Raw genomic sequence first — 57,671 nt, forward strand, 5'->3', positions numbered from 1 at the left:
TGCGATTTTGCTTGCAGCTGGTTCTGCTGGTAAGCGTATGATTCTGCCAAATGCTCGTGTTCTTATTCATCAGCCTGCTATGGGTCAGGATTTTGGTAAGGCTACTGAGATAGAGCTTCAGGCTAAGGAAATGTTGCGTTTGCGCGAATGGTTGGAATCCACTCTTGCAAAGCATACTGGTCAGGATATTGAGCGTATTCGTAAAGATATTGAGGTGGATACGATTCTTACAGCTCCTCAGGCTAAAGAATACGGTATGGTAGATGAAGTTCTTGAACATAGGTCTTAAGTAGTTTTTACTTTTTAGATTTTTATGTTTTAGCTGCAACCCTTGGCGACACGCCAAGGGTTGTGTTTTTGTGAATATGGTTGTATATTAGTCAAGTTGCCGAAAACAAGGGAACGATTTCCTAAGGCTTCGGAAACATGCGCCAGTAGCCCAACGGATTAGAGCATCTGACTACGGATCAGAAGGTTGCAGGTTCGAATCCTGTCTGGCGCACAGGTGGCGCGGTGATTTTCACCGCGTTTTTTTTTATTCTGTTTTCCGCTTAACGCATACAAAATCATATTAGGTATAAAAAAACGAGGAACAAATCCAAAATTGGGAGCGTTCCTCGTTTGCTTGTAAGTCTTACGCTTATCGTTTAAACCTACTCAGTAACTGCCTTCTTGAGCAAAGAACCAGCGGAGATTCTAACACCGTAAGATGCAGGAATCTTAATGGTTTCGCCAGTGCGTGGGTTGCGGCCAGTGCGCTCAGCGCGCTTTACACGCTCAGCGGAGAACAGGCCAGTGAGCTTCAAGCCTTCACCAGACTGCAAAGCCTCAACGAACACATCCTGGAATGCGTTGACAGCGGCCTCGGCCTGTGCCTTGGTAAGGTTGGACTTCTGAGCGATCTTCGAAACGAGATCAGACTTGTTGTATGCCATACAAGCATCCTTTGTGTTAGGGGCCTTCTCTTCCAAAGACCACTTTCACTCATAGATATTAATACATTTTCCCTACAAATGCGCGGTTTTTCGCCGTTTTTCCGAGATTTTTTTACGATTTTTTAGATTTTTTGCTTGATAAAATACTTTAAAATCGTAGAAATGCCTTATATAGGTTTATTTATACTATTATCAACTAAATAATCTTATATAATAAGAAAGTTGGTTTTTCAAGATTTTAAGCAGACCATACTAAGCTGTCTAGCTTTTTAAGCATAAGTTATATGGTCTAAACTAATCCGCGGTTACTAAGACTTTTCATAGCAAAAGCGCCTATTGGTATTCTTAGCCAGTAGAACATGAGTCTGTAAAGTAGGGTAGCAGATAATGCGATAGTCGGATGAATTCCAACTGAGGTAAAAGCAAAAGTAAGTGAAGCTTCAACAGCTCCCAATCCACCTGGTGTAGGAACAGCGGAACCAGCAGTATTGGCAACTAGGAACAGTAGCACTGTTTCCCAAGGGTTTGCATAGTAGCCGAAAGCAAGAAGAGCTACCCAATATCCCAGTCCTGTTGCAAAAACAAGAATAAGACCGCCTACAGTGCCTTTAATGAGCTGTTTAGGGCTACTTATTAGCTCTTTAATCTGTTTACCATAATCTGAAAGAATAGGAAGATATCTTTTACGTATAAATTTTCGAATAGGTGTAATAATCATAAAAGTGCATATGATTAGCGTTACTATTCCTATTACTGTTATGAGCATGTGTGTAGGAATCATTCCAGAAAGCACATTTTTACCAGTAAAAATGCCTACGCAGAACATAACTAAAGCTGTAACAAGTGCTTGTAAAAGCCAAACTGCACTTGTAATGGCTGTGGCTTGAGCAGCCGAATACCCATTCTTTTTTATAATTTGCATGTTCACAAAGGCTGGTCCTACGCCAGCTGGCATGGAAACAGCTGTAAACCCAGAAGCAGCTTGTGATGTAAACAGAACGCCAGCAGAAGGGCGTGAATCGTCCATAAAAGATCCAACTGTAATCGCAGAACCTACCCAAGCTAGCAAGCTGAATGCAAAGCATAATAGAACCATTAATGTATCCGCGCGTTTAAGAGCAGATACAATTTCTTGAGGATGCCACTGTGTTGCAATAGCAGCCAGAGCTGCAACAATAAGAATCAGCGTAACGAAGAATCTAATATTAAAACGGGCTAATCGCACTGTATCATAATCTTCGTTATCTGTGTGCTCGCATACCTTTTCACCTAGCTTAGTTTTAAGTTCTTCAAACAATTTCTTATTCCAAGACGTTAATGCTCTAGTTGATGAAGGAATAGCAGCTTTTTGCATAAAAGGCATTATTTGAGCTAGCTTATCTGCGCCCCAAGTATTCATAGCAGCGTCTATAGCGCTACTTGTATCAATGCATGTTGCGATTATTGATAACAGTTGTACTTTGTCTAAAGCAATATTGGTGTCGTCGCTAGCCACATCGCCATTTTGCCATCCTGCAATAACCGGAGTTCCATCTTCTAGCCTTGCAAGTGTTTCTGGGCTTATTCTTCTATGTGTTATTCCTCGATTGTTTGCAATATCGAGGTAGCGCATAAGTCTTTCCGCATCTTTAATTGTAAGCGTGTTTAAATTGCATGGCACAAGTACATTATCGGTGTGGAATACCATTATTGAAGATTTTCCACAATCTGTTACTCCATAAACGTTTGCTGTAGCTAAGTGCAAGCTCCTAAGAACAAGAAGCATTGAAAGATGATGATGTATGGAGTGTCTTGCAGAACGATCTCGTCTAACTGGTATATCTATTAGCTTAATCCATTGCCATAGCTGATTTAGATATCCTGGCAAGTGAACCTGATTATCTAGAACCGAAATCACGTATCTTGTTCCATGAATATCAATCGCATCGTATAGCCTTGAATTTTCAATCAGATCGTCATCAAGGCTAGATTTCAGAACACCATTATGGTCTGTAGTTAGTGTACGTCTGTTTAATTGAACAAGATGAGTAATTCCAATATTTTCTAATGCGTCAACTATATCTTTTCCCCAAGCACCTTTGCTGCGAGTGCCTTTAATAAATCTGATTATTGTACCTATAGCGCGACCAATACACCAAGATGTTAAAACACCTGTTAGTGAATGCCATGATGTGACTATTAGTATAGGTGAAGCAATTATTAATGCTTGCCAAGATATTCTTACGACTTTACTATCTCGTCTAGGTCCACTAACGGTTAAAAAAGCAACTATTACCGCGTATATGTCTGGCAATAATTCAGTACCGTGACTGCTGGAAATTGAGTTAAATGATGTAAATAGTGGAGCATTATTTAAAGCAGTGAGAAGATAAGAAATATACCATACTAGAGGATATGTTAATAGCAAGGTTAGTGTAGATATCGTTGTGTCAATCCAACGTCTTGCGTTAATCATAGAAATTACTACGCTAGCTACTATGGCGATTGTAATTGCTTGCTGGAAAAGAGAAGATGGTAATCCAGTTACAATCCACACAATAATTTTTCCAGCATTTTTTGCATCGTGCTCTACGCCTGCGGTTGTGCCAGAAAAACACATTGTAAACAGTACAACCGCAGTTCCTAGTGCAATAGATATAATCGCGTAAATCAAGTCAGCCCAATTACGAACTAATTTAGGCCTCGTGTCATTAATAACCAAATTTTCTTCTACTTGCGATTGCATAACCACACCGTTTATTTATTAAATAAAATTTATCGAATAAAATCAACCAGCCTAGATGCAATACCAGTATAAGATTCTGGTGTAAGAGCTTTTAACCTATTTGCTGTTTCTGTATCAAAGTTTCTAGAAGATATAAACTTTTCAACATTTTGTCTAGAAATACTATGACCGCGCATTAATTCTTTAACCTGCTCATATGGGCGTTCCATTCCTTCTACGCCAGCAATTTCTTGAGCTCTCATAGCAGTTTGGATTGGTTCTCCAAGAACTTCCCAGTTGCTGTTAAGCTCTTCGCTCATCATTTGCGTGTTTGGATGAATCGACTTTAAGCCTCCAAGAAGATTGTTTAAAGCAAGAAGAGCATAGCCGAATGCGGATCCAACGTTTCGTTGAGTAGTTGAATCTGTTAAGTCTCGCTGCCAACGGCTTTCGGTAAGAGTTGCGCAAAGAGTGTCGAAAAGTGCGCAAGAAATCTCAAGATTTGCTTCCGCGTTTTCGAATCGAATAGGATTCACTTTGTGAGGCATTGTGGAAGATCCTGTAGCTCCTTTAACTGGAACTTGTACAAAAACGCCGCGAGAAATGTACATCCACACGTCTACAGCAAGATTGTGAAGAATATGATTAATGTGACTTACTGTGCTATAAAGCTCTGCTTGCCAATCGTGGCTTTCGATTTGCGTTGTAAGAGGATTGAAACAAAGACCCATTCTATTTTCTACAAATTCTTTAGAAACGCTAAGCCAATCAACATTAGGGAAAGCAGCAAGATGAGCGCCAAAAGTTCCAGTAGCACCGTTTATTTTTCCAAGATATTCTTGGCAGCTAAGGTGTTTTAGCTGGCGATTTAGCCTGTAAACAAACACTGCAAGCTCTTTACCTAAAGTTGTAGGAGTGGCAGGCTGACCGTGAGTGAGCGATAGCATTGGCATATCTCTATACTCTTGTGCTTTTTGAGTTAAGTAATCGACAATAGCTTTCAAATTTGGCGTGTATACGTTTTCAACCGCATTTTTTACACACCTAGCTATAGAAAGATTGTTTATATCTTCACTCGTGCATGCAAAATGAACTAATGTTTTAAGATTGCTAAGCTGGGTTTTATGCCCTAATACTTGCTCTGCTTTGTCTAACTCGTCGTCAATGTAGTATTCAACAGCTTTAACGTCGTGATGTGTTATAGCTTCGTGAGCTGCATGGCGTTTTATTCCTTCTGCTCCAAAATTTTCTGGAATTGCACGCAAATAATCGCATTCTTCATCTGTTAAAGGATTTACGCCGTCTACAATGGTTTTGAATCCGTTTCCCTTGTATCCGTTTGCTAAAAGGATCATCCATTCAACCTCTACGCGCATGCGCTCGCGGTTTAAGGCTGGTTCGCTTAGAAATTCTACAAGATCAACAGTTTGATTGTGGTATCTTCCGTCTAGCGGAGTCAAAGCAATAGCAGGGCAAATATCAGTAAGCTTCATACTTTAAAGGTTACAGCATGGCATGAAACTACTAGGTGTTTTGAGCGGTTATTAGTTAATGGCGCATAGTTAATGGCTCATAATTCCTTGCCATAGTGTTGTTTCTTCTAATTCGTCACCTAATGTTTTTCTAAAATGCTCTTCTTGCATTCGTATCTCTTTAGATCCAAGTTGATGAGAGTCTTCATAAGCTGCTTTATGATAATTCAAATCATGCGTGAGCGTTCCTTCTTCTGGTACATTTTTCACTAAGATTCCATCTTTTTCAAAAAGTTTTTCATTCTTATAACTTTTAGTTCTGTATTGTTTATTGTTTTTCTTATTATTTTCTTTATTTTTGTTTTGCGATTTTATTCCATTTACAACAAGTGAATTGTATATTGCATTATGAGCTGTTTTAGGGGCGATTGTGCCATTGTGAGCAATAGCGCTTTTCTTGGCAGTTCCATGTATTGTAACCCAATTATTTCTATTTGGATTAGATGCGCCATCTAAGGTAGGAACTAGTTCGTCTTCCATTTCTATGCTTGTGACCCAAGTTTTATTTGGTATTGGATGGTTTGCTATTGGAGATCCAGCAGTTACTATGTGTTTTATGTTGTATTGTTTTGAGTAATCGCTAGCTATGCTTGCAGCTACAATTCCTCCTTGTGAATGTCCAACAAGAATAACTGAGTCTTTTGCTTTAATTCCGCTTTTTCTCATGGCTTCTATAACCATTCTTATGCTGTCTGCATTTTGTCTTACGTTTTTAGAACTACTCATAACTTCTGCGTTTTGTGGCCATCCAAAAGGAGATTTTGGTTTGCCATCTGTTCCAGGTATTGTAACAAGCCAAGATATGCTACCGTCTTTTTTCTTAAAGCGTTGTATTGCTATTGTTGCTGCATCTGCGTTTATTTTAGGCGGTTTTACGCCAAGGTTTCCATTTGAAAGATCTGTTAGATTTGCAAGAGCTTGACTAATATTGCTTCCTCTGTAATGCAATATTTTCGAATATTCTCTGTGAGGTAATCTAATTTTTGTTACTTTAAGACTATTCCCTTGGTTTGCATCGTTGATTTTTGCGCTAAACAAGCTTAATGCGCTTGCAAAAGTGGAAACTGGTGCTTTTGAATGTTTATTTGAATTTCTTTCTTGAATACTAGAAAAAAGACGAATAGGGATTCCTGTTACGGGGTTTATTAAAAAATGCTTAGAAAAGCCTCTAATAAAGCCTTGTTGAATTGGTGCAGTTTCATGACTCCATTTAGAAAAGTTTTTCATACCGCTTTTTTGAGTCATATCTAAAAGTATGCTAAATCCTACGCTTGCAAAGAATGGTACTGCTGTAATAGGAAAGATACTTGTACCAATCGATACAAGATTATCTAAGTTTTCTCTATTTTTGTATTCTGCGTTAGCATATAGATTATTTGCTCTGATTATTAGAGAAGATAATTCATCAAGTTTATTTGATAACGATTCGCATTGGCTTGATTTTATTCTGCATTCTGCAGGATCCAATAGCGGTTGTAAAGAATCGTCGTTAAAATAACCATTAAAATTTTTGTTATTTTCAGAGAAAACAGATGATTTTTGGCTTTCAATCTGCATCGCAGCTTGCATCCAGCTTGTGCTTAACGAGTGGAAATCGTTGGATAGTTCTTGTAATTTTGCGGATTTTGTTTTGTATTCGCTAGCATCAGCTACGCTAATGGTTTTCCCACCTGTTATTGTTGATTTAACTCTCCAAGGCATTAAATTCACCTCCATAAGTTGATTTTTGAGTTAATAGAGCCAATTTCGCATGCTTTTTTGGCAGCATTAAACATTTCTTCATTGAACGCGTTTGCGGCTTTTCCATGCCAATCTTTAAGAGTATTTGAATGTGCTTCGCCAAGCACGCTGTTAGAACATTGTTCTGTTCTTGCTATCAGCCAGTAATAATTATTAAATGTATGCATACAAAGTATTACACACAATGTTTTTTAAATAGTCACGAAAAATCTTTTAATGTGGTTAAAGGTTCCAAAATATTGAAATATAAGGGTTTATATTCTATTAGATATTTTTTTATTACCTTTACCACGGCTTGTTACTTGAATCTTCTTGTTTAGAAGACTTTGTTTTTCCGGACTTACTATTTGAATCATTATTGCTGTAATCTTTTTCAGATTGGTTTATTTGATTCTGGTCTTGATCTTTTTGATTGTTTTGTTTTAATAAGTCTTCGACCTTCTTTTTTTGAGAATCGCTTAAACTAGAATTCCCAGATTTGTCCTGCAAATTATTTTTTTGGTTTCGGTCATTATAGTTGGATTGTGTACTAGAATCAGTATTCTTTTTATCTTCATCAATTTGTTTTTGTAAGAATCTAGTAAGTCTTTTAGATATTAGTGCGTTGTGTTCAATACTATTTTTTATGTGAGGTAAAAGAATAGTGTATGGCGATTTTGCTTCGCTAAATTGATCATCAACCTGTTTTTGAGATACGAGCAATATTTCTATATCTGCATCAACTTTTTTTGACGCTTTTATGTTATTTATTAGTGATTTTGTGGCAGAATTATACGTTGATTCTGCTTTAAGATTAGTAATAGACAAATAAGCTGATATAGCGCATAAGGCTATAACAATAGAAGATAAAGTAACAAGAGAAAATCTTAGGAGTGACTTAGGTGTGATTCTGCTAATCATATAAGCTTCCTTGATTTTGTAATCCAGCATGATAATTCCCAAAGAATCAATATGCTTGCAAGAATAGCAAAAGGCCAAACGATTGGCTCAGGTCTAAGTCTTGGCTTAACAGTATTGTTCTGTTTCCATTGTTTAGAAAGAATATTTTTTGCTTCTAATCCAATAGAGTGATTTTTGCTAGAGTCAACATATTTTCCACTAATCTCATCAGCTATATTCTTAAGATTCTGCGGATCCATCTTAGATATTCCAGGTTTTCCAGTAGATGGGTCAATAATCCATTTACCAGATTGTTTTGTAGAAGAATCTGTAGAATTTATATCATCTAAATCATTTAGCTTAGTGGTGGTATTTGGGATTTTCCCGCCATTTTTAGAACCTACGCCAATAACATAAGCATGATTCACGTATCCGCGTAGAGATGAGAATGTTCTACGCTTTCTAGAAGTTGTTTCTTCTCCATCGCTTATTAAATATAAAACTGTAACGTCTTGCGGATGAGCGTCATGAATTGCCTTAGCTTCAAGAAGAGTTTTATCTAGGGGAGCATCCAAACTAGTTCCATTTGAAACTCCAACAGGTTCAGTGTTGATAGTATCAACCCAATTTTCAATTGCATTAGAATCTGGCGTAAGTGGAACATCAACACTAGAAGACGCTCCAAACCTAATAGCAGTAAAACTTGCGTTTATGTAATTATTTGTAATTTGTTTTATTATTTGTTTTGCAGAATTAAACCTAGTGGTTGTGTTGTTGTTTAAATCCTTAGAATCATTAACATTCATAGAGCCAGTAACATCTAAAACAAATATAACATTTGTAGCATTAAGAGAGCGTTGCAAGGTGCTTTTCATAACACAAGGGCATAATGCACAAATAGCTAGAAGAACGCATATTAACACTCTTCGAACCCTCATATAAATTGTTTCGTCCGAACTAAGGTTTTTGCGATTAATTGGGAAAATTTCATATAATGCCAAAATGCCAAGAATTGCAATAGCAACTAGCGAAATCCAACTAAAAGATATTTTCATCGTTTTATCCTTCTCGCTGAAATAAGCCAGAGAGTTACAAAAATAACCGCAAATATTGTTGCAATACTAGGATCGTCGCTTAAAGCAGATTGTGTAGAGTCCTTTTGCATAATTGTGTGCTGCTGTTCAATTTTACGTACCAAAGCTAAAACAGAATCAGAATTATGCTGAGTTAAGAAAATGCCACCATTTTTTTCAATAAGTTCACGCATCTGATTAGTAGTGTTCTCATTTTCGCTTTGAGTAGATCCAGAATACAATCCATCGACTTGAATATTAGCTCGCTTTGTTAAATCTAAAGCTTGCTTAAGAGAATAAACTGGTTTTCCAGAAACAACATTATCTGTAGCTAAAACAATAGATGCACTACGATTAAGACGATTATGAGGTTTTTGGGAATTGCTAGAAGAACCATATACAACTCCAGGAATCATTGCAGCGCAACTAACAAGACCATCGCCAATTAACGATGTTGCTTCTTTTCGGTTTTGCGTACCATCAAGCCACGTGGAAATCTGCTGATACTGCTTTTGTTGCATATTGTCGATTTTGTCTTGTGTTTGAACTCCATCCAACAGCTTAGAAGCGTACTGCAACTGTTTTTTAACAAGTGAATAATCGTCTGTAAGAGGAAAAACAGTCCTAGAAGTTGAATTAAAAATACTCAAACCAATGCGCTCACCTTGAAAATGCTCAACAAATTTCAAATAAGCGTTAATAACTTCCAAATCATACGGCAGAGTAGATCCAGAAACATCTAAGCATAAAACAATATCTCTAGAGCTTGATTGTTCGTTTGCGTTTAAAACTCTTGAAGGTCTAGAGCTGAGAATTGTAGTGCATATAAGAGCTAGGATAAGCATTATAAAAGAGAATTTGCGAAGAATATTCCATAGTCTCCATTTTCTAGCACATAAACTTCCTTGCAAATCCTCGTCTAAAGTAAATGTTCTCAAAAAGCTTGATTCTAAAATGTTTCTTGAATTGTACGAATGATTCTTTAAGCTGTGTCGTTTAACCTCGCTAATCACTAATACAGTTATAAGAATTATTACGCTTGCTAAAACACTAAAAAACAGGACTATTGGCCATTTAAGTCGCATAGAGAAAATAGATGAAACTAGTGTTGAATAATTATATATTTGGCAGTTACATAATGTTGAGAATGATAATGTGGAGAATGTCATCTTTTATTCTCCTTTGTTTTCCAACTTTCTAGCAGAATAAGAACCCACCTTGCACCCTGATCCACATCTGTATTTTTAGCTTGATTATTATATGTGCTATCTGCAAATTCAGGAGGATATAATGCTGCGATTGTTTGTCTTAAAAGATCTGCTCCATGAGTGTTTTTCCAAGATTTTCTAAGTGAACTAATCTCTCCAAGTGTATGCGATTTAATGTTTTCGCCACTCATTATGGAAACATATTGTCTAGCTATTTGCGCTAATTTTGCAAAAGCCTGATCTTTCTCAATTTTATTTTCATGATATTGGCTTACCACTAAATCAATCTTTTTACGCCATTCTTGCTTATTGGCATTCAATGTATGAGCAGCATTTTTAACTTTTTGCTTAGAATCCACTTTAGTGTTCATTTTATAAATTGCAGCATATAGAACCACGAAAGCAGCGCATGCGATTATTAGACTTAAGCCAATAAATGCGAATAGCATTGAATCATCGTTTAGAATTTTATTAACATCAAGAATACTCATCGACTTACCCCACTAACTCAAGCGTAAATCTTTATTGCTTTTAGCGCCAGAGAACATACTCTGTAATGTAGCTTTCGATATAAATTTCGTCGAAGAATGGAATATTTGTTCACTAGAAGAACCGCGTATAAGCGATGATCCTGTGTTATTTAGAATTTCGTGCAATGCGTTATTGACAAAAGCTCTATGTGTATTAACTTCTTTAGCGCAAGAATCATCTTTTAAGAATGCTGGAATTTCTCGCATTGTTGTACCGTCAATTATTGGCGTGACTTTATATGAATTAAATGGATTAATTGGACATATTGTTACCACAATCAATGAGTGGAGTCTTGAAATTTTTTGCAAATCATCAAAATGTTTTGACGAAATTGCATATTCATCCGTGATAATTACTATTAATCCGCGTGATTGATTAATTGAATTAGCAAAATTTATGATCGTATTTGTATCTCTAAGTTTTTTACGTGTTTTATATATATTTTTATCCAAATTACGTTCAAAATCAGGAAGATTCCTAGATGAAGGAATCTTTATAATATCGTTACCGTCAAATAAAACGCAGTTTAATGAATCGTTACGTTTTATACTTAAAGACGCAAAGAAACACGCTGAATTAGAAGCTGCCTCGTACAAATACTCGTTAAGTCCATTATAAGAACATGAAGCATTCATGTTCGCGCTAGAATCTACAAGAATCCAAGTCTTAGAAGAACAGTTTCTTTCTCTAGAAGAGACCATTGGCTCGCCAAGTCTAGCGCTAGCTTTCCAGTTCATCATTCTAGCTTCATCACCAGGCTGCCATGAGTGAATGTCAACTAAATCACCATTTCCAAAGTTATGATTGGACGGATGCTCTCCTTCAAAAACGCCCAACGATTTTTTGGCTACAGGTAAATTCAGACGATTATCTAATTCTTCAATCTTTCGCCTAATCTTTTTAGCAGAATTTGAAACTAATAAGCTTCTTTTAGTATCTTGTACCACAAAATCAGATTTTGTAAAAGATTTTAACATTCTTGTAAAAAACGGATTTGCAAAGATCATGGTGCAGGAACCGTTTTCACTATTGCGTCAATAATCTGATCACTTGTAATAGAATCGGCTAAAGCTTCAAAAGTAAGAAGAATCCTGTGTCTAAGAACATCATGAGCAAACTTTTTAACGTCTTCCGGTATTACGTAATCTCTTCCAGAAAGCAAAGCTTGAGCTTGACCAATGCGGATCAAAGCAATAGAAGCTCTAGGGCTTGCGCCCATTCTAACTAGAGAAGAAATAGTTTTAAGAGGGTGACTACCTTCTCCTCTAGAAGTTGCAACAATATCTACTGCATACTTCATAACTGCTTCCGAAACATGTACTCTGCGAGTTGCCGATCTTAAGAAAGTGACATCCTGAAGGCTAATCTTTTGATTATTTAAAGATTCTGGATTGAAAACGTCACTACCTCTATTGGTTAAAAGCTTCAGCATACTAACTTCTTCGTTGAAGGAAGGATACGACATAATTGCTTTAATCATAAAGCGATCCATTTGTGCTTCTGGAAGATTAAAAGTTCCTTCTTCTTCAATAGGGTTTTGTGTAGCGATAACCATAAAAGGCTGAGGAAGATTAATGCGTTCTCCACCAATAGTTGTGGCGCCTTCTGCCATTGCTTCAAGCATAGCGGATTGTGTTTTTGCGTTAGAACGATTAATTTCATCTAGAAGAATTACGTTAGCGTGAATAGGTCCAATTTGTGTTGTGAATCTTTGAGAAGCGAAGTCAAAAACTTGTGTTCCAACCAAATCTGCTGGCATTAAATCAGGAGTGCATTGCACTCTTTTGAAACTTCCAGACATTGCTGTAGCAAGAGTCTGAGCCGCTGTGGTTTTAGCCAATCCAGGAACGGACTCAATAAGAATATGTCCTCCAGCAGCAAGAGTTAAAATAAGTGATTCTCTGAGAGAATCCTGTCCAACAAGTGTTTGTGCAAACCTAGAACGAAGAATATCAGCGATCTGTTGAGCTCGTTTAATATCTTCATTAGAAACACCAGCAGATACTGGTTGATTTATAGAGTCAACAATTTGATTAGCTATTGTATTGCTGACCATTGTATTGTTAGGTGTAACTGCACGTGGTTGTGGAGGAAGATTAAATACGCCAGTATTAGCGTTATCGTTTTGTTTGCTTGGTTGTGGAGGGAATAATGCCATGCGTTTCATTCTAACTGATGTTTACTACTTTAGATGATTTTACTACTTTAAATAATCTTTACTATTCGCTAGGGAGAGTCCAATCTATTGGTGTTGATCCTAACGATATTAAAGCCTGGTTTGCTCTTGAAAATGGACGAGAACCAAAGAATCCTCTAGAGGCAGAAAGAGGACTTGGGTGAGGGGATTGAATAATGATTGCGTTTGTGAGAAGAGGAGCAAGACTTTGAGCATTTCTTCCCCACAAAATTGCAACCAGAGGAATATGCTTGCCGTTATTATCTACACGGTTATTCAATGCGGTAATAGCTGCATCGGTAATTTCTTCCCAGCCCTTTCCCTGATGACTATTAGGTCTACCTACTTCAACGCTAAGGCACCTGTTTAGTAGCATAACGCCTTTTTGAGTCCACGGTGTTAAGTCACCATTCTTTGGCATTGGTACATTTAAATCACTAACTAATTCTTTATAAATATTAATAAGACTTTTAGGTAATGGTTTAACGTTTGGAGCAACGCAGAAACTAAGCCCTACAGGATGACCTGGAGTAGGATATGGGTCTTGACCAACAATAAGAACCTTTATTTCTTTAAAAGGTATTGTAAAAGCTCTGAGAATATTGTGACTTTCTGGCAGGAATCGCCTCCCGTTAGATAGTTCATCTCTTAAAAAGTCTCCCATTTTGTGAACTTGTGGTTCTACTGGTTCAAGAGCGTCTGCCCAATCTGGGTCTATTAAATCGTGTAAAGACTTTCGCTGTTTAATCTCCATGGTTAATAACTTTAAAACATAAATGACAAATATGTGCAGCAAATAATAATAATTTTTTATATTTCCATTTATTTTATGTTTTGTGCGAGGCATTCGCTAGTATGTATTCCATACTGTTTTAATGATTTTTTGGAAGGGATACAATTATGGCGAACAATAGCCAGAACGTGTCATTCACGACTGATGATTTCGATAATCCACCAGAAGGTCCTGTTGGAGTACATCGTGGAAATCGCGCGTGGTATGCTGTATTGTTCCCATATGTTGTTGTGCTAGTTGTTGCTGTTGTGTTGGGTCTTCTGGCATGGGCGGTTATGTCTGGAGAAATCAACAATATTCGTATGCCTTGGAGTGCAAATAATTCAGCAATTTCCAAGTCTTCTAATGGCAATAAAAATGGCAAAATTGATGAGAGCAAGAGTAAATCTGACAAAGCTGATGGCGATGATTCAGACGAGGATAAGGACCCAGAAGAAACAAATAAGTCAGATAAAAAGCAAGATAAAGAAGATAAGAATTCTTCTAAAGACTCTAATGCTAACAATGACTCTTCGACAGCAGATATTAATAAGACAGTTCAAGTAAAAGTTGTTAATGCAACTAAAATTCAGGGTCATGCAGCTCAAGAAGCTGGAAAGCTTAAGCAAGCTGGTTATGCAAATGTAGAAGCTGCAAATCCTAAAGGTAATGTTCCTTCGGATTCTGTTGTTTGGTACAAGGGAGATGAAAATCGTGCTGCTGCACAAGACGTCGCTAAAACTTTGGGTATTAGCAATGTTGAGGCAACTAGTGAAATAACTACCACAATAGTTGTTGTTTTGTGCAAGTAAATTGCTATTTACTCATTTTGCAATAAATTTCAATAATAAATAATTTCTTAAATAGTCGAGTAGAAAGTCGTATAGAGTGGCTTTTTGCTTGGCTATTTTTGATTTTGCTTATAGATTTTTTCTATATATTTTTGAATATAGTTGGCACTCGGGCACTTAGAGTGCTAATCTTCATTTAGCACTCTAATGTTGCAGGTTTAATCAACAGCTGACGGTTGGTTAGATTTCGACGGTTTGAGTGAGTGTTCCATAGTTAAGTTATGTGGAGGAATAATGGCAAAGATTATTGCCTATGAAGAAGATGCCCGTCAGGGTATGCTTGCTGGTCTTGATAAGCTTGCAAATACAGTAAAGGTGACTCTTGGTCCAAAGGGTCGTAACGTTGTTCTTGATAAGTCTTACGGCGCCCCAACCATCACTAATGATGGCGTTTCAATCGCTAAGGAGATCGATCTTGAAGATCCATACGAGCGTATTGGCGCCGAATTGGTAAAGGAAGTTGCTAAGAAGACTGACGACGTTGCAGGTGACGGCACTACAACCGCTACCGTGTTGGCTCAATCTCTGGTGCACGAAGGCTTAAAGAATGTTGTTGCTGGTAGCAACCCGATCGCTCTTCGTCGCGGAATTGAAAAGGCTTCAGAAGCAATTGTTAAGGAACTTCTCGCATCTGCTAAGGATGTTGAAACAAAGGATCAGATTGCAGCTACTGCAACTATTTCTGCAGCAGATCCTGAAGTTGGCGAAAAGATTGCTGAAGCTTTGGATAAGGTTGGTCAGGACGGTGTTGTTACTGTTGAAGACAACAACAAGTTTGGTCTTGATTTGGACTTCACTGAAGGTATGCGTTTTGATAAGGGTTATATTTCCCCTTACTTCGTCACTAATGCAGAAGATCAGACTGCTGTTCTTGAAGACCCATACATTTTGCTCACTTCTGGCAAGGTTTCTAGCCAGCAGGACATTGTTCATGTTGCTGAACTTGTTATGAAGTCTGGTAAGCCATTGCTCATTATTGCTGAAGATGTTGATGGCGAAGCATTACCAACTCTTGTTCTTAACAAGATTCGCGGTACTTTCAATACTGTTGCAGTAAAGGCTCCAGGATTTGGCGATCGCCGTAAGGCAATGCTTCAGGATATGGCTATTTTGACTGGTGCTCAGGTTGTTTCTGACGACCTTGGTTTGAAGCTTGATTCTATCGACGCTTCTGTGTTTGGTCATGCTGCAAAGGTTATTGTTTCTAAGGATGAAACAACTATCGTTTCTGGCGCTGGCTCTAAGGAAGATGTTGAGGCTCGTGTTGCTCAGATTCGCGCCGAAATTGAGAACACTGATTCCGATTACGATCGCGAAAAGCTTCAGGAACGTCTTGCTAAGCTCGCTGGCGGCGTTGCTGTTATTAAGGTTGGTGCTGCTACGGAAGTTGAGGCTAAGGAACGTAAGCATCGCATTGAAGATGCAGTTCGTAATGCTAAGGCTGCTATCGAGGAGGGTTTGCTTCCAGGCGGTGGTGTAGCTTTGGTTCAGGCTGCCGCTAAGGTTGAGAAGTCTGCTGATATTGTTGCTCTTAGTGGAGAAGAAGCCACGGGTGCTGCAATTGTGTTCCGTGCTGTAGAAGCTCCAATCAAGCAGATTGCTCAGAATTCCGGCGTTTCTGGAGACGTTGTGCTCAACAAGGTCCGTGAGCTTCCAGAAGGCGAAGGCTTCAATGCTGCAACTAATGCTTATGAAGATTTGTTGGCTGCAGGCGTTACCGACCCAGTTAAGGTAACTCGTTCTGCTCTACAGAATGCTGCTTCTATCGCTGGCTTGTTCTTAACTACAGAAGCTGTGGTTGCTAATAAGCCTGAGAAGCCAGCTGCTGCACCACAGGCTGGCGCAGAGATGGGCTACTAAATAAAAGTTAGACGTATTGCTTAGCTTTTAGCTAGTTGTTATATGTGAGCGGTGAGTTGTTATAAAATACAAGTCATCGCTCACGTTTTTTATTTATTCTATTGTTTAATTATTTTGTTTATCCCATTGAAAACAAAGATGTAGCTTGCGCTTCTGTATCCATGTAAATGTTAGAAGCATTTTGCATAGCGAGTTGAATGGATTGCAATGATTGTTCCATTTGCTGGTGTGCTGCACGCCATTGCCCAGCTGTTGATGCAAATTGTGTAGCTGCAGGACCAGTCCATACACTTTGCAATTGTTGGAGATTTGCGTACATTCCATTTGTGGCGTCTCGAATCGCATTAATCGAAGATGCAACTGCTGCAGCAGATTGCTGAATTTGTTCTGAATCAACTCTAAATTGTGTCATTTTTTCTCCTCATTTAGTGTAGTTAATTTTCTTATAGTTATTCATTTAGTTTTTGCCGTGCAAACTTATCTTTTGTATAAATTAATTTGTATAAATCAAATTTATAATTTTTTAACTTTTGTTTTGCCTAAATTGCTCTATTTTGCGGTTGTTTCTTGTAATCTAAAAACACGGTATTATGAATATATGCCGTCGAGAAAGTTTATAAAAGATTTTTTTATCAATGTGGTTAAAGGCTTATCTGCTTTTGTAATTATTGTATTTTTGAGCGAAAGTGTTTTGTTTCCAACAACAGCTTTTGCTAATGATGGATTATCAAAAGCGGATTCTCAGAATAAAAGCACTAAGAATTTGGGTATTGTTGCAACAGATTCTATTACGGATACAGAAAATCTTCTTGGAGATTCTGTTACAAAAGTTTCAGATATGATTTCAATAACCAAAAAACAAACAGGTGTATCGGTTAAATTACTTTATTTATCTAATTTTACTGGAAATAAAAATCCGTCAAAATGGGCTAGTGATTTACTTACAAGCACTAATCCAGATCGTAATACTGTTCTTCTTGCTGTTGCTACTCATGATGGAAAGCTTGTAGTAGCAGTTTCATCTAATTCTGATGAATGGCTTAAAAGAAAAACAACCGTGGATTTGCTTTCTGATGCGGCGTATCGTCCTCTTATTAGTTCTCAAGGTGCTGATTGGTCTCAATCTGCAATCATGCTTATGAAGCAGATTGCTCGGTTTAAGAAAACTTCTGTAACTTCCAGAACAAGTGTAGTTTCAACAATCGTTATGGTTGTTATTATTGTTGCTTTGTTTGTTCTTGTTGCACTTATTTTGTGGAGAAGAAACTATATTCTAAAACAAGTATCACTAGGGTTGAGAAGAGCTAAGAGACGCCATGCGGCGCGTAAATAAATCGATTTTTTTCAGGAAACACTCAGGAAACATTCAGTTTTATAAGTGATGCTAATCAGTATGGGTAAGAATGTAGAAGCATCTATTGTTGTGGTCGATGACGAACCTTCAATTCGTGAGCTTTTGGTAGCATCGCTACACTTTGCAGGATTTGATGTAGAAACAGCAGCTTCTGGATCAGAAGCTATTGATGTTATTGAGCGTGTACATCCAGATCTTATTGTTATGGACGTTATGCTCCCAGATATAGACGGATTTACGGTTACAAGGCGAATTCGCCAGAATGGTGTTGCTGTTCCTGTGTTATTCCTTACTGCTAGAGACGACACTCAGGATAAGATTATGGGTCTTACTGTTGGTGGCGACGATTATGTTACAAAGCCTTTTAGTCTAGAAGAAGTAGTTGCGAGAATTCGTGCAATATTGCGTAGAACTCAAGATCCAGATGAAGATACTCCTGTTGTGCGCGTTGCTGATTTGGAAATTAATGAGGATTCGCATGATGTTTCCAGATCTGGTGTTCCAATTGAATTAAGTCCTACGGAGTATAAACTGCTTCATTATTTGATGGACAATGAAGGTAGAGTATTGTCTAAGAGTCAGATTCTCAATCATGTTTGGCAATATGATTGGGGTGGAGATGCGGCAATCGTAGAATCCTATATTTCTTATCTTCGTAAAAAGATTGATGGTATTGAAATTAAAAATGAGGATGGAAGCTTAAAGAAGGTTATTCCTCTTATTGAAACGAAGCGTGGTATTGGCTATATGATTCGCGTTCCGAAAGCAGGTCAAGCCTGATTATGCGTGAGAGCAAATCTGTGGATGGTTCGCTTTACAATAATGGTTCCAAAACATCTGGTTCTGATAACAGCGGATTAAATCAGTCCGAAGTTAGTGCTGATCGAAATGTTAAAGCCGAATTAGTGACTTATTCTGGTGATAATCCTAAAAAAACTAAGAATAAATCTAAGTCCAAATGGTTGCGGAGGCATATTGATGCTATACCGTTGAGTACTCGTTTGGTGGCGTGTACTTTGGTTGTTCTTACAATTGCTGCATTGTGTATTTCTCTTTCTATTAGGCAATTAGTTGGCAGTTATCTTCTGGATAAAACCGATGCTCAGCTTACAGATCAGGCTCAGCTTATTTACGACAATATAGATTTACTTCGTAGTAAGGATTCTGGAGAACAGGCTGCAGGTCCTAATGATTATTTCTTGCAGATTAGAGACACTAATAACAAGATTATTACTACACCTTTGATTCCAAAACTTAAAGGTGATGTTGTTTCTATGCCAACTCTTCCAGAAGATGGAGAAATTAATAATGTTGTTGTAAGACGTAGGCCTTTTACTGCTCCAGCGCGTGTACATGGAGATGTAAAAAGCATTGATGAAACAACTGCAAAAGCTGCGGAATCTCCTTGGCGAGTTCTTGTTCTTACATGGGGTCAGCGAAGCGGATATAATTCCGAAATGCATGTTAGAGGGTATGTTTATATAGCTCTTTCTTTAAGTGACCAATTAGATACTGTTAATACGCTTACACGCTATTGTGTGATGGTTAGTATAACAGTTATCCTTCTTGGTGCTGTTTTAGCCGCTCTTATTATTCAATCTACTCTTGTTCCACTAAAGAGAATAGAAAAAACTGCGTCGAAGATTGCTTCAGGAGATTTAAGTAGGCGAGTACCTTCCGCACCAGAGAACACGGAGGTTGGATCTTTAGCTGCTTCGTTGAACTCTATGCTTTCTAATATTGAACAAGGATTTAACGACCAGGAAGCAATGACTGAGAAAATGAAACAATTTGTTTCTGATGCAAGTCATGAACTCCGTACTCCATTAGCTGCTATTCATGGATACGCTGAATTGTACTACATGTGGAGAGGTGTGCCTGGTCAGCAAGAAAAAGCTGATGATTCTATTGCTCATATTAAGGCTTCTAGTGAAAGAATGACGGAACTTGTAGAAGATTTGCTTTCACTGGCGCGATTTGACGAGGGTATAGGAATAAATGTTTCTCAGACAGTTAAAGTAACTCCTATTCTTTCTGATGCGGCAAATGATTTGAGAGCGTTAGATCCAGTTCGAGTTATTCAGCAAGGCACTTTGCATTTAGCTGATGACTGGAAGTTGATGAATTGCTCTAAGCCAACAAATTGCAGTCTTGATAGAAAGTTTATTTTTACTCCAGGTGAGTTACCTAAAGTCACTTTAAAGGGTGACGGAGCTAGATTGCGACAAGTTCTTACAAATATTGTTGGAAACATTCATCGCTATACTCCAAGCGATTCTCCAGTAGAGATAGGTATGGGTGTTCTAAAGGCTTCTATTACTCCTGAAGCTCTTCAAAAAATGGGATCTGTATCTCGTTCATTGAAAGACTTCTTAGAAGCTGCGGAAGTGAGCCAATCTACTGGAACAGGCAGCTCATTTGTGGTTATTCGAGTGGTAGATCATGGACCTGGCGTACCTGAAGAATCTTTATCTCACATATTTGAGCGATTCTATATTGCAGATCCATCTCGTGCTAGAGAAAAGGGTGGTACTGGCTTAGGTATGTCTATTGCTCAGTCTGTTGTTAAAGCTCATCGTGGTTTTATATGTGCTACTACGTCTTGTGCATCTAGGACCAGCAGTGATCAGCTTATTGATGATACAATGGCAGGAAGCGAATCATCTGAATCTAAGCCTCATGGTTTAACTCTTACGGTTGTGTTGCCGAATGTGATATTTGACGATGAGAATAATAAGAAGGTTAAGAATAAAGATACTTCTAGCATGGTTACCGATAATAATATTGTAAAAATCGATAATAGTTTAAATTATTAATTATTTTATTTATAATTTTGCTTGTTTTGACATGTTTTTTCGGATAATTTATTGCTTATAGTTTTTGTTTTAGATTGTTCGGGATTCATGCGCTACAATTGATAAAGCGTGAGCCGAGTGAATGTTATGTGGATTATAGTAGAATATGATGATTCGCATAGAATTTAATGAATTCGAGTGAGGTGTGTTATGCCCAACGGGCGTGTTCGTTGGTACGATTCTAAAAAAGGATATGGCTTTATATGCGATGAGGAGGGCAAAGATGTATTCTTACCATCTTCTGCGCTGCCAGAATCAGTGAAAGAGCTGCGTAAAGGTACGCGTGTTGAATTCTCTGTTGTTGAAGGTCGTAAAGGGCCACAGGCAATGGGTCTCACTGTTGTGGCTTCTGCGCCTTCGCTAGTAAAAGCCACAAGACCAAAAGCTGAAGATATGGCTGCAATAGTAGAAGACCTTATTAAGCTTTTGGATTCTGCAGGCAATGGTTTACGACGTCGTCATTATCCGTCTACTGCTGAGAGTAAGAAACTTGCGCATTTGTTGCGTGCTGTAGCAGACAATTTTGACGTGCAGGACTGATATTTAACAGGATTTTTTATGGCAGATGAAGTAATTAATCCTCAGGAGCTTGCATATAGTATTGCTGTGGAAACTTCAGAGCGTGAAAACGCTGTTGGAGATTTCGTAAGTGCTACAGATCTTGGTAGTGATGTTACCGATTTTAGATTTGTTTGCAATATGCCTGGGTATGAAGGTTGGCAGTGGTCAGTAACGCTGTACCACGATGCTGATGTTGATCGTTGGACAGTTAATGAGTCAACTCTTGCCCCAACTGAGGATTCTTTACTACCTCCACCTTGGATTCCTTGGAAAGATAGACTTAAGCCAACGGATCTTTCGGTTATGGACTCTATTGGTACAGCCGAATATGATGAAAGGCTTGAATCTGGAGTTAATCCAGAAGATTTAGATTATAAAAAATCTAAAGCAAATGTTTCTGAAGATTCTGTAGAAACTGAATGCTCTGAATCGGATAAGTCGCCAGCAACCGAACAGGATGACGAAACAGAGCAAAATAATGAATCTAAAGAAGATAATGAGTCTAAAGAATCTCAAGAAGATTTTGAAGAAGCAGTTGAGACTTTTAGATTAACTCGTAAGAGGGTTATGACTGCTGAGGCAATAGCTCAAACGGCGAAGCGATGGTATTCGGGACAACATGGTCCTAAATCGCTTTCTACTAAAATTGCGGATGGTAAAGCGTGTTCATCCTGCGGATTTATGATTCCGCTAGCTGGCAGCTTAGGAAACATGTTTGGAGTTTGCGCAAATATGTGGAGCCCAGACGATGGGAGAGTGGTGGCATTAGATCACGGGTGTGGAGAGCATTCCGAAATAGAGCCACCAGAGCCATCACAACTTTGGATTCAATCGACTCCAGCCTATGACGATTATCATATTGAGATAGCTCCTCAAGCTCCTAGAGACGAGAGAGCAGATGTAGAGCTTATCGAAGAAGCGATTGAAGATAGTAAGGAAAATCGTAAAAAACATCGCAGGTTGATAATTGAAGACGAGTCTGACGAGTTCAGTGAAAATAGCGAAAATAGCGAAAATAGCGATTCTGCAGAAATTGATTCAATTGATAGAAGTAATAATAAAGATAATAAAGCTAATGAAGATATTGAATCAGAAGATTTTGCAGATAGCACTGATAATTCTGATGATGTTGATAAGAGTGATGTTTCGGATGATGCAGATAGCGCAGATTATGCAGAATCTGGCGATGACTCGGATTCTGCAGATGACTCGGATTCTGCAGACAATTCTGAAGATTTAAATAAGTCGTCATTAACCAATGAGTAACACTAAAAATAGTGTTAGAGTCATGGCAACTCGTTACCATAGAACGAAGGATAAGAACGGAAGGCAATTATGTTTGAACGGTTCACTGACCGCGCTCGGCGTGTGATTGTGCTAGCTCAGGAAGAAGCGCGCTCTCTTCAGCATAACTATATTGGTACCGAGCATATTCTCTTAGGTCTTATTAGAGAAGGCGAAGGAATAGCAGCAAAAGCTTTAAACGCCAAAGGCGTAGAATTAGACAATACTCGTAAACAAATAAAAGAAATGATTGGCACTGGTACTGTCTCGCCTAGTGGACACATACCTTTTACTCCGCATGCTAAACAAGTGCTTGAGCTTAGTTTGCGTGAAGCATTGCAATTGGGGCACAGCTATATTGGTACCGAGCATATTCTCTTAGGTCTTATTAGAGAAGGCGAAGGTGTTGGAACGCAGGTGCTTATTAAGATGGAGGTCGATTTAGGAGATCTTCGTAGCACTGCAATGGATTTGATTCGAGGAAATTCTGGATTACCAGAAGACGGTCAGAAGGGTGATTTGGCTAATGCTGGAGGAGTGCAGGATAAGAGGAATCAGTCTGGTTCTGCGCTGCTAGATCAGTTCGGAAGGAATCTTACTACAGAAGCTGAGCAAGGGAAGCTTGATCCTGTTATTGGTCGTTCAAAAGAGATTGAGCGCGTTATGGTTGTGCTTTCTCGCAGAACTAAGAATAATCCTGTTCTTATAGGTGAACCTGGTGTTGGTAAAACAGCTGTTGTAGAAGGTCTTGCACAGAAGATTGTTGCTGGAGATGTGCCAGAAACGTTAAAGGGCAAGCAGGTTTATTCTCTTGACTTGGGTTCGATGGTTGCTGGATCTCGTTATCGTGGCGATTTTGAAGAGCGCTTAAAGAAGGTGCTTAAAGAAATTAAGACTCGTGGAGATATAGTTCTATTTATTGATGAGATTCATACTATTGTTGGTGCTGGGTCTGCAGATGGTGCTTTGGGTGCTTCTGACATGCTTAAACCTATGCTTGCGCGTGGTGAGCTACAGACGATTGGTGCTACAACTACCGATGAGTATAGAAAGTATATTGAAAAGGATGCGGCTTTGGAACGAAGATTCCAGCCTATTCAAGTTCAAGAGCCTTCTATTGCAGAGACAATTGAGATTCTGAAAGGTTTGCGTGCGCGCTACGAGAATCATCATCACGTAACTATTACGGATGCTGCTTTGCAGTCTGCAGCAGAAATGTCTGCTCGCTATATTCAAGATAGGAATTTGCCAGATAAGGCGATTGATCTTATTGATGAAGCTGGAGCTCGCCTACGTATTAAGCGATTGACAGAGCCACCAGAGCTTAAGGAACTTGATTCTAAGATTTCTAAACTTTCAGAAAAGAAAGATGAAGCTATTAAGAATCAGGACTTTGAGAAGGCTGCCGACTTGCGAGATGAGCAGGAAAAGCTTGAGGAAGAACGTAAGAATAAAGAGCAGGCTTGGCGTGAGGGCGAGTCTAATGTGAATATGGTTGTAGACGAGGATGTTATTGCATCTGTTGTTTCTAATACAACTGGTATTCCTGTTGTTAAGCTAACTCAAGCGGAATCCAAAAAGTTGCTCGGTATGGAAGCGGAGCTTCATAAGCGTATTATTGGTCAAGATGAGGCTGTTTCTGCACTTTCTCGTTCTATTCGTCGTGCGCGAGTAGGATTGAAAGATCCAAAGCGTCCTTCTGGATCGTTTATTTTCGCTGGTCCTACAGGAGTTGGTAAGACAGAGCTTGCGAAAACCTTAGCTCAATTCCTGTTCGACGATGATGATGCTTTGATTCGTGTTGATATGTCGGAGTTTGCGGAAAAGTATGCGGCTTCTCGTCTTTTCGGTGCTCCTCCAGGATATGTTGGCTACGAGGAGGGTGGCGAGCTTACAGAGAAGGTTCGTAGAAAGCCATTCTCGGTGGTGCTTTTTGACGAAATTGAAAAGGCTCATCCAGATATTTTCAACACGCTTTTGCAAGTGTTAGACGACGGTCATTTAACAGATGGCCAGGGAAGAAAAGTTGATTTTAAGAACACGATTATTATCTTGACTACAAATCTTGGTACTCGTGATATTGCTAAGTCAGCGAATACTGGTTTTAGTCTTGGCAATAATGCGGATGCATCTTACCAGAGAATGAAGGATCAGGTTAATTCGGAATTGAAGCGTCAGTTCCGTCCGGAATTCCTAAACCGTTTGGATGATACGATTGTATTCCGTCAGCTTACTGAGCCAGAGGTTCGTCAGATTGTTGATTTGGACGTTAAGCGTTTGAATGACCGTCTGTTTGAACGTCATATGACTTTGGAGCTTACAGATGCAGCTAAGAATCTTCTTGCGCAAAAGGGCTTTGATCCTCTTCTTGGAGCAAGACCGTTGCGCAGAGTTATTCAGCGCGATATTGAGGATGCCATAAGTGAGAAGATTTTGCTTGGCGACTTAACAGATGGTGAACGCGTTGAAGTTGATGCAGAAGGCGAAGGTTTGCTGGGGGAGTTTATTTTCCGCGGTATAAAGTTTGATGTTGAATCTTGATGTTGAGTTCTAAATAACGAAAATATTCTAAATAACGAAAATCCCGGTGTGTAAATCTCATCGGGATTTTTGGGTTTTATTCCCAAAATGTCAATCAGATTTGAGTGTTAATTTTGTAGATAGTCGACTGAATCTTTAATAGTTACTCGCGCTAGTCTTAAACACCACAATTGCGTATAAAAGGTGATAGAAGATTCACAATTTAATTGTGTATTGCTTTGTAAAAGTAAATATGCTAGAGCTGCACGCAAAACTGGTGACTCTTTTATAACAGCAATCACACTTCCTATAGTGATGCGAGCTTGTTGTACATGCGAGCATATATAAATTTTGATATTTTTACAAATTTTATGACTATGTTGTTGCAGTCATAATTTTTAAATATAATGAGGATAGATCTATCTGATTATTCTTCTCAAAGTGAGTAGGGATAAGTGATATTTATGTGTAATTTATAGTGTAAGAATGAGAATTATAACCAGATTATATAGATACAAATTTAATAAATATATGTAAAATATAACTTAAGAATAGAGTCATTGCGGCGGTAATTTGATTAGTAAGTTTAAAATAAAAAATAGTTTAATTATATTGGTATATCAACAGAATTATTTGCTTATTTGACTAAAAATTGAAGACTGATTGAAACGGTGGTTGATTTTAAGGAAATGAGTAAATGAGTAAATCAATTTTTGATTATGCTTTTGAGCAAAATGTTGATGAACAAACATTCTATGAGAAATATCCTAAGGTTTTCTCTGCTTTATTGTTAGACCATACAACAAAACGCAATATTTGCTGGGCAACGAATGACTATAAAAATTATGGTGATACTCATCAAGCGCATTCCGAAATAACTGTTGCTTCAATTACTGGTAAATATGCAGGGTTGATTGCACCTAGAACATCAAAATCTCGTGAATTGCAAATATCTCGAACTAAAAATAAGGCTGAGGTATTTACCCCATCTTGGATTTGCAATGAACAAAATAATTTAGTTGACGAAGCGTGGTTTGATAGAAAAGATGTTTTTAACCATAGTAAAGATAAAAGTTGGATTTCTACAACAGAAAAAATTGAGTTTTCAGAGAAACGCTCAAAAAATTGGATGACATATGTAGATGAACGTCGAATGGAAATAACGTGCGGAGAAGCTCCATATTTAGTTAGCAGATATGATGCAACAACTGGAGAAATAATTCCACTTAAGCAACGTATTGGACTTTTGGACCGTAAGCTTAGAGTAGTTAAAGAGAATACTAATAATGAAACAGAATGGCTCAAATGGTCTAAACGTGCATTTGAATCTATTTATGGTTTTGAATATCAAGGAGATAGTCTGCTTCTAGCAAGAGAAAACCTTCTTGCAACATATGTTGATTATATGCGTGATTCACTTAATAGAAAACCTACAGAATCAGAGCTTTTAAACATAGCAACGATTATCTCTTGGAACATCTGGCAAATGGATGGACTTACAGGATATCCGCCTTATTGTAGTGAGATACATGCAAATACTCAGCCAACTTTATTTGATTTTGAAGAGAATACAGATTCACAAACTTCATCATCCTGTCAAATAAAAGATTGGCGCGCTAATAAAATCAACAAATTTAATGACTTACTTTTACAGGAGAAAGATAATGAAGAAAGTAGATAATCTTGAATTGTTAGATAATCTTATTTTTGGAAGAGTAACGCCCCACATTTATGCTTTCCAAACTGGTGCAATACCAAATTATTTAAAGGTAGGAGATACATATAGACCAATTAGCGTTAGATTAAACGAATGGAAACAAAAATTTCCTGATTTAATCAAAAAATATGAGCATGAAGCAACAGTTTCGGATAATGTATATTTTCGTGACTATGCTGTGCATGATTATTTAGAAAATTTGCTCGGCAAAAAACGCCTTGAACCAGAAGATTTATCTACAAATAATGTTTACTATAGTAGGGAATTTTTTAAAGATGTTAATACTTCTGAACTAGATGAAGCTATTAACGATATATGCGAGCAATATAAATTAAAAAACTCTACATATGCCTACTATGACTCCAATAAACGACTGCCTGTTACTGTGCACTATGAGCGAGGTGCAAAGTGGACACTACGCCCAAATCAACAAGAATCAGTTGATAATTTTATAAAGGCAGTGAATTCAGGACGTACAAATCTTTTGATGTATGCTGTTATGCGGTTTGGTAAATCATTTACATCGCTTGCATGCGCCAAAGCCATAAACGCAAAGACTGTGCTTATTGTTTCTGCTAAGGCAGACGTTCGTGAAGAATGGAAGAAGAACGTAGAACAGCCAGGTAATTTTGAAGGCTATAACTTTTTAAGTTCAAAAGAATTATTAGAGAACGATAACGCAATTTCAGATATTCATGCCAAAGATGAAACGGCGGTTATTTTCCTAACATTACAAGACTTGCAAGGTACTGAGATTAAGGCAAAACATGCACAAGTCTTTGAAAATAAAATTGACTTATTAATTGTTGATGAAACACATTTCGGCGCTCGCGCTCAAAGTTATGGCGAAATTTTGCGCAATGTGCAAACAGACGAGAAAAAAGACCTAAAATACAATATTAAGTTTCTTGATAAGCAGGAAGATGACCAAATAGATCTGGAAGATGCCAATAAGCAAATCAAGGAATTAAAGGCTAAAGTGCGGTTGCATCTCTCAGGAACGCCTTATCGAATTTTAATGGGATCAGAATTTGAACCAGAAGATATTATTTCTTTTGTTCAATTTACAGATATCGCTCACGAACAGGCAGCTTGGGATGCTGAAAACTTATATAAGGATGATGTTGATGAATGGGACAACCCTTATTTTGGTTTTCCTCAAATGATTCGTTTTGCTTTTCATCCAAGCGAGCGAGCTATAGAAAAAATGAATGAACTGAAAAAGCATGGAGTCAGTCTTACTTTATCTGCTCTCTTTAAGCCGCAATCCATTAAGAAAGATACAAAAACAAATGCGCATCAAAAATTTGTACACGAAGATGAAGTTTTTGACCTTCTAAAAATTATCGATGGTACTTCTAGTGACTCAAAACTTTTAGGATTTTTAGACTACGATAAAATTAAGCAAGGTCAAATGTGCAGGCATATTGTAATGGTTTTGCCGTATTGTGCTTCTTGCGATGCAATGGAAAAGCTTATTAATGACCATGCTTTAGAATTTAAGAATCTCGGTGAGTATGAGATTTTAAATATTTCAGGCGTAGATGCACAACACCACTTCCATATGCCAACCGATATTAAAAATCGTATTGCAAAACTTGAATCAGAAGGAAAGAAGACACTCACTTTAACAGTGAATAGAATGCTTACAGGCTCAACTGTTGAGCAATGGGACACGATGATTTATCTAAAAGACACATCTAGTCCGCAAGAATACGATCAAGCGATATTTCGCTTACAAAACCAATATGTTCGTGAACTAAGTGACGGCGCAAAAATTATAAAAGAGTGCCTAAAACCGCAAACTCTGCTGGTAGATTTTGATCCACATCGCTTATTTACTATGCAGGAGCAAAAATCTTTAATTTACAATGCTAACACTGAAAAGAATGGTAATTCATTGCTTGACAAGCGTATTTCTGATGAGCTTCGTATATCACCAGTTATTACGATGAATCATAATCGCTTGGAACAGGTGCAAGCTACTGATATCTTAAAAGAGGTTAGTCATTACAACAATTCTCGTTCAATTACCGACGAGGTAATGGATTTACCGATAGATCTCTCAATCCTAAATAACAAAGATATGCTGAAGGTAATTGAAGATCAAAACCCATTTGGCTCTAAGGAAGGCTTAACTCTGGAAGCTCATGCGAGTGAAACAGATGGTCAGGATTTTGATGTTAATGATGATACAGATGAAATATTGGATGATCATAATGAGAAAACAGAGTCACATAAACAACCATCTTCCACAGATATAACAGATGATAAAGAAATCAAAGATTTAGAAAACAAGATACGCACATATTATCAGCGCATCCTCTTCTTCTCGTTCCTTTGCCCAGAATCAGTAAAGTCACTAGATGACATTTTAGAAACATTGCATAACGGTAAAAATGATCGACTTGCTAAAAACCTAGGTATAAATACAGATAATCTCGAGGTTTTGCGAAATTCGCTCAATGCTTTTAAGCTCAGTGCTTTAGATTATAAAATCCAAAATATATCTACACTTGCAAGTGATGAAAGCTTGAATCCTCTTGAACGTGCTGTAACTTCACTTGCTAAATTTAGCCGTATGTCTTCGTCTGAAATCATAACTCCAATAAAAGTGGCTGATGAAATGGTTGCGATGCTTTCCGAAGACAAATTGCGCAACATCATTAAATCAGGTGAAAAATTACTTGATATTGCATCAAAGGCAGGCGAATATACAGTAGCGCTCGTAAAACGTCTACAGGCATTAGGCTTTTCGCTTGACGAAATAAGAAATAGTATCTACGCTATTCCTACTTCAAGCGTTGCATATGAGTTCACAAGACGTTTCTACGAAATACTTGGACTAAATATTGCTTGCATTGCTAAGAACTTTACAAGCTACGACCTGCTCGATATTAAAAAAGATAACGAGGAGGTGGACTATAATCGAATAACTGAACTTCTTAGTCAGAAGAAAGATTTTGATAAGATTACACTACAAGATAACATTCAAGGGGGTGAAAAAGTGGAATTTGGAGCAGTTGTGGGGAATCCGCCGTATCAGAAGAGTGATGGTGGGGCTCAAGCTAGCGCTCGCCCTATTTACCATAAATTTGTTGAAATCACTAATCAGCTTAGTACAAATCAGGCTACTCTTATTATCCCGACACGTTGGTACGCAGGAGGAAAAGGACTCGATCAATTTAGAGAGCATATGCTTGCAAATACACACATAAGTCAGCTTCATGATTTTATTAACCCAGAAACCGTGTTCCCTGATACAAATAATCGTGGTGGTGTTTGCTATTTCTTGATTGATAAGACTTATAAGGCAGATTATAGTAGTGGAACACAGATATTCACTCATTATGAAAATAAACATGTATATAATGCGACTAGACCATTAAACAGTTTTCATTTAGATATCTTTTTGCGTGATTCTATAGGTGTTTCCATTGTTAAAAAATTGTTAAGCAGAAGTTCATTTAAACCTTTGGCGGATCATGTTTCATCACGAAAACCCTTCGGCCTAGATGGAGATATATTTAAGACTACTGCTTTTAGTTTAGATAAGAGCACACTTGAATCCCCAGTTACCTGCTATTGCAAATCCAAGCTGACAGGATATGTTTCACAAAACATTATAAGATCAAATAATAGTTGGATTGATAAGTGGAAAGTAATTACACCTTATGCTAATAATATAGGAACTGAGCTAAAAGACGACAACCAAAATTGTTTTGTTGCCATTCCGAATTCCGTTTGTTCAGAAACTTTCATCGTAATTGGTTTTGATTTAGTAAATGATGAAAAAGATGCAAATAATTTATCTAACTATCTAAAGACAAAATTCTCTAGATTCCTTCATGCTCAAGCAAAAGTCAGCCAACATGGCACAAAACAAACTTATCGCTTTGTGCCAGTTCCTGATTTAAGTAAAGATTCACCAATTAATTGGAACTTATCTTTAAATGAAATTGATGAGCAGCTTTTCAACTTTTATGGTCTAAACGAGGAAGAAAAGCAGCATATCCTCAACTCTATAAAAGACATGAATTAGTACAAGGCATGCAATGGAAAATAAAAGCAAACTAATCCATTTACTTGATGCTCGCGCAGATCGTCTTTTATACACTTATCGCACACAAGAAAAAGCTGCTGATAGATATGAATCTTGGGAAAGATGGCGCAAAAGATTCTCAATTGGCTTAACTGTCGTGACTACAGGCACACTGATTACAAGTGTTGCTGGGATTATGTTAAACGAAATTTGGGGAAATTTCGCCGTAGCACTTATCGCGACCTTAGCAACAGGTGCTTCTTTTTCGGGTGAATTTTTTGATTTTAAGGCAAAAATAGCAGAACATCAAAAGTCAGCTGTTGAAATTCGCTATTTATTCGAAAGATATGAATCATTAATTTCTGATCTTGGATCTTCAGCCATTTCAGACGAAAATGCACGTAAAATTCGAGATGAGCTAGAACTTAAAGAACATGACGTACTATCAACAGCACCTAGAACAACAGCCAGAGATTATAACAAAGCTAATGCTGCTATAAACGGTAACGAAAAACCTCAGTCATCACAAGAAGAAATTGATAACAGAACCCCAGGAAGAATAGAATAGGAAGAAATATAAGTTGTATGAGTGCATTAGACGTTTTTGATAAAATCTTCGACAATCTTAAGATTTCTAATAAGGAAGAAATTAGAAGCCGTAGAGATGAAATTACAAAAGCTCTTAATAGAGAATTTAGAGATTCAGATTCAGAATCAGACAATCGGTTAATGGTAGGTTCATGGGGACGTTGTACAGCCATTAATGGAGTTTCTGATTTAGATTTTCTTTATATTCTTCCTTCTCATTTATATGATGAATTTCATGTGTCAGGAGGTACATGCAAAGTTCTATCTAAAGTAAAACAAGCTATAGTAACCCATTATTCACGAACTGATATTCGAGTAAATCAACTAGTTGTTGTAGTTAATTTCGAAAATTATAAATTTGAAGTGCAACCTGTCTTTGAACAAGAGGATGGCTCATTTTTGTATCCAGATACGTATTCCGATTCTTGGAAAACAACAAAACCCCGAGATGAGATTAAAGCTATATCTGACCTTGATACAGCTTCTAATGGAAATGCTAGAAAAATATGCAAATTAGCTCGGGCATGGAACAATAAACACGATGTTATTATGGGTGGTCTTCTCATAGATACTATGGCATGGAGATTTCTCAATGATAATGATGAATATTTTAACGCTACAAATCATCCTGATTATATGATTAGAGATTTCTTTAAATATCTAAGCAATTTACCCAAACAAGAATCCTGGAATGCTCTAGGCAGCAATCAAAAAGTAAAGGTCAAGAAAAATTTTCAAGTAAAAGCTTTAGAAGCCTATGATCTCTGTTGTGCTGCTATTGATGAAAGCGATGAAGTTAAGTCATACAATAAATGGCGGGAGGTCTTTGGAAAATTTGTCCCATTAAGTGAATATGAACAAGTAGCCAAGGATCTTTTTACGTCGTATGATGACACGGAACAGTTTATCGAAAGTTTTTATCCTATTGATTTACGATATGAGCTTAATCTTGAGTGCAAAGTAACACAAGATGGATTTAGACCAGCTAATTTAAGAGATATGATAATGAATCATATTTGGCTTAAACCAAACAAAAAACTAGAATTTTATATAACAAATACAGATCTCCCAACACCATATAGTCTCAAATGGAAAGTATGCAACTGTGGAGAAGAAGCTAAAAAACGAAATTGTATAAGAGGACAAATTATTGATGGTACAAGCTCTAACACCAGAGAAGAATATACGGTTTTTCGAGGAGAACACTATGTTGAATGCTACGCTATATACTACAGCGTGGTAATAGCAAAAGGTAAAATATCTGTACCAATCACCACAAACTAGTCTTATGCAACTTAGTAGTTCTAAAATTAAAACTCACTAAAGATTCAATATATTGGGATGTGCTAGATGCCGAGCATAAATTAAACGGTCTAGATGTGATTAATACGCTTGTATAACTTTTGCATATGATATTTGTGTAAAAAATTTAAATAACAATCTATAAAGGAGCATAAACTTATGAGAAGAAATATGGATTTAGTTCGCGAAATTTTAATTGAAGTTTCTAAAAGTGATAAAGAAGTTAGAGCGAGCGAAATTGCCGAGAAAAGTAGCAAATACTCTCTTGAAGAAATTATTTACAACATGAAAATAATGGGAGAAGGTAATTTAATTAATGTACATATCGACGAACGAGGAGTTGGTGTTGTAGATGTTATCGTTCTAGATATAACTTGGTGTGGTAATGACTTTCTTGATTCTATAAGCTCTAACGAAATATGGGAAAAGATAAAAAATAATTTTTCGGATAAAATTATTAATATTCCTTTTGATATACTCGTTAGTTTGGCTAAGTTGTACCTAAAAAGTAAATTAGGCTTATCTTAATTATTTTTTATTCTATTCATCATTTTATCTTGCATAAAATTAATATTTATGCAAGATAAAATGATTCAGTATGCGTGTTTTTATATAGATGTCTCATTGTATTTAAATATGTTCGAATTAAGTCTTTTAAGCATTGTTGGTAACTCAACTCCAAGCTGCTTGCCAATCCATAATCTAATAATATTCATAGAGCAAACATTAATTCTGTACATTTTTTCATAGTCTTTCGTGGTTTTTCCTATATTTTCGTTAGCATCCGCATGTTTATTTTTCCTATAAATATCATTCATTTCTTTTACCCAATCAAAATCTTCGCTATCGATTTGAAAATATTCACCTAGTTCTTCTTTTATAGTGTCTAATGCACAAGAAAAATATTTCAATTCTTCAATTGTTTTTCCATTTTTCTTTTTCATCCTATCTTCACGACCTGTACTTTTTATTATTTCCCACCCAATATCTTCTAGTGCAACACCTAAGATTATATTCACAGATTCAACTGGAAGATTATCTTGCTCTTTTGCTAAGTGAGATATTATTCCCATCGCTCTTCCATATCTTTGCAATAATTCAAACCATTTTTCTATTCCACAAATATTAATATCGTCAAAATCAAACAAGAATTGTTTATTATGCTTTTTATAAATGTTTTGTGCGCCAGCATTTAAATGATGAAGAACATGGAACCATTTTACTGTTGAATCATTGCAAGTATTATTGTTTTCCACGCCTACTTCCATTTTTGAAAATTCGCATCGCTCTAATTTAGATATAGAGATAAGATTTAAAATCCAATTATGAATTGAAATATGCTTTTCCCAATTCAATTGTGTTTCACTATGTGTCTCAATAAATGCTTCTTCTGTGAAACTTACAATACTGCCATTTTTTGATATTTTTCTTAGCTGCTGATTGATAGCAAGCGACAGGCTGATGGGTGATTCATCTATTTCATTTGGCGTTGAATTTATTTTACATAACTCTTTGCTGCAAGATTTTTTAATATCTATTCTTATACTTTCGCCATTATCTGTAAGATTGTTAACTCCAATTCCTCTATATGTAAACCAATCATATAGGTTTGAACAACTTGTTCGCAAATTACTTATTTTTTCGAATTGTTTTTCATTTGAACCAACGATTATGTAGTCGCATGTAATTGTACCAATTCCAATTTGACGCATTACATTCGTAGATGATCTTACATCTCTGCATCCGACTAGCGTATATACATTGTCTAGAGATAAAACCTGCAAAATATTAGGTACAGGCAATCTATTTATTGTTTCATATCCTGCATCAGTTTTTATATGTGTAACTCTTCTCCTTAAAAACCACCTAAAAATTTGACCACTAAGTTCTTTAAATAACACAGACAGTTCAAATTTCAGTCCGTTATCGTGTAACATAACTACAGTTTCAGAAGAATCATTATTCTCTGTCTTCAAAAAACCAAGAACGGGTTTAGTTAAATCAAGACTTTTATCTTCCATAATCTCTTAATCTCCAACTAACTTGTTGCTTTTAATGAGAATATTTTAGTATACAAATATAAATAGTCGCAATTTATTGTTTGCAATTTTAGAGATATAAACCAATCCAGCAATCGATAATTTCTTTTGAGAATACCGAACTTTACACATCAACTCTATAAATTAGATTTAACATACAAAGCATATAAACAAAGTCAAATTTGTAAATAAAGCAATATTTGGTAGCATGAGTTATAGGAGTCTTCCTGCGTTGAAAGTCGGTTTCATTCCGTCGGTTGATTTACTCGCCTTAGGCGTTGTGTTGGCTCCTTTATTTTTTGATTTTCAACCATCAATACCCTATATGCCAGTTCGTGTTTTATGTGATAGTGTTTTCTAAATTTTGTGTTTATAAATTTATAACCCAATTTATGGAATATTTAATATTGTAAGAAAACTAAGTAAAGGATAATTTTGCATAAATGATTAGAATATAAATTATTATACGGAATACTGCAATTGCAAAAGTAGGGAGAAAGTATATGAGTTACGTTGCGGATAAACCTATTGAAAAAGCCGATGAAGATTTGTTGGGAAGATCTGATTTTGCTAAACAATTTGGCAAATCGATTTGTGAGTATGATAGCAAAGATGGTCTTGTAATCGGTTTGTATGGAAAGTGGGGTAGCGGTAAGACATCTATTATAAATATGGCAATATCTGAGATTCCAGTAGATAAATCAGAGAAGAAAAAATGGTATTCAAAAGTATATAAAAGAATCAAAAAAATTTTTACTTCACAAAAAACTGAAGAAGATCAAAATCATAATCCAATAATTATTAGATTTTCGCCATGGAATTATTCGGATAAAAACAATTTGATTAGTTTATTTTTCCATGAATTGAAGAATAAATTAGGCGTAGCTAAAGGAGAAGAGAACAAAGGAAAAATCGGAAAGGCTATAAGTCAATATTCCGATATTATTGACGTTTCATTACTTATTCCAGTAGTTGGGCCTGCAATCGCTCCTATATTGAAAACTACATTCAAAGCAGTAGGTGCTAAATTGATGAAAAATCCTAGTTTGAATGAAGCTAAAGAAAAATTGTGTGAGGCGCTAGAAGATTTTAACCACAAAATAATTGTTTTTATTGATGATATAGATCGATTGACTACTCCTCAGATTAAAGACATTTTCCAATTGGTGAAACAAGTAGGCGATTTTCCTAACATCATTTATGTACTTACGATGGATAGGGAAATTGTTTGCAATGCTTTGTCTGAATATCACAATATTGACGGAGATGAATATTTAAAGAAAATTGTTCAAGTTTCTTTTGAAGTTCCCGAAATTGATAAAACAACAGTGCATGAAATATTAAAAAGTAGACTCAATAAAATTGTATACAAAAATGATTGCGAAGAAGAATTTGAAAACAATGATTATTTTGAAAAAGTGCTTGAAAATTGCGTAAAACCATATATTAAAAATATAAGAGATATTAATAGATTACTTAACGCGTTCCAATTCAAATATGCCGCTTTATGGAAAGAAACATCATTTGTTGATTTATTAGCTATTACTGCAATAGAAATCTTCGAGCCGAAGTTATATAAATGGATTTCTTATAATGCATATGCATTATGCCGATGCAGTGAACATAGTCATCTAATGATTGGCAAGGATAACATAGATTACTTAAAATATTGCAATGAGAAATTTAGTAGTCTTAAATTTGACTGTAACAAAGTAATAGATATTCTTTCAACTATGTTTCCTACATTTGCAAAAGACATTAATAAGCATAAATTAGCAAACCCTCAATCTGAAGAAGAACTTATTAGTAAAATGCGCGTTGGTTCTATTGAGAAATTTTATTTATATTTCAGTTTTAATTTATCAAGTATAAAAATTCAAAGAGAAGTAATTCTCGAATGTATAAATAATTGTAGCAAATTTGCTTTCATGCAAAAAGTTAAGAATTTTAATAAAGATGGCAATATTCTATACTTTTTGGAAAATATAGAAGCATTACTTCTTGATAATAAAATATCAAATAATAGACTTGCTTTAATTGCATCTACATTATTTGAATTGCAATATGACTTTAAATGTATAGACTCATCTAATTTATTCAAAACATCCGCATGTGATTATTCCGAAGATTTAATATATAACATAATTGCTCGATTAAAGAATGAAAATGATAGATATGAAATTATCAGTTCTGCAGTTCAAAATATTAATAAATACAACATTGGCACAACATCTACAATAATTAGATATATTGGATTCGCCTACAAAAAATATGGATGTGAAGATGAGCGTAAAGATTTTCAATTCATTAGCCTTAAACATTTAGCAGATATTGAAAAAATTTATGCGGCAAAAATTAAAGCCATTTCAGACTCAGAGGATATATTAAGTTCTTACCAATTCCGTATAGCATTTTACGTATGGAAATGTATTGATAAAGAAAATGCAATCTCATTTGTTAAGAATATATTTAATACTGAGAAGAATAAGCTTAAATTCTTATGTTTAACAACATATAATGCCCTAACAAACTGGAAATTTTCTTCAGAAAATTGTTTTAATCTAGTTTCTGAAGAAGAATTTTATGATTCTATAAAAAATTTTGATAAAAGCAGATTAGACGAATTCACTAAAGAAGAGCAAATAATATTAGCTTCGTTTACTATAAACTACGAAAATAGAGACAATGATCATTTTCTTCATGCGCAAGAAAAACAAGCCATAGAACTCATAGAAAAGTGGAAATCTGAAAGTAAGAGTAATTAAGAGTGGGTATAGTTCTGTCTGAAGTTCCATTACAGCGTTGTAAGGAATTTCAGACAGAACTACAAACTACAAGCTACCGTACTTTGCGCCAACGCAATCTATCGTCGTTCGCGCCTAGTTTACACATCATAAGAGTTCCTCGTATAGTCACTCCTTGTTGTCCGGAAGTAGAGCAGAAGCTTCCCGGGTGTACTAGAGGAAGTTGCTGTTGTTGAGGCTGCTGCTGAGGTTGTTGCTGAGGAACGGGAGCTGGTTGTGGGGTAGGTGCTGGCGCCTTCTGCTCAACTGGTGCTTGGGCGGGTTGTTGATTCACTTGCTGTTCTTCTGCGTTCCCATTTTCAGATTGCGTAGAATTTGAATTGGAACTATCTACAGATGATTTGTTTGTTGAATTCTTTTTTGTGCCTGTTTTGTTAGTGTTAGTTTGATTTTTATTGTCAGAATCCCCATTTGAAGACGACTTTGGTTTATTTTTATTATTGTCTTTGTAATCCTTGGATTTGCTGTCTTTGTCTTTTTGGGCAAAAATTGAATCCTTTTCAATTTCGCAAGACAAGTCATTCTTTTTTACGGAGCAGATTTCGTCAGAGTAATGATTTATAGCAAATTCTATTTCTGTTTCATCAAACTTAAGATCTTCAAGTTTTGACTTTGCGTCTTCTTTAGTTAAATTATTATCATCTTCTACGAGTAGCCTTAATTTTCTTACTGCCACATTGTTGAAATCGTAAGTGTCGTCTAAATAATTTATAGCAGATTCGGAATCTTTCGCGGAGCATCCGGAAGTTGTCATCTTTTTCTTAATAGCGTTCAAGGACAAAAAGTCATCGGCTACATAGTTTTTTGCTATATTTTTACATTCTGATGCACTTAACTTGGTTTTAGTGTTGTTTGGTTTATTTTGCTGAATCGAACCTATGACACCAGCTGCTAAAACGATTATTAATATAGTTAGGAGTATATGTTTAAGTTTTTTAGATTTTGGATTTTTTGGATTTTTTGGATTATTGGGATTGTGAGACATATTACTCGGGTTCTTATCATATGATGTAGCGCTGTTATTTATAATTTGAGTTTTTTGTACGTCGCTATTTTTGTCAGAAACATCATTGTTATTCATAGAATATCTTTCTCTACTGTAAATATTTGATATATCTTATTACCGTCTTTATGAGTACTGTTACAGTTTAACCGCATTTTGCTTATTTTGTGAATAGAATTTATGTTAAATATTTTCTATCCTTCAAATTAGAAAAATTTGTAAGCTTATGAATATTAAGCACGTATCAAAACTGTTTCCTTAACGCAGCAATTTTGATACAGTTGCTATGAATATATGACACGCCAAGCGACACGCCAAAAGACGCAAAGCTTGCATTTGAGAATATTTCGGGTATAGTAGTTACTCGTGCTTCGGCGCTGGCAGTTGTCAGTGTGAGAGCATTGCGGACATAGCTTAGTTGGTAAAGCGCAACCTTGCCAAGGTTGAGACCGCGGGTTCGAGTCCCGTTGTCCGCTCTAGGTCCGGTGAGTTATTCGACCTTACGGTGGGTTAGCCAAGCGGTTAGGCAGCGGCCTGCAAAGCCGTATAGATGAGTTCGACTCTCGTACCCACCTCGATTAAGCGGGTTAGCTTAATAAACAACCTGGGCGGTTGGCGCAGTGGTAGCGCACTTCCCTGACACGGAAGGGGTCACAAGTTCGAACCTTGTATCGCCCACTCGAAAGGATTGCCTTTCACGCATAATTAAAAAAATTTTGGGTGATTGGCGCAGCGGCTAGCGCACTTCCTTCACACGGAAGGGGTCATAGGTTCGATTCCTATATCACCCACAATATTGTTCAGTTTCGCGGTATGATATACCGCATTTTTTGTATCTACTGGTATGTCTCGGTATTAGTCAGCATTTTGTTAATACATTTTTCGCGTATAGGTTGATTTAAGAATAAGCGTAGCGTCAAAATTAAACACTATTTTTGAGTTATGCACAAAAATAGTATTGGATAATGTAACGGTGCTGAATAGTGTAATTCCCAAAATCTCGCAGTTATGCTGCTCGGTTATGCTGCTCAGTTCTACTATTTAGCTCTACTTATTACTTGATATCCGTGTTTAATTAACACAGATTCGAGTTGAGAAAGATACGCAATTGCTGCAGGAGAAAGATTCGTGCGCTCATTCTTAATCCACCCAACAAGCATGGTTTCTTCGCAATCCAGCGGAATAGTCACGATTTTCTCGTTATTCAAGTCGCCATTGTCGATTCCAGTGCAAATAGTAAAACCATTAAGGCCAATAATAAAGTTCAAAATGGTTGCGCGGTCTGTAACATTAATCTTTTTAGGTGGATGTTGAGGCCATACCGCTTCCTCTGTAAAGAAGAAGCTACCATCCTCACCCTGCTCATACTGAATAAACGGATATGGTCGCAAATCCTCCAAAGTGAGTTTTTTATGACCCGCAAGTGGATTGTTTCTAGAAATAAACACATGCAATTTAGCGCGGAAAAGTGGATGGAATTCAAGATGCTTTTCTCGAAGCATCTTTCCAATAACGTCTTTGTTGTAGTCGGAAAGATAAAGCAAACCAAGGTCTGCGCGCATTGAAGTCACTTGATTAATAATATTTTTTGTACGAGTCTCCCTTAGTGAAAACTCGTACTCGTTAGAATCAATGCTGCGAATCATGTCTACAAAAGCCTCAACAGCAAACATGTAGTGCTGAGTTGCAACGCTGCAAAGCTGTTTTCTAGGCTTAGTGCTGTTGTAGCGCTCTTCAAGCAGATCTGCTTGGTCTAAAACTTGTCGTGCGTATGTTAAAAACTCAGCTCCGTCAACAGTTAATGCAATTCCTTGAGAAGATCTAGTAAAAATCTCAATGCCAAGCTCTCGTTCCAATTCTTTTACGGAAGAGCTTAACGCTGGTTGTGAAACATAAAGTTCATGCGAAGCTTCGTTCATAGATCCACACTCTACGATTTTCACAATGTACTTTAATTGCAGCAGCGTCATTATTAAGAGCCTTCCGATTTTGGGATTTATACTTGACTATTTCCAACTATTACAACTATAACAACTATAAACTAACGCCTATAATCTTGCGACTTTGGCTTAGTGCTTATAATCTAACGCCTAGCGATGCCAAATCCTCTCTAGCTTTTTGTGCTGTAGTAAAAACAAACCCGTGCATTCCAACATTATGCGCGCCATTAATATTTACTGGCTTATCGTCGAAGAAAACAGTTGTTTGCGGTTTCAATCCAAATCTGTTCATAGCAAGCTCAAAAATCTCGGGCTGTGGCTTATGCAAATGCTCAACGCCAGAAATAATCGTACCTTGTAAAAGAGTAGAAAGTTCTGGGAATTTACGCAATGCGAGTGGGAAAGTTTCTTTAGACCAGTTAGTCAATCCCCAAACTCCGTAGCCAGCTTTGCGTAAATCGTGCAATAAATCAACTATTCCAGGCATCATTCGCGTAAGAACTTGGTCATAGTGTGCGCAATACCATTGAAAAGCGTTGCTAAGCTCCTTGCCAAAGCGCCTTTCATATTCTGGCAAAAGGTCTTTTAATAGTTCGCCGCCGTCCATTCGGTCTTCAAACTCATAGAATCCAGCCAAATCGTCTTTTCCAAAAGTGCCATTAGGGCAAATCGTGTCTACTAAATCCGGGAACTGTTTTTGTAAACAATTCCTGCAATTCCACTCGAGTAAGACCTTACAATAATCAAACATTACGTCGTGAATTTCAACAGATTCTACATTTTCATTTGTGTTGATATTTGTGTTGATATTTGTGTTTTTCATTTTTTCTTCTTTCACTAATTAAGATTCATTAAAAGACCAATAATGTAAGGCAGCGCATTAATAATATCGCTTGCTACAATTGGGTGATCTAAAGTTGAAGCATCATTTGATTCCACTATGTCTTGCGCCAATTGAGTGTAATTGTTTTCGCTGTTGATTTTAGATGCTAATGATGCTGAAATTCCGTGGATTACAGCTGCGCTCGCTGCAATAAAAGCATAGTTTTCGTTTTCTGCGTAATTCGCGTAGTTTTCTGCATAATTTTCTGCACAATTTTCATTATTTTCTTTTCTTTCGCGTTGCGCTAATAATGCTCCTAGAATTCCTGCCAGTACATCTCCTGAACCTGCGGTTGCGAGCCAAGATGGAGCGCATTTTGCAATATAAATGGGAGAGTGTAGTTCTGATGGTGATGCAACTGCTGTTGTTGCGCCTTTAACTAGCACAGTTGCTCCAGTAAGATCGGCTGCTTTTTGAGCGTAGTGTGTTGGATTGCTAGATATTTGTTGTGCGCTTATATTCAAGTCGTATCTAGTAAAAAGTGAGCTTAATTCTCCTGCGTGTGGAGTGAGAACCACTTTTGTGCAAACCTGTTTTGGCAGTAAATCTAACGCTCCAGCATCTACGCATAGTGGTGGAAGATTATCTTTTTGACTTATTGATTGTTCTTTCGAATTATTATTTTCTTTCGCATATTGCGCAAGAATGCTCGCAATGTATTTTCTTTGATTTGCGCTAGCTTCAGTATTGCAATGATCCGCATCTGGTATTCCAGATCCAACTGTTATAGCGTCGATTTTTCCAGTCAATTGTTCCGAGGCTACTACTTCTGGAGATGTTTGTAATACTAAGTTTTGTGCGCGAAGAGGACCGGCATAACGAACCATTCCAATATTTGCATGTGACGCAGCACTCGCGCTTAATATTGCAGCTCCAGGATACTCATTAGAACCCGTTACTAATCCCAGAACCCCACGCGAGTATTTATTGTAAAAAGGCTTAGGCTTTTTTAGACATTTGCTTACATCTTTTGCTTCTATGTTTAGAAGTTCACTCATGCTTACGATTGTAGTGAATATCTGGGATTGTTATTTGTGGTTTTGTTATTTGTCACATTGCATTCGCTATATACACCATTTATTTATATAACGCAAGAAAAATCGCAATTATATCAGACAAAAAATTTGCGACACGCCACTTTTGAAAAAATATAATAAATTTTCAAAATTTCATTGACCATCCATCATATTTTTTCTATGCTTTTAAACGTTATTGCTAACGATAATCTTTCCTAATTAAAAATAATGGAGAAAGTGAAAACGCTTTTTAAACAGATTACAAGACTTGCAATAATGTGAATTCATAGATTCCGGAAAGGAAAATAGTGAAAACTGCACGAATTTTTGCCACCGCAGCCACCGCCGCTTTGCTAACTGTTGGTTTGTGCGCATGTGGATCAACAGCTAAGACAGCAGATCAAAAGACTAACGGTAATCAAGTAAACGTAGTTGCAACCACCACTCAAATCTGCGATTATGTAACTCAAATCGCATCCACTGCAGATGCAAAATCTGGATTAAGCCTTAATAAAACCGATTCTCAAGGCAAAAAGTCTGTGATTGGCGCGCCTCAAGACAAAGCAAAGTCAACAATCAACCTTACATGCTTACTCGCTCCAAACGCGTCTGCACACGAGCATGAGATGACTCCAGCGCAATCCAAAGCGCTTTCTAAAGCAGATTTAATGCTTGTTTCTGGAGTAGATCTTGAGCACTTCTTAGATCAGGCTGTAAAAGCTACTGGATTTAAGGGCACGATGGGAGTAACTTCGGGCATTCTTACCGCAGACGAAATCAAGGATTCAAAGGCAGAAGCTGCTAAAGAAAAGAATCTTCCTTACAAGATTGACCGCGGTGTTGAAAAGGTTCATGCTGAAAAATGGCCATTCCCACCAGAAGAAGGCGAGAAAGAGCCAGAATTCCAGTATGATCCACATATTTGGACTAGCACCAAGAATACTATGATTCAAGTCAAGAATATTGGTAACTTCCTTGGCAAAGCTCTTCCAGAAAGTAAGTCAATCTTCGATGAGCATGTTGAAAAGTTCGTTAAGTCTCTTACTGATTTGGACTCTTGGGCTACTGAAGCTTTGAACAGCGTGCCGCAGGAACATCGCGTTCTGTTTACTTCGCACGACGCATTCGGATACTTCTCACGCGACTACAATGTTAAGTTTATTGGCGCAGCTCTTTCTGACTTCAACAGTCAGCAGGATGCAACTGCAGACCATATTAAGGAGGCTGCAGAAGCTGTTAAAAAGTCTGGTGCCGTAGCAATCTTTGCCGAAAATTCCAACAATTCAAAGTCTATTAAGGCTGTGGCTGCTGCTGCAGGCGTAAAGGCGATTATTGGCGACGATGCGCTTTATGGCGATTCCCTTGGGCCTGTTGGCTCTGCTGGCGAGACCTATATTGGTTCCATTGTCCACAATGTTCAGACTCTTGTTAAGGCTTGGGATGGCAAAGTTCCAGACCTTCCAGAATCTGTAAAAACTGCTTTGAAAAAGTAGTTAATAGGTGGCTATATAAGTAGCTGAAAATAATAAATCACTACAAAAGTAGTTACAAGAAGGTTAATTTATAGTGAATAAGAGCGTCCTAGCAATGAAAGATTGCGACCTAGCATACGGTTATAAAACTGTTGTGACTGGGCTTAACGGAAGTGTAGAAGCTGGAGAGGCTTTAGCTTTAATAGGACCTAATGGTTCTGGAAAAACAACGTTTTTGCAGGCGATTATTGGTATTGTGCGAGTAAGCCATGGAAGCTTAACAATGCCAAAAACGGTTTCTATAGGCTACGTTCCTCAACAAGTTGATTTGGATTTGACTTTTCCAATCACCGCTCGTCAGGTTGTAGCAATGGGCTTAAGCAGGCAAACTGGATTCCTTGGTTTGCTTAAAAAAAGCCAGAAAAAATCTGTTGAGGACGCTCTTAATCATGTTGGTTTGCTAAATAGAGCAGATGTGCGATTTGGTGATCTTTCTGGAGGTCAGCGCCAGCGAATATTGCTTGCTAGAGCTATTGTTGCGCGCCCTACGTTAATTCTTTTAGACGAGCCTTTTAACGGATTAGACGAGCCGAATCGAAAAGAACTGCTCAATATTATGAAGTCAGCAAAAGAAGATGGGATTTCGTTTGTTGTCTCTACTCACGACTTGGTAATCGCGGACGCGATTTGCGAAAAAGCCTTGCTTTTGGCTGGTCGTCAAGTAGCTTTTGGGCCTCTTAGAAAAGTCATGACTAAAGAAAACATATCTTTGGCTTATGGTGGAAGTATGCCAGCTGCAAGTGCGGGTATTACTTTGAATCAATTAGCAAACAAAGATGATTCGTTAAATGCGGCGAGTGTCACAAGCACTTTTAGTGATTCAAGCATTTCGGGCACTGCTTTAGGAGACGAATCCAATGCTAGCTGAATTGGTTGAGTCTTTGCGCAAAATCCTCGAGCCTATACCAGGATTTGACTTTATTGCATCTGCTCCATACATTTTCAGACCTTTCTGTCTTCTTATTGTTCTTGCGATTGCTAGCGGAATAGTTGGCGTGTTTGTTAACTTAAGATGCGCCGAGTTTAATGCGGAGGCTTTGGTCCACGGGATTTTTCCTGGAATCGTAGTCGGAGCGTTATATGGTGGAATTGGGCAAATTATTCCAGGAGCTTCGATTTGCGCAATTTTTCTGGTCGCCGCTCTTGTGTGGGCATCTAGGTCTCAAAAAATCAACGAGTCAATAATAGCAACAGTTTTAACAACATTTTTTGCGCTTGGAATCGTAATATCTCTTAAAAAGGGAGATATGTCTGGCCAGCTTGAAGCACTTATGTTTGGACGTTTGCTAGATGTTACAGACGATAGAATGACTCAAGCAATGCTTATTTGTTTATTTGCAATCGCATTACTCGTTCTAACTTGGAAGAAGCAAATTGTTGTTGCGTTTGACCGCGCTAGTGCTCCTTTAATGGGTGTTAATACTTTACTTGTAGATATTGTGCTAAACGTTGCAATTGCGTCTGTTGTAGTTTCTGCATCTTCGGCTGTTGGCGTACTTCTTGTTATTGGATACCTTGTTATTCCTGGAGCTAGCGCAAGATTGGTTTCTCGCACTGTTGGGCGTATGGCGTTTGTTGGCGTTGCGGTTGGTATTTTTGGCGTTTTATTAGGCATGTACGCTATGAACTTGGAACTTGATCATCCAGTTTCTCCGCAAGCTGCAGTGGCGCTAAGTATTTGCGCAATGTTCGTAGTCGTTTTGATTTTAAGATTCTTATACAGAGTTACATACGCACTAGTGTTTTCTAAAAAGTTTTCTAAAAAGAAAAAGTCTAGCGCAATAGATGGTGGTGGAAAGTAATAATGGTAAGTATTTGGCAAATTATTGCTCTTCCGATTGTAGAGGCAATTGCTGTTGGAGCATTATGCGGTTTTGTTGGATCCTTGGCTTTGCTTAATCAGCGTATTTTCTTCACCGAGTCTATAACTCACGCTGCTTTTCCAGGAGCTGTTATTGGAGTTGTAGTTACATCTGTTTATACGATTGACCAAAACGTTTTGTCTATTGGTCTTTTTATTGGCGCTGCTTTGGCTTGTATTGTTTTGTCTTTTATGATGCATGTGCTTTCTAAACTAAAGGGCATATCTTCTCAAGCATCTGCTGGAATAACTCTTACTGTTGGTTTTGCAAGCGGCTACTTTTTAAACAAGTGGTTTGCTCCTCTTCCATTGCGAATTGAGGGTTTTTTAACAGGATCTTTGCTTAATTGCACTCCTGCAGACGTGATTTTTGCGATTATTGCATTCGCTCTTGCACTAGGATTGTGGAGTTTTAATAGTGCTAATTTGATTCATTGCTCTTTTGACTCCACTAATTACAAAGCTTTAGGAGGCAGAAGCGGATTAATGCAAGGAATTGTTCTTGCGCTAATAATCATTACAGTTTCGGTAATTATTCCAGCTGTTGGAACTGTTGTTTCGGTATCTTTAATCGCAGCTCCTGCAGCAGCACTAAAGAGCAGAATGCGTTCCATTAACAAATTTGTGTTTGCGTGCGTATTGTCTTCTATTTTTATAGCGCTTTTAGGACTTGCCTTAGCTGTGATTTTAAGACTTTCTGCTGGAGGAACTATCGCGATTTGCGCTGGATGCTTCTATTTAGTTGTAAAGCTTAGTGAAAGCATCTTTTTGAAAATACATGAGATTTATTCTGGTTTTTGCAAAAAATCATTGTTAAAAAGTCGCTCTGTTGTTCTAGAGTAACAGAGAATTGCGCGTGAAAAATGCGTGCGATTGACGTCGTTTTTTGCGCGTTTTATTTATGTTTTAATCGCGTAAGTTTATCGACGCCACACAAGTCCAGGTCTGCACATTAGTAACGCAAGACCCCGATAGAAAAGGACAATTATGGCTGAAAATACCATCTCCATCACAGTAAACAATGAGCGCAAGGAGGTGGATGCAAGCTTCACTGGCGTTGAACTTTTCGCGGAAGATAAGAATATTATTGCCGTGCGTTTAAATGGCGAGTTGCGTGATTTGTACACGCCTCTTCATAACGGCGATACCGTGGAATCAGTAGCACTTGATAGTGAAGATGGCATCGCAATCATGCGTCATTCCGCTACACACGTGATGGCTCAAGCTGTTCAAGAAATTCGACCAGACGCAAAGTTGGGCGTAGGTCCTGTAATTAAAGACGGCTTCTACTACGATTTCGATGTTGATACTCCATTTACGCCAGACGATTTGAAGCAAATCGAAAAGCATATGCAGCGCATTATTAAAGAGTCTCAAAGCTTCCGCCGCCGCGTTGTAACAGAGGATGAAGCGCGCGAAGAAGAAGCAAATCAACCTTATAAGTTGGAGTTGATTGGAGATAAGGAAGCGGCTCTTGATCCGGCTGCTGCTGGCGAAATCAGCAAGCATGAGCTTAGCATGTATGACAATTTGGATCGCGAAGGCAATAAAGTTTGGAGCGATTTGTGCCGCGGACCTCATTTGCCAAATACGCGCTATATTAAGGCTTTTAAGCTTGAGCGTGTGGCTGCAGCTTACTGGCGCGGTTCGGAGCATAACCCTATGCTTCAGCGCATTTATGGCACTGCTTGGCCTAGCAAGGAAGAGCTTAAAGCTTATACAACTCGCATGGAAGAAGCTGCTAAGCGCGATCATCGTAAGCTTGGCCAAGAAATGGATTTGTTCTCATTCCCAGACGAGATTGGTCCAGGCTTAGCAGTGTTCCATCCAAAGGGTGCTGCAATCATTAACGCAATGGAAGATTATTCGCGCGAACAGCACAGAAAGCATCACTACAGCTTCGTACAAACTCCGCATATTACTAAGGGCGGCTTGTATGAGACTTCCGGCCATTTGCAGTGGTACAAGGATGGCATGTATCCTCCAATGAAGCTTGACGAAGAGCGCGACGAGAATGGCAATGTAACCCGCCAGGGTGCTGACTACTACTTGAAGCCAATGAACTGCCCAATGCATAATTTGATCTTCAAGTCTCGCCAGCGTTCGTACCGCGAGCTTCCTTTGCGCTTGTTTGAGTTTGGTACTGTGTATCGCTACGAAAAGTCTGGCGTTGTGCATGGCTTAACTCGCGTTCGCGGATTGACTCAGGATGATTCGCATATTTACTGCACTCGCGAGCAGATGCGCGATGAGTTAAAGAGCTTGCTTAACTTTGTGCTTGGTCTTCTTAAAGACTTCGGTTTGAACGACTTCTACTTGGAGCTTTCCACTAAGGATGAGCACAAGTTCGTTGGTTCCGACGAGATTTGGGAAGAAGCAACTAACACTTTGGCAGAGGTTGCTAAAGAGTCTGGTTTGGAACTCGTGGACGATCCAGGTGGAGCTGCATTCTACGGCCCGAAGATTTCTGTGCAAGCTCGCGATGCAATCGGCCGCACTTGGCAGGTTTCTACTATTCAGCTTGACTTCAATTTGCCTGAGCGCTTTAAGTTGGAGTATATTGCAGCTGATGGTAGCCACCAGCGCCCAGTTATGATTCACCGCGCACTCTTCGGCTCTATTGAGCGCTTCTTTGCTATTTTGCTTGAGCATTATGCCGGCGCGTTCCCAGCATGGTTGGCTCCAGTTCAGGTGACTGGCGTTCCTGTTGCAGACGAGTTTGCTCCGCACTTGCAAAAGTTTATTAGCGATTTGGAAGAGAATATGGTTCGTTGCGAAATGGACAGCTCCGACGATCGCTTTGGCAAGAAGATTCGTAACGCTTCTAAGTCTAAGGTGCCTTTCACTTTGATTGCTGGCGAAGAGGATGTGAACAACAATGCTGTGAGCTTCCGCTTCCGCGATGGTAGCCAATTGAATGGTGTTCCAGTTGAGCAAGCTAAAGAGTGGATTTTGTCCATTATTAAGCAGCGCGTTCAAGTGAATACTGCAGAAGATTTTGAGCGCTACACAAAGTAGCATTCGCGATGCAACTTACGTAGCATAAATCAACGTAAGTCAATACAAAACAAACCCGCACTTCTTAACGTTGTGCGGGTTTATTCCTTTTATTCTTGATTTATTACGAGTGACTTAGTTACTTAAGCAGCGCACGAATTGCTTCGATTTGCTCGCTATTAACTTGACTTGCAGGCTCGCGAACAAGCGTGCTAATCGGCAATCCCTTAAGATTTACAGCAGCTTTAATAGCAGAAATAAACAAGTCGGTAGTGTTGTAAACTGCCATCAAATGGCTGATTCTTTTAGCACATTCAATAAGATGTGCAAAATCGCCAGCCTCATACGCCTTATGCAAAGATGCAAAAGTTTCTGGCTCTACATTTGTAAGACCACAAATCACGCCGTTTCCTCCAGCAATCCTATTAGGAGTGTAATACTCATCAAAGCCAGAGAAAACAACGAAATCTGGGTTTACGCGTCTAGTGGCTTCAATCATTGCGCGAGTATGGCTTATAGTATCTACCGTATCTTTAATACCAACAATATTCGGGTATTTTTCAGCAAGACTTGCAACTAAGCTTGGTGTTAAATCGCTGCCAGTTCGAGCAGGGAAGTTGTATAGAATAACGGGCAAGCTAGTTGCGTTAGCTATTGCGCCAAAGTATCGTTCGGCAGTTGGTGCAGTTGGTCCAAAGTAGTATGGAGATACAGCTACAACAGCGTCTGCTCCGCAACTTTCCGCAAACTTAGTAAAGTCAAGTACTTCGTTAAGATTTGTGTTTCCAACGCCTATAAGAACTGGAACTCTGTGATTAACATGTTCAATAGCAAACTTAGCAGCTTCCTTTTTTATGCTAAGTGGATATGCGTAGAATTCGCCGATGCTGCCAAAAATCAATATGCCATTAATCCCAGCATCAATCAGATGGTCTAAGTGCTTTGCCCATAAGTTGTAGTCAATGCTTCCGTCATCTTTGCTTACAGTTATTGATGGGCAGAAAACGCCCTTAAAAGCATGCAAATCAAGCTTTGCGCTACTAGAAGTAATCATAAAATTCGTCCTTTTATTTAATTATTTTGTGTATTGAATTATTTTGTGTATTGAATTATTTTGTGTATTGAATTATTTTGTGTATTGAATTATGGGGTATAAGACTTTAACTGGCAAAATCTTACACCCCATAAGCAATGATTATTCAAATCGATTATTCAAATAACTTAATTAATTACAGTTTAATACCATACGCCTTCTTTGCATTATTCATAAAGAAATCTTCGTCGTCGCCGAAAAGCTCAACCATTAAGTCAAGATGCTGCTTAAGTGAAGAATTCAACTTAACAACTGGCCAATTGGAGCTAAAGAGTAGGCGATCAGGGCTAAAGGTGTCTTTTACAAACTTAACAATATCTGGATTTACTGGATTATCTCCCGAAATCTTAATATAGCTGTGTGGAAGCTTTGCAAACGCACGCAAAGCATTGCAAGAATCGTCGTCTAATCCTGGAACATTGCCCAAATGGTTTAGAACAACAGTAACTTCTGGAACTTGCTCAAAAGCTTTAGCCATATCTCCAAGTTCTTCGCCACGATTGCAAAGCTCGAAAGGCATGCCCTTCTTCGCCATTGCCTTAAGACCACCAATAAACGAAGGCTCTAGGCAACGTCCGCGTGGCTCGCTTGGAATATGAAGAGGCTCGCGAATACCGGTTGCGTGAATTGGAACGCGCATAAACGGATCCAACGTGACTCTAAGCATTTTAGCTAGAATTTTAGGATTAGGATTTTCGCCAATAAGCCTATCTTCTAGCTCGTGGTCTGCAGCATCAACCTCAACGTATACGCCGCCGAGGAAGTCAACTCCTAAATCTGCATACTCTTTTTCTAGCTGCTCTAGAGTAAAAGTGTGGTTTAACTTGTCTAAGCCATCAAGCCAAGGCAAGAATTGCTTTGTTGGATCCCAAATATGAAAATGTGAATCCAAAATACGAAGTTGAGACATAATAAATTTTCCTTTCTAAAGACTTTCAAATAAAAACTTTGTAAAGACTTTGTAGTTATTCGCGAATTATTTAGCTTATACAAGACCAATCTTCGAGCCCCAAAGAGCGTACCAAGCAACATACAAGAATCCTGGAACGGTGAGCAATACGGCGGCTTCGATTCCAGCAAAATCTTGTACCAAACCGAAAACTAACGGAATGATTGCAGCGCCAACAATGCTCATAACGAGTGCAGAAGAACCAGTCTTTGCTGCTGCTCCATGAATTCCCTTAAGAGTAAGAGAGAAGATTGTTGGGAAGCCAATGGAGATAAACAAGTACGCTACAATGTAGGCGATTACAGAAATCTGACCAAGTCCAAGGAATGCAACAAACATAAGCACTGCGCTTAAAGTCATGTACAATCCAAGAATCTTGCCACCATCAAACTTTGCCATCAAAGGAGTTGTAACAAAGCGGCCGATTGTAAACATTAAGGAAACGATTGCAAGCATAGAAGCAGCAACACCAGTGGTGATTCCAGTACCCCAATGCTTTAGAGCAAAGTCGGAGAACATTGCCATTCCAGCAACTTGAAGTCCAATAAAGATGAATTCTGCAATAATTCCAAGAGTAAAGTATGGCTTGCTCATAAGATGAATGAAGGAAGAATCACCCTTGCTTTCCTGGTCTGCCTCAACGTCTCCTGGAGGAGTAGGGAGTTTAAAGCAGAAGAAGATTGCAATAATCGCAATAAGAACAATGCCAATAACAATGTAAATCAAGCGAGTATCGCCAAGGAACTTTAGCTTAGCAACGTCGAAGCCTGGCTCGTTCTTAGCAACAGTTTTGCCTAAAATTTGACCAAGAATAAGAGGTCCAACAATGTTTCCAACTCCGTTGAAGCTCTGTGCCATGTTGATTCTAAAGGATTCGCCCTTCTCATCGCCAAGCTTAGTAATGTAAGGGTTGCAATTCGTTTCCAAAGTTGCTGCGCCCAACGCTATAACAAACATTGCAACTAGGAACATTGCGTAGCTTGCGGTAGCTGTTGCAGGGATTACCGCAAATGCGCCAAGAGCAAAGAGTGCGAGGCCACTAATAACGCCGCCCTTGTATCCAAAACGCTTTGCGATTAAGCCTGCAGGAATTGCCATAACGAAGTATGCGCCAAAATATGCTACCTGCAGCAATGCTTTTTGAGTATTATTCAGTTCAAGATAATTGCCAAATGGTGAATTCAGTGCATTGACCAAATTCATGGTCAAGCCCCATACAAAGAACAAAGATGTTACCAATACGATGGCAATCATAGCTTTTGAGCCATTTTTACTATTCTTAACGACGGCATTGTCGTTTTCTTTTGTAGTCATCGTCACTCCTGTGTGAGAATAATTCTAAAAGTTTAAGATTTTAAGTTCTTAAATGATTTTGTGCAATGGTGCGCAAACACACATTCGCATTGCGCACCATTTACTAGCTAAACTGCATTAATCTTAAATTTGCATTTGTGATTTAAGACAAAGCGCGATCAAGATGCACGTAGCCTCCATCAACGAATACCCACTGACCAGTGGTGTGCGAAGAGCGATCCGAAAGCAGGAATGCAGCTTCGTTTCCAATCTCTTCCGTAGTAGTCATGCGGTTTTCCAGAGGAATCTTGTCTGTAATAACCTTCAAGCGAGCTTGCTGAGCAGCTTCGTCACCAAATGTCTTAATCCAATCTGCATACAGTGGAGTCCAGCATTCTGAAACAACAATCGCGTTTACGCGAACGCAATCATGGACAAGAGCTGCAGCCCATTCGCGAGTCAAGCCTAAGATTCCGCCCTTTGCAGCAGCATAAGCGCTAGTCTTGCCCTGGCCAGTTAGAGCAGTCTTAGAAGAAATGTTCACAACAGCTCCGTGGCTTTCCTTCAAGTACTTTACAGCAGCATGAACAGTTTCGTAGTAGTGAGTGAGGTTTCCGTGAATCGACTTCTCGAAGTCGCGCCAAGAAGTGGATTCCAAATCCTTGTTGTCGTTAACGCCAGCGTTATTTACAATGCCGTCAATATGACCATACTTCTTATAGGTTTCTTCAATAATTGGTGCAATCTCGTCCGTGTCGTTCAAGTCGAGAAGATAAACATCGTAGTTCTTTGTGTATTGCTCAATATCTTTGCGGAATGTTTCTTCTGCAGCATCTGCGCGGTTAATAACTACTGGAATTGCGCCTTCTCGAGCAAGTTGAAGCGTAATGCCTTTACCAATTCCCTTGAATCCACCTGTTACAATGAAAACCTTGCCTTCCAAATGCAAATCCATAATGAACTCCTTTGTTAAATGATGTGGTTTGCTTTTAGTTAATTTTTAAATTATAAAATTCTATGATTTGTTATTTTTACAAGTGGCTAATCGTTAATCACTATGCGATTAGCCACTTATTTTTTATTATTTTTAGCCGCGATAAAGGTACTTTTCGGCTGTTTCCAGCGTCATCTCAGTGCCATTACCTGGGGCGGTTGGCGCAACGTAATTGCCATTCTTGATTTGTGTTGGATGTACAAAGTGCTCGTGCTGATTGTCTACGTATTCAATCATGCGACCTTCCTTTGTTCCAGAAACTGCAACATAATCAAACATTGCAAAGTGGCATACGGCTTCGCATAATCCGACTCCGCCTGCGTGTGGGCAAACTGGCTTGTTAAACTTACGAGCAAGCAAGTATTCGAGAACAACTTCTTGTGGACCTGCAACTCGAGTTGCGTCGATTTGCATTATTCCAAATGCGTTTGCCTGCAAGTATTGCTTGAACATGATTCTGCTTTGCATTTGCTCGCCAGTTGCAACTGGTATTGGGTTGATTGCGCGAGCGATTGTTGCGTGTCCAATAACGTCGTCTGGGCTTGTTGGCTCTTCTACCCAAGCTAAGTCGAAGTCGTGGAAGCGATTAATCCAAGTAATTGCTGTTGGAACATCCCACACTTGGTTTGCGTCTACTGCAAGTCGAACATTTGGGCCGATTGCTTCGCGAGCGAGTGCGAGTCTTCTTAAATCGTCGTCTACATTTTGACCAACCTTAAGCTTAATTTGCTTAAAGCCTTTAATTTGCGATTCTTCCTTAGCGATTGCAACCATCTTTTCGTCGCTGTAACCGAGCCAGCCTGCGGCAGTGGAGTATCCTGGGTAGCCGTTTACAAGCAAGTCTGCAATTCGCTCTTCCTTGCCTTTTTGGCCATCTTGCAAGAATTCGATTGCTTCTTCTGGCTTTAAAGCGTCTGTCATGTAGCGGAAGTCGAGCGTAGAGACTAATTCCTTTGGATCCATCTCGGCAAGCAAGCGCCACAATGGCTTTCCAGCTCGCTTTGCTTTAATATCCCACAATGCGCTTAAAATCGCGCCAATTGCCATGTGTTCTACGCCTTTTTCAGGACCTAGCCAGCGAAGTTGTGAGTCGTGAACGAAAAGATCCCATGCAAGTCGCATGTTGTCTAGTAATTCTTCTACGTTTCTGCCAATAAGCACTTGAGACATGGAGTCGATTGCTGCGCAAACAACATCGTTGCCGCGGCCAATCGTAAATACAAATCCAACACCTTTAATACCATCGTCTAGGCTGGTTTTGATTTCTACGTATGCGGATGAATAATCTGGATCTTTGTTCATTGCGTCGGATCCAGAAAGCGTTTGCGACGTAGGGAATCTAAAATCATAGGTTTTTACTGATGTAATTGTACTCATAACGATTTGTGCTCCTTTGCTTTAAGATCGTTGTGACCTACTCCTATATTTTATAACAAAATAATAGAAAAATGTTCTAATTGTTAGGAAATTTTCGTAAATAATTTTTTGCGAATTTTTCCTAATCTCGCGTTTTGTGATAAATGTCATATTTCGGATTTTAAGAATATTGAAAAATTGAGCTTTTATCTTTTATAACTGTTAAAAAATGAATACTTTTGGCATCGATGTTATCTGTTAAATTCTGATTATTCGGCGTGTCATAAGAAAATTTCGCGACTTTGCATAGTCTGTAGCGAAATAACATATGATATTATTTCTATTAGGCTTGATATGTCAGGCAATAATGCGGTTTTTCTATTTTTTGAATTTTCGCATTGCTGAGAATTAATGCAAAATTAAGTAAGAAATTTTCTCTGCATTTGTTTGCGACTTAAGAAAATTTTGCGACTTATAAGCATATGAGCATAGGAATATAGGAATTAGGAGAGTGCATATGCCAACTCGTAGTCACGCAACTAGCATTGCTGAAAATGAATCTTCAAAACCTCGCATAACGGAGTTGGCTAAAAAGGCGGGGGTATCGCCTTCTACAATTTCAAAGGTTATTAACGGTAGAACTGGCGTTTCAGATGAGACTCGCAAAAAAGTAGAAGAAGTTCTTTTAAAAAGTGGGCGCGAGTATTCGCTTGTAAGCACTAAGGTATCTCCGACAATTGAATTATTAGTAGATTATGTGGCAAATAATGGCACGATTGAGATGATTACTTACGCATCTCGTTGGGCGCAAAGAGAAGGATTAGCTCTTACAGTCGCTCAAACCGATAATGGTAAGAAACGTGATGAATGTTTGCGTGGAATTGTAGATAGAAATCCTCTTGGTGTTATATCTCAAATGTCTGATCTTACGCAGAAAGATAAGGAATTTTTGCGTATGCGAAATATTCCGTTGATTATAATTGATCCCGTGTCTCTTTCTAATGGGGAAGATCACACGATTTCAATCGATAATTGGACAGGAGCTTATGAGCTTACAAAACATCTGATTAATATGGGGCATAAGAGAATAGGCGTTATAACTGGTCCTCTTAATGTTCAATCTGGTGTAGCCCGATTTGCTGGCTATAACGCTGCAATGGAGCAGTCTGGCTTGACGATTGATAAAGATTTGGTTAAAGAGGGGGATTATCTTCCTGAACGTGGCTATGAAATGGCTTGTAAGATTTTGGATTTGCCTGAAGAAAAGCGTCCTACTGCTATTTTCGCTTGCAACGATATTACAGCTGTAAATGTGTATCGCGCTGCTCGCGAGCGCGGTATTAAGTTAGGATCTGAGCTTTCTGTAGCTGGGTTTGATGACGTGTATCCTGCACAGTATTTGATGCCATCTTTAACAACCGTTAATCAGCCTTTTGATTCAATAGCAAAGAATGCTATTAGAATGATTCTTGAGATTAGGGAAGGTAAGGAGATTGAGAATCAACTGGTTCTTCCTGCGCATATTGTTATTCGAGAAAGCACTCAGACTGTTGTCGATTGATAGAAGGCTTGTAGGAGTTTGTTGCATACAAAATGTGGACGCAACTTAAATCAAGAGTTAGCACAAGAGTTAAATCAAGATAAATTGCGTCCACAAATTGTTTGTTCTAAATATTGCGTATTTATTTATTGTTTGCTTATTTTTAGAAGACTACGCCAATACTACATCAAGCTTGTATAAATCTTGCGAATGTCTTCCAAAGTGGCCTTGCGTGGGTTTCCTGGAGTGCAAACATCTGCCAAAGCGTCGTGGCTTAAGTCTTCAATATCTGCCTCACTAGCTCCAACCTCGCTAATCTTAGTAGGATTTCCAAGCTTAACAGTTAAGTCGTGAACTGCCTTTACAGCAGCATTGCGCACGGTTTCGAGGTCATCTGTGTATGCGTTTGGAACGTCGAATGCTGCAGCAATATCGCGATACTTTTCGCCAGTGTAATCCTTGTTGTATTCCATAACAGGAGCGAGCAAAATTCCGTTTGCAACGCCATGAGCAACGCCAAGGCGACCACCGAGTGGGTGAGCCATGCCGTGAACTAAGCCCAAACCAACGTTGGAGTATGCCATGCCAGTTATATAGCTTGCGTAAGCCATTTGTTCGCCTGCTGGAACGTCTCCATCTGCGCTCTTTGCAAGGTTTTGTGCAATCATGCGAATTGTTTGCAAAGACAGGCAATCCGAAAGGCTCCATGCACCTGGAGTAATGAAACCTTCGATTGCATGGGTGAGTGCGTCCAAACCAGTTGCAACTTTAAGCGAGCGTGGCATGGAATCGGTTAAGTCTGGGTCTACGAATGCAACGATTGGAATATCGTGAGGGTCTACTGCAACGAATTTACGAAGCTTTGCAGTATCGGTAACAACATAGTTGATTGTTGTTTCGGATGCGGTTCCTGCGGTTGTTGGCACGCCAAAGATTGGAACAGAAGGATTCTTTGTATCTGCAACGCCTTCAAGAGAAAGAACGTCGCCAAACTCTGGGTTTGCTACAATAATTCCAATGCCTTTGCATGTATCTTGTGGAGAGCCGCCGCCGAGTCCAATAAGGAAGTCTGCTCCAGATACCTTGAACTTTTCTACACCGTCTTGAATGCATTCAACAGGTGGATTTGGCTTTACATTGTCGAATACTTCGTATGGAAGACCAGCTGATTCTAGAACGTCTGTAACTTTTTTAACGGTTCCAGTTTTTACAAGAACAGGATCTGTTACTACAAATGCTTTTTTAAAGCCGTGTGCTTTAGCAACGTTTGGAATCTCTTTGATTGCTCCGCGACCGAAGTAAGCAGTCTGATTGAAAATCATTCTATAAACCATGCGAAAATCTCCTTTGAGTTTCATATTGGCATACGCCAAATTTTTGGTAGTCGATTAATATTTTACAATATTGCATGACATTTGGCGAGTGTATTAAATAAGCTTTTTATTACTAAACTTAACAAATAAGCAATTAAAATGAACATAAAGTAACTAATTTTATGCATTTTTATTTATTTTAGATATAAATAAGCACATTTATAAAAATTCGAGCACATGATTTGTAATGCTTATTTTGAAGGAAAAATATTAATCATGTTAAGAAAAATTCTTTAATTGATGGTGTTGTAGTTGCCAAATTGACTTATTTTGCATTAACTAATCGCTTGAAATGCAAATTTGAGCTTGTAGCATTAACAATCTTATGCAAGCTTCTCATACTAAAGTATGACGATTTTATATAAGAGCATTTTTATATCAAAATTTAATATCAAAATTCCTATTATTTCAATGAGAATATCAGCCTTACGCACTATAGAGAATGCGTTTTTAATCCCGTAAATTGTAATTGTAAGGTAATTCCAATACTTGTAAGGAACTGCAAAAGTAAGCG

45 protein-coding genes and 5 tRNA genes (1 of these 50 only partly in view) are annotated in these 57,671 nt (G+C 38.1%); 26 read left to right on the top strand and 24 right to left on the bottom strand.

Annotated features, from left to right (window positions below; translation table 11 throughout):
- Together HXT25_RS05765 and HXT25_RS05770 are read left to right on the top strand one after the other, a co-directional pair.
- Positions 1-289: the 3' end of an ATP-dependent Clp protease proteolytic subunit gene (locus HXT25_RS05765; RefSeq protein ID WP_004112616.1), read on the top strand. The gene continues 380 nt to the left of window position 1, outside the view; only the last 289 of its 669 coding nucleotides appear in the window; the start codon falls outside the window, past its left edge; the stop codon is at positions 287-289.
- A 139-nt stretch (positions 290-428) separates the two neighbouring features.
- A tRNA-Arg gene (locus HXT25_RS05770) sits at positions 429-502 on the top strand.
- 151 nt (positions 503-653) lie between these two features.
- On the opposite strand, the gene HXT25_RS05775 is transcribed toward HXT25_RS05770, so the two are convergent.
- The 12 genes from HXT25_RS05775 to HXT25_RS05830 form a co-directional block, all read right to left on the bottom strand.
- A complete protein-coding gene (locus tag HXT25_RS05775) occupies positions 654-935 on the bottom strand; it encodes an HU family DNA-binding protein (protein WP_004112617.1) in 282 nt (93 codons plus the stop codon).
- Between the two features lie 289 nt (positions 936-1,224).
- Positions 1,225-3,660 (bottom strand): lysylphosphatidylglycerol synthase transmembrane domain-containing protein, encoded by a 2,436-nt coding sequence (locus HXT25_RS05780; RefSeq protein WP_422118793.1) that lies wholly within the window; start codon positions 3,658-3,660, stop codon positions 1,225-1,227.
- Between the two features lie 29 nt (positions 3,661-3,689).
- A complete protein-coding gene (purB, locus tag HXT25_RS05785) occupies positions 3,690-5,132 on the bottom strand; it encodes an adenylosuccinate lyase (RefSeq protein WP_422118794.1) in 1,443 nt (480 codons plus the stop codon).
- A gap of 69 nt (positions 5,133-5,201) precedes the next feature.
- The gene (locus HXT25_RS05790) at positions 5,202-6,872 is read right to left on the bottom strand and encodes an esterase/lipase family protein (protein WP_180979804.1); all 1,671 of its coding nucleotides are present in this window, start codon (positions 6,870-6,872) and stop codon (positions 5,202-5,204) included.
- A 5-nt stretch (positions 6,873-6,877) separates the two neighbouring features.
- A complete protein-coding gene (locus tag HXT25_RS05795; RefSeq protein WP_009994208.1) occupies positions 6,878-7,078 on the bottom strand; it encodes a hypothetical protein in 201 nt (66 codons plus the stop codon).
- A 118-nt stretch (positions 7,079-7,196) separates the two neighbouring features.
- Positions 7,197-7,811 carry a DUF6466 family protein gene (locus tag HXT25_RS05800; protein WP_004115401.1) on the bottom strand — a complete coding sequence of 205 codons (615 nt, stop codon included), beginning with the start codon at positions 7,809-7,811 and terminating at the stop codon, positions 7,197-7,199.
- The gene (locus tag HXT25_RS05805; RefSeq protein ID WP_020760246.1) at positions 7,808-8,845 is read right to left on the bottom strand and encodes a vWA domain-containing protein; all 1,038 of its coding nucleotides are present in this window, start codon (positions 8,843-8,845) and stop codon (positions 7,808-7,810) included. Before HXT25_RS05805 ends, HXT25_RS05800 begins: the two co-directional genes overlap by 4 nt.
- The gene (locus tag HXT25_RS05810) at positions 8,842-10,032 is read right to left on the bottom strand and encodes a vWA domain-containing protein (RefSeq protein WP_004118047.1); all 1,191 of its coding nucleotides are present in this window, start codon (positions 10,030-10,032) and stop codon (positions 8,842-8,844) included. Before HXT25_RS05810 ends, HXT25_RS05805 begins: the two co-directional genes overlap by 4 nt.
- Positions 10,029-10,562: a hypothetical protein gene (locus tag HXT25_RS05815; protein WP_004118045.1), complete on the bottom strand. Its 534-nt coding sequence runs from the start codon at positions 10,560-10,562 to the stop codon at positions 10,029-10,031. Before HXT25_RS05815 ends, HXT25_RS05810 begins: the two co-directional genes overlap by 4 nt.
- A 12-nt stretch (positions 10,563-10,574) precedes the next feature.
- Entirely contained in the window at positions 10,575-11,609 is a 1,035-nt protein-coding gene (locus tag HXT25_RS05820; RefSeq protein ID WP_422118795.1) for a DUF58 domain-containing protein, read from the bottom strand.
- Complete coding sequence (locus HXT25_RS05825) at positions 11,606-12,760, bottom strand: AAA family ATPase (protein WP_032812301.1); 1,155 nt, start codon at positions 12,758-12,760, stop codon at positions 11,606-11,608. The genes HXT25_RS05820 and HXT25_RS05825 overlap by 4 nt, the downstream gene beginning before the upstream one ends.
- 61 nt (positions 12,761-12,821) lie before the next feature.
- Entirely contained in the window at positions 12,822-13,532 is a 711-nt protein-coding gene (locus HXT25_RS05830) for a uracil-DNA glycosylase (protein ID WP_004118032.1), read from the bottom strand.
- A gap of 146 nt (positions 13,533-13,678) precedes the next feature.
- Here HXT25_RS05830 and HXT25_RS05835 point away from each other — a divergent pair, with 146 nt between their 5' ends.
- A complete protein-coding gene (locus HXT25_RS05835) occupies positions 13,679-14,362 on the top strand; it encodes a LytR C-terminal domain-containing protein (protein WP_004138477.1) in 684 nt (227 codons plus the stop codon).
- Between the two features lie 273 nt (positions 14,363-14,635).
- Positions 14,636-16,261, top strand: a complete 1,626-nt coding sequence (gene groL / locus HXT25_RS05840) for a chaperonin GroEL (protein ID WP_004112644.1) — start codon at positions 14,636-14,638, stop codon at positions 16,259-16,261.
- Positions 16,262-16,379: 118 nt separating this feature from the next.
- On the opposite strand, the gene HXT25_RS05845 is transcribed toward groL, so the two are convergent.
- Positions 16,380-16,673: a WXG100 family type VII secretion target gene (locus HXT25_RS05845; RefSeq protein WP_004115363.1), complete on the bottom strand. Its 294-nt coding sequence runs from the start codon at positions 16,671-16,673 to the stop codon at positions 16,380-16,382.
- A 186-nt stretch (positions 16,674-16,859) separates the two neighbouring features.
- Between HXT25_RS05845 and HXT25_RS05850 the strand changes: the two genes are divergently transcribed.
- The 11 genes from HXT25_RS05850 (at position 16,860) to HXT25_RS05900 (ending at position 33,012) form a co-directional block, all read left to right on the top strand.
- On the top strand, positions 16,860-17,594 hold the full coding sequence (locus HXT25_RS05850; RefSeq protein ID WP_004118026.1) for a TPM domain-containing protein: 735 nt from the start codon (positions 16,860-16,862) through the stop codon (positions 17,592-17,594).
- Between the two features lie 60 nt (positions 17,595-17,654).
- On the top strand, positions 17,655-18,395 hold the full coding sequence (locus HXT25_RS05855) for a response regulator transcription factor (RefSeq protein WP_422118796.1): 741 nt from the start codon (positions 17,655-17,657) through the stop codon (positions 18,393-18,395).
- A gap of 2 nt (positions 18,396-18,397) precedes the next feature.
- Positions 18,398-20,431 (top strand): sensor histidine kinase, encoded by a 2,034-nt coding sequence (locus HXT25_RS05860; RefSeq protein ID WP_422118797.1) that lies wholly within the window; start codon positions 18,398-18,400, stop codon positions 20,429-20,431.
- Positions 20,432-20,620: 189 nt separating this feature from the next.
- On the top strand, positions 20,621-21,010 hold the full coding sequence (locus HXT25_RS05865; RefSeq protein ID WP_004115360.1) for a cold-shock protein: 390 nt from the start codon (positions 20,621-20,623) through the stop codon (positions 21,008-21,010).
- Positions 21,011-21,028: 18 nt separating this feature from the next.
- Complete coding sequence (locus HXT25_RS05870) at positions 21,029-22,297, top strand: DUF3027 domain-containing protein (RefSeq protein ID WP_422118798.1); 1,269 nt, start codon at positions 21,029-21,031, stop codon at positions 22,295-22,297.
- A 69-nt stretch (positions 22,298-22,366) separates the two neighbouring features.
- Positions 22,367-24,856 carry an ATP-dependent Clp protease ATP-binding subunit gene (locus HXT25_RS05875; protein ID WP_004112655.1) on the top strand — a complete coding sequence of 830 codons (2,490 nt, stop codon included), beginning with the start codon at positions 22,367-22,369 and terminating at the stop codon, positions 24,854-24,856.
- A gap of 676 nt (positions 24,857-25,532) precedes the next feature.
- The gene (locus HXT25_RS05880) at positions 25,533-26,516 is read left to right on the top strand and encodes a restriction endonuclease subunit M (RefSeq protein WP_422118799.1); all 984 of its coding nucleotides are present in this window, start codon (positions 25,533-25,535) and stop codon (positions 26,514-26,516) included.
- Positions 26,500-30,594 (top strand): Eco57I restriction-modification methylase domain-containing protein, encoded by a 4,095-nt coding sequence (locus HXT25_RS05885; protein WP_422118800.1) that lies wholly within the window; start codon positions 26,500-26,502, stop codon positions 30,592-30,594. The genes HXT25_RS05880 and HXT25_RS05885 overlap by 17 nt, the downstream gene beginning before the upstream one ends.
- A 13-nt stretch (positions 30,595-30,607) precedes the next feature.
- The gene (locus HXT25_RS05890) at positions 30,608-31,162 is read left to right on the top strand and encodes an SLATT domain-containing protein (RefSeq protein WP_101886412.1); all 555 of its coding nucleotides are present in this window, start codon (positions 30,608-30,610) and stop codon (positions 31,160-31,162) included.
- A gap of 17 nt (positions 31,163-31,179) precedes the next feature.
- Positions 31,180-32,466, top strand: a complete 1,287-nt coding sequence (locus HXT25_RS05895; RefSeq protein WP_422118801.1) for a nucleotide-binding domain-containing protein — start codon at positions 31,180-31,182, stop codon at positions 32,464-32,466.
- A 177-nt stretch (positions 32,467-32,643) separates the two neighbouring features.
- Complete coding sequence (locus HXT25_RS05900; RefSeq protein ID WP_019261551.1) at positions 32,644-33,012, top strand: DUF2513 domain-containing protein; 369 nt, start codon at positions 32,644-32,646, stop codon at positions 33,010-33,012.
- A gap of 80 nt (positions 33,013-33,092) precedes the next feature.
- Here the strand turns inward: HXT25_RS05900 and HXT25_RS05905 are convergent, their stop codons facing one another.
- Complete coding sequence (locus HXT25_RS05905) at positions 33,093-34,505, bottom strand: hypothetical protein (RefSeq protein ID WP_422118802.1); 1,413 nt, start codon at positions 34,503-34,505, stop codon at positions 33,093-33,095.
- A 521-nt stretch (positions 34,506-35,026) separates the two neighbouring features.
- Between HXT25_RS05905 and HXT25_RS05910 the strand changes: the two genes are divergently transcribed.
- Entirely contained in the window at positions 35,027-37,288 is a 2,262-nt protein-coding gene (locus tag HXT25_RS05910; protein WP_101886415.1) for a KAP family P-loop NTPase fold protein, read from the top strand.
- Between the two features lie 73 nt (positions 37,289-37,361).
- Here HXT25_RS05910 and HXT25_RS05915 read toward each other — a convergent pair whose 3' ends face one another.
- Positions 37,362-38,408 (bottom strand): hypothetical protein, encoded by a 1,047-nt coding sequence (locus tag HXT25_RS05915; protein ID WP_101886416.1) that lies wholly within the window; start codon positions 38,406-38,408, stop codon positions 37,362-37,364.
- Between the two features lie 325 nt (positions 38,409-38,733).
- Between HXT25_RS05915 and HXT25_RS05920 the strand changes: the two genes are divergently transcribed.
- From HXT25_RS05920 to HXT25_RS05935, 4 genes are all read left to right on the top strand, one after another.
- A tRNA-Gly gene (locus HXT25_RS05920) sits at positions 38,734-38,806 on the top strand.
- A gap of 28 nt (positions 38,807-38,834) precedes the next feature.
- Positions 38,835-38,905: transfer RNA gene (locus HXT25_RS05925), tRNA-Cys, on the top strand.
- 31 nt (positions 38,906-38,936) lie between these two features.
- Positions 38,937-39,008 (top strand) — tRNA-Val (locus HXT25_RS05930).
- Between the two features lie 40 nt (positions 39,009-39,048).
- Positions 39,049-39,121: transfer RNA gene (locus HXT25_RS05935), tRNA-Val, on the top strand.
- A 246-nt stretch (positions 39,122-39,367) separates the two neighbouring features.
- Here HXT25_RS05935 and HXT25_RS05940 read toward each other — a convergent pair.
- The 3 genes from HXT25_RS05940 to HXT25_RS05950 all read right to left on the bottom strand — a co-directional run bounded on the left by HXT25_RS05940 (position 39,368) and on the right by HXT25_RS05950 (position 42,151).
- Positions 39,368-40,300, bottom strand: coding sequence for a LysR family transcriptional regulator (locus HXT25_RS05940; protein WP_004115343.1), 933 nt, complete (start codon positions 40,298-40,300; stop codon positions 39,368-39,370).
- 106 nt (positions 40,301-40,406) lie between these two features.
- Positions 40,407-41,093, bottom strand: a complete 687-nt coding sequence (locus HXT25_RS05945; RefSeq protein WP_422118803.1) for an HAD family hydrolase — start codon at positions 41,091-41,093, stop codon at positions 40,407-40,409.
- A gap of 14 nt (positions 41,094-41,107) precedes the next feature.
- Entirely contained in the window at positions 41,108-42,151 is a 1,044-nt protein-coding gene (locus tag HXT25_RS05950) for an ADP-dependent NAD(P)H-hydrate dehydratase (protein WP_422118804.1), read from the bottom strand.
- 326 nt (positions 42,152-42,477) lie between these two features.
- On the opposite strand from HXT25_RS05950, the gene HXT25_RS05955 reads away from it, so the two are divergent.
- The 5 genes from HXT25_RS05955 to thrS all read left to right on the top strand — a co-directional run bounded on the left by HXT25_RS05955 (position 42,478) and on the right by thrS (position 48,580).
- Positions 42,478-43,662, top strand: coding sequence for a metal ABC transporter solute-binding protein, Zn/Mn family (locus HXT25_RS05955; protein WP_004115334.1), 1,185 nt, complete (start codon positions 42,478-42,480; stop codon positions 43,660-43,662).
- A 94-nt stretch (positions 43,663-43,756) separates the two neighbouring features.
- Positions 43,757-44,569 (top strand): metal ABC transporter ATP-binding protein, encoded by an 813-nt coding sequence (locus HXT25_RS05960; protein ID WP_013399558.1) that lies wholly within the window; start codon positions 43,757-43,759, stop codon positions 44,567-44,569.
- Positions 44,559-45,503 carry a metal ABC transporter permease gene (locus HXT25_RS05965; RefSeq protein WP_004111894.1) on the top strand — a complete coding sequence of 315 codons (945 nt, stop codon included), beginning with the start codon at positions 44,559-44,561 and terminating at the stop codon, positions 45,501-45,503. Before HXT25_RS05960 ends, HXT25_RS05965 begins: the two co-directional genes overlap by 11 nt.
- Positions 45,504-45,505: 2 nt before the next feature.
- On the top strand, positions 45,506-46,405 hold the full coding sequence (locus HXT25_RS05970; protein WP_004111893.1) for a metal ABC transporter permease: 900 nt from the start codon (positions 45,506-45,508) through the stop codon (positions 46,403-46,405).
- 144 nt (positions 46,406-46,549) lie between these two features.
- Positions 46,550-48,580: a threonine--tRNA ligase gene (gene thrS / locus HXT25_RS05975; RefSeq protein ID WP_032836390.1), complete on the top strand. Its 2,031-nt coding sequence runs from the start codon at positions 46,550-46,552 to the stop codon at positions 48,578-48,580.
- Positions 48,581-48,698: 118 nt separating this feature from the next.
- Here thrS and HXT25_RS05980 read toward each other — a convergent pair whose 3' ends face one another.
- From HXT25_RS05980 to HXT25_RS06000, 5 genes are all read right to left on the bottom strand, one after another.
- Complete coding sequence (locus HXT25_RS05980) at positions 48,699-49,613, bottom strand: dihydrodipicolinate synthase family protein (RefSeq protein ID WP_004115323.1); 915 nt, start codon at positions 49,611-49,613, stop codon at positions 48,699-48,701.
- A gap of 175 nt (positions 49,614-49,788) precedes the next feature.
- The gene (locus tag HXT25_RS05985; RefSeq protein ID WP_415702949.1) at positions 49,789-50,562 is read right to left on the bottom strand and encodes an amidohydrolase family protein; all 774 of its coding nucleotides are present in this window, start codon (positions 50,560-50,562) and stop codon (positions 49,789-49,791) included.
- A gap of 75 nt (positions 50,563-50,637) precedes the next feature.
- Complete coding sequence (locus tag HXT25_RS05990; protein ID WP_174190604.1) at positions 50,638-51,915, bottom strand: MFS transporter; 1,278 nt, start codon at positions 51,913-51,915, stop codon at positions 50,638-50,640.
- 142 nt (positions 51,916-52,057) lie between these two features.
- Entirely contained in the window at positions 52,058-52,849 is a 792-nt protein-coding gene (locus HXT25_RS05995) for an SDR family oxidoreductase (protein WP_004111884.1), read from the bottom strand.
- 132 nt (positions 52,850-52,981) lie between these two features.
- Positions 52,982-54,265: an enolase C-terminal domain-like protein gene (locus HXT25_RS06000; protein WP_014554633.1), complete on the bottom strand. Its 1,284-nt coding sequence runs from the start codon at positions 54,263-54,265 to the stop codon at positions 52,982-52,984.
- A 496-nt stretch (positions 54,266-54,761) separates the two neighbouring features.
- Between HXT25_RS06000 and HXT25_RS06005 the strand changes: the two genes are divergently transcribed.
- Positions 54,762-55,805 carry a LacI family DNA-binding transcriptional regulator gene (locus tag HXT25_RS06005; protein WP_064623495.1) on the top strand — a complete coding sequence of 348 codons (1,044 nt, stop codon included), beginning with the start codon at positions 54,762-54,764 and terminating at the stop codon, positions 55,803-55,805.
- Between the two features lie 161 nt (positions 55,806-55,966).
- On the opposite strand, the gene fucO is transcribed toward HXT25_RS06005, so the two are convergent.
- Positions 55,967-57,118, bottom strand: a complete 1,152-nt coding sequence (gene fucO, locus HXT25_RS06010) for a lactaldehyde reductase (RefSeq protein ID WP_422118805.1) — start codon at positions 57,116-57,118, stop codon at positions 55,967-55,969.
- Positions 57,119-57,671 lie beyond the last annotated feature (553 nt).

Source organism: Gardnerella sp. DNF00476 (assembly GCF_049262735.1).
Classification (GTDB): domain Bacteria; phylum Actinomycetota; class Actinomycetes; order Actinomycetales; family Bifidobacteriaceae; genus Bifidobacterium; species Bifidobacterium vaginale.

What these genes read in the sequence shown, in the direction of transcription:
- HXT25_RS05800 (WP_004115401.1), bottom strand. Translation starts at nt 7,811, where the DNA reads ATGATTAGCAGAATCACACCTAAGTCACTCCTAAGATTTTCTCTTGTT.
- HXT25_RS05850 (WP_004118026.1), top strand. Translation starts at nt 16,860, where the DNA reads ATGCCGTCGAGAAAGTTTATAAAAGATTTTTTTATCAATGTGGTTAAA.
- HXT25_RS05775 (WP_004112617.1), bottom strand. Translation starts at nt 935, where the DNA reads ATGGCATACAACAAGTCTGATCTCGTTTCGAAGATCGCTCAGAAGTCC.
- HXT25_RS05810 (WP_004118047.1), bottom strand. Translation starts at nt 10,032, where the DNA reads ATGACATTCTCCACATTATCATTCTCAACATTATGTAACTGCCAAATA.
- HXT25_RS05815 (WP_004118045.1), bottom strand. Translation starts at nt 10,562, where the DNA reads ATGAGTATTCTTGATGTTAATAAAATTCTAAACGATGATTCAATGCTA.
- HXT25_RS05860 (WP_422118797.1), top strand. Translation starts at nt 18,398, where the DNA reads ATGCGTGAGAGCAAATCTGTGGATGGTTCGCTTTACAATAATGGTTCC.
- HXT25_RS05890 (WP_101886412.1), top strand. Translation starts at nt 30,608, where the DNA reads ATGGAAAATAAAAGCAAACTAATCCATTTACTTGATGCTCGCGCAGAT.
- HXT25_RS05870 (WP_422118798.1), top strand. Translation starts at nt 21,029, where the DNA reads ATGGCAGATGAAGTAATTAATCCTCAGGAGCTTGCATATAGTATTGCT.
- HXT25_RS05940 (WP_004115343.1), bottom strand. Translation starts at nt 40,300, where the DNA reads ATGACGCTGCTGCAATTAAAGTACATTGTGAAAATCGTAGAGTGTGGA.
- HXT25_RS06005 (WP_064623495.1), top strand. Translation starts at nt 54,762, where the DNA reads ATGCCAACTCGTAGTCACGCAACTAGCATTGCTGAAAATGAATCTTCA.
- HXT25_RS05805 (WP_020760246.1), bottom strand. Translation starts at nt 8,845, where the DNA reads ATGAAAATATCTTTTAGTTGGATTTCGCTAGTTGCTATTGCAATTCTT.
- HXT25_RS05835 (WP_004138477.1), top strand. Translation starts at nt 13,679, where the DNA reads ATGGCGAACAATAGCCAGAACGTGTCATTCACGACTGATGATTTCGAT.
- HXT25_RS05820 (WP_422118795.1), bottom strand. Translation starts at nt 11,609, where the DNA reads ATGATCTTTGCAAATCCGTTTTTTACAAGAATGTTAAAATCTTTTACA.
- HXT25_RS05855 (WP_422118796.1), top strand. Translation starts at nt 17,655, where the DNA reads ATGGGTAAGAATGTAGAAGCATCTATTGTTGTGGTCGATGACGAACCT.
- HXT25_RS05990 (WP_174190604.1), bottom strand. Translation starts at nt 51,915, where the DNA reads ATGACTACAAAAGAAAACGACAATGCCGTCGTTAAGAATAGTAAAAAT.
- HXT25_RS05910 (WP_101886415.1), top strand. Translation starts at nt 35,027, where the DNA reads ATGAGTTACGTTGCGGATAAACCTATTGAAAAAGCCGATGAAGATTTG.
- HXT25_RS05960 (WP_013399558.1), top strand. Translation starts at nt 43,757, where the DNA reads ATGAAAGATTGCGACCTAGCATACGGTTATAAAACTGTTGTGACTGGG.
- HXT25_RS05790 (WP_180979804.1), bottom strand. Translation starts at nt 6,872, where the DNA reads ATGCCTTGGAGAGTTAAATCAACAATAACAGGTGGGAAAACCATTAGC.
- HXT25_RS05970 (WP_004111893.1), top strand. Translation starts at nt 45,506, where the DNA reads ATGGTAAGTATTTGGCAAATTATTGCTCTTCCGATTGTAGAGGCAATT.
- HXT25_RS05795 (WP_009994208.1), bottom strand. Translation starts at nt 7,078, where the DNA reads ATGCATACATTTAATAATTATTACTGGCTGATAGCAAGAACAGAACAA.
- HXT25_RS05900 (WP_019261551.1), top strand. Translation starts at nt 32,644, where the DNA reads ATGAGAAGAAATATGGATTTAGTTCGCGAAATTTTAATTGAAGTTTCT.
- HXT25_RS05865 (WP_004115360.1), top strand. Translation starts at nt 20,621, where the DNA reads ATGCCCAACGGGCGTGTTCGTTGGTACGATTCTAAAAAAGGATATGGC.
- HXT25_RS05780 (WP_422118793.1), bottom strand. Translation starts at nt 3,660, where the DNA reads ATGCAATCGCAAGTAGAAGAAAATTTGGTTATTAATGACACGAGGCCT.
- thrS (WP_032836390.1), top strand. Translation starts at nt 46,550, where the DNA reads ATGGCTGAAAATACCATCTCCATCACAGTAAACAATGAGCGCAAGGAG.
- HXT25_RS05875 (WP_004112655.1), top strand. Translation starts at nt 22,367, where the DNA reads ATGTTTGAACGGTTCACTGACCGCGCTCGGCGTGTGATTGTGCTAGCT.
- HXT25_RS05880 (WP_422118799.1), top strand. Translation starts at nt 25,533, where the DNA reads ATGAGTAAATCAATTTTTGATTATGCTTTTGAGCAAAATGTTGATGAA.
- groL (WP_004112644.1), top strand. Translation starts at nt 14,636, where the DNA reads ATGGCAAAGATTATTGCCTATGAAGAAGATGCCCGTCAGGGTATGCTT.
- HXT25_RS05985 (WP_415702949.1), bottom strand. Translation starts at nt 50,562, where the DNA reads ATGTCTCAACTTCGTATTTTGGATTCACATTTTCATATTTGGGATCCA.
- HXT25_RS05980 (WP_004115323.1), bottom strand. Translation starts at nt 49,613, where the DNA reads ATGATTACTTCTAGTAGCGCAAAGCTTGATTTGCATGCTTTTAAGGGC.
- fucO (WP_422118805.1), bottom strand. Translation starts at nt 57,118, where the DNA reads ATGGTTTATAGAATGATTTTCAATCAGACTGCTTACTTCGGTCGCGGA.
- HXT25_RS05950 (WP_422118804.1), bottom strand. Translation starts at nt 42,151, where the DNA reads ATGAGTGAACTTCTAAACATAGAAGCAAAAGATGTAAGCAAATGTCTA.
- HXT25_RS05905 (WP_422118802.1), bottom strand. Translation starts at nt 34,505, where the DNA reads ATGGAAGATAAAAGTCTTGATTTAACTAAACCCGTTCTTGGTTTTTTG.
- HXT25_RS05885 (WP_422118800.1), top strand. Translation starts at nt 26,500, where the DNA reads ATGAAGAAAGTAGATAATCTTGAATTGTTAGATAATCTTATTTTTGGA.
- HXT25_RS05915 (WP_101886416.1), bottom strand. Translation starts at nt 38,408, where the DNA reads ATGAATAACAATGATGTTTCTGACAAAAATAGCGACGTACAAAAAACT.
- HXT25_RS05945 (WP_422118803.1), bottom strand. Translation starts at nt 41,093, where the DNA reads ATGAAAAACACAAATATCAACACAAATATCAACACAAATGAAAATGTA.
- HXT25_RS06000 (WP_014554633.1), bottom strand. Translation starts at nt 54,265, where the DNA reads ATGAGTACAATTACATCAGTAAAAACCTATGATTTTAGATTCCCTACG.
- HXT25_RS05845 (WP_004115363.1), bottom strand. Translation starts at nt 16,673, where the DNA reads ATGACACAATTTAGAGTTGATTCAGAACAAATTCAGCAATCTGCTGCA.
- HXT25_RS05830 (WP_004118032.1), bottom strand. Translation starts at nt 13,532, where the DNA reads ATGGAGATTAAACAGCGAAAGTCTTTACACGATTTAATAGACCCAGAT.
- HXT25_RS05995 (WP_004111884.1), bottom strand. Translation starts at nt 52,849, where the DNA reads ATGGATTTGCATTTGGAAGGCAAGGTTTTCATTGTAACAGGTGGATTC.
- HXT25_RS05825 (WP_032812301.1), bottom strand. Translation starts at nt 12,760, where the DNA reads ATGGCATTATTCCCTCCACAACCAAGCAAACAAAACGATAACGCTAAT.
- HXT25_RS05895 (WP_422118801.1), top strand. Translation starts at nt 31,180, where the DNA reads ATGAGTGCATTAGACGTTTTTGATAAAATCTTCGACAATCTTAAGATT.
- HXT25_RS05965 (WP_004111894.1), top strand. Translation starts at nt 44,559, where the DNA reads ATGCTAGCTGAATTGGTTGAGTCTTTGCGCAAAATCCTCGAGCCTATA.
- purB (WP_422118794.1), bottom strand. Translation starts at nt 5,132, where the DNA reads ATGAAGCTTACTGATATTTGCCCTGCTATTGCTTTGACTCCGCTAGAC.